The 57671-nt window shown below is 45.3% G+C and carries 48 protein-coding genes (2 of these 48 cut by a window edge); 20 read left to right on the forward strand and 28 right to left on the reverse strand.

The window, feature by feature from the left end:
- Together ACE1OE_RS03715 and melB are read left to right on the forward strand one after the other, a co-directional pair.
- Positions 1 to 1577, forward strand: partial view of an alpha-galactosidase gene (locus ACE1OE_RS03715; protein WP_449210193.1) — the 3' portion only. 541 nt of this gene lie to the left of the window's left edge; only the last 1577 of its 2118 coding nucleotides appear in the window; its start codon lies beyond the left edge, outside the window; it ends in the stop codon at positions 1575 to 1577.
- Positions 1578 to 1938: 361 nt separating this feature from the next.
- Positions 1939 to 3312: a melibiose:sodium transporter MelB gene (gene melB / locus ACE1OE_RS03720; protein WP_102471811.1), complete on the forward strand. Its 1374-nt coding sequence runs from the start codon at positions 1939 to 1941 to the stop codon at positions 3310 to 3312.
- Positions 3313 to 4001: 689 nt separating this feature from the next.
- Here melB and ACE1OE_RS03725 read toward each other — a convergent pair.
- The 7 genes from ACE1OE_RS03725 to ACE1OE_RS03755 form a co-directional block, all read right to left on the reverse strand.
- Positions 4002 to 4448, reverse strand: a complete 447-nt coding sequence (locus tag ACE1OE_RS03725; protein ID WP_449210194.1) for a PTS sugar transporter subunit IIA — start codon at positions 4446 to 4448, stop codon at positions 4002 to 4004.
- Positions 4445 to 5701 carry a PTS ascorbate transporter subunit IIC gene (locus tag ACE1OE_RS03730; protein WP_449210195.1) on the reverse strand — a complete coding sequence of 419 codons (1257 nt, stop codon included), beginning with the start codon at positions 5699 to 5701 and terminating at the stop codon, positions 4445 to 4447. Before ACE1OE_RS03730 ends, ACE1OE_RS03725 begins: the two co-directional genes overlap by 4 nt.
- A gap of 10 nt (positions 5702 to 5711) precedes the next feature.
- On the reverse strand, positions 5712 to 5981 hold the full coding sequence (locus tag ACE1OE_RS03735) for a PTS sugar transporter subunit IIB (RefSeq protein ID WP_449210196.1): 270 nt from the start codon (positions 5979 to 5981) through the stop codon (positions 5712 to 5714).
- A gap of 249 nt (positions 5982 to 6230) precedes the next feature.
- A complete protein-coding gene (locus ACE1OE_RS03740) occupies positions 6231 to 6701 on the reverse strand; it encodes a hypothetical protein (RefSeq protein ID WP_449210477.1) in 471 nt (156 codons plus the stop codon).
- 390 nt (positions 6702 to 7091) lie between these two features.
- Positions 7092 to 7541 (reverse strand): pentapeptide repeat-containing protein, encoded by a 450-nt coding sequence (locus tag ACE1OE_RS03745; protein WP_372060671.1) that lies wholly within the window; start codon positions 7539 to 7541, stop codon positions 7092 to 7094.
- Between the two features lie 8 nt (positions 7542 to 7549).
- Entirely contained in the window at positions 7550 to 7945 is a 396-nt protein-coding gene (locus ACE1OE_RS03750) for an ArsR/SmtB family transcription factor (RefSeq protein ID WP_449210197.1), read from the reverse strand.
- A gap of 55 nt (positions 7946 to 8000) precedes the next feature.
- Positions 8001 to 8132 carry a hypothetical protein gene (locus tag ACE1OE_RS03755; protein WP_449210198.1) on the reverse strand — a complete coding sequence of 44 codons (132 nt, stop codon included), beginning with the start codon at positions 8130 to 8132 and terminating at the stop codon, positions 8001 to 8003.
- Between the two features lie 277 nt (positions 8133 to 8409).
- Between ACE1OE_RS03755 and ACE1OE_RS03760 the strand changes: the two genes are divergently transcribed.
- Positions 8410 to 8925 carry a DUF3087 domain-containing protein gene (locus ACE1OE_RS03760; RefSeq protein WP_102471803.1) on the forward strand — a complete coding sequence of 172 codons (516 nt, stop codon included), beginning with the start codon at positions 8410 to 8412 and terminating at the stop codon, positions 8923 to 8925.
- 546 nt (positions 8926 to 9471) lie between these two features.
- Here the strand turns inward: ACE1OE_RS03760 and ACE1OE_RS03765 are convergent.
- Together ACE1OE_RS03765 and ACE1OE_RS03770 are read right to left on the reverse strand one after the other, a co-directional pair.
- On the reverse strand, positions 9472 to 10200 hold the full coding sequence (locus ACE1OE_RS03765; RefSeq protein ID WP_449210199.1) for an esterase family protein: 729 nt from the start codon (positions 10198 to 10200) through the stop codon (positions 9472 to 9474).
- A complete protein-coding gene (locus tag ACE1OE_RS03770; protein WP_372060666.1) occupies positions 10190 to 11164 on the reverse strand; it encodes an acetylxylan esterase in 975 nt (324 codons plus the stop codon). Before ACE1OE_RS03770 ends, ACE1OE_RS03765 begins: the two co-directional genes overlap by 11 nt.
- A 307-nt stretch (positions 11165 to 11471) precedes the next feature.
- Here ACE1OE_RS03770 and ACE1OE_RS03775 point away from each other — a divergent pair, with 307 nt between their 5' ends.
- Genes ACE1OE_RS03775 through ACE1OE_RS03785 form a run of 3 tightly spaced genes read left to right on the forward strand, consistent with a single transcriptional unit; the run spans position 11472 to position 14873 of the window.
- Complete coding sequence (locus tag ACE1OE_RS03775; RefSeq protein WP_449210200.1) at positions 11472 to 12860, forward strand: ferredoxin reductase family protein; 1389 nt, start codon at positions 11472 to 11474, stop codon at positions 12858 to 12860.
- Between the two features lie 22 nt (positions 12861 to 12882).
- A complete protein-coding gene (locus ACE1OE_RS03780) occupies positions 12883 to 13098 on the forward strand; it encodes a 4Fe-4S dicluster domain-containing protein (RefSeq protein ID WP_102471798.1) in 216 nt (71 codons plus the stop codon).
- A gap of 5 nt (positions 13099 to 13103) precedes the next feature.
- Positions 13104 to 14873, forward strand: coding sequence for an FAD-binding protein (locus ACE1OE_RS03785; protein ID WP_449210201.1), 1770 nt, complete (start codon positions 13104 to 13106; stop codon positions 14871 to 14873).
- Positions 14874 to 15019: 146 nt separating this feature from the next.
- Here ACE1OE_RS03785 and ACE1OE_RS03790 read toward each other — a convergent pair whose 3' ends face one another.
- From ACE1OE_RS03790 to ACE1OE_RS03830, 9 genes are all read right to left on the reverse strand, one after another.
- Positions 15020 to 16135, reverse strand: coding sequence for an ROK family protein (locus ACE1OE_RS03790; RefSeq protein ID WP_449210202.1), 1116 nt, complete (start codon positions 16133 to 16135; stop codon positions 15020 to 15022).
- The gene (locus tag ACE1OE_RS03795) at positions 16122 to 16769 is read right to left on the reverse strand and encodes a hypothetical protein (protein WP_449210203.1); all 648 of its coding nucleotides are present in this window, start codon (positions 16767 to 16769) and stop codon (positions 16122 to 16124) included. Before ACE1OE_RS03795 ends, ACE1OE_RS03790 begins: the two co-directional genes overlap by 14 nt.
- The gene (locus ACE1OE_RS03800; protein WP_449210204.1) at positions 16769 to 17890 is read right to left on the reverse strand and encodes an ABC transporter ATP-binding protein; all 1122 of its coding nucleotides are present in this window, start codon (positions 17888 to 17890) and stop codon (positions 16769 to 16771) included. The genes ACE1OE_RS03795 and ACE1OE_RS03800 overlap by 1 nt, the downstream gene beginning before the upstream one ends.
- A gap of 3 nt (positions 17891 to 17893) precedes the next feature.
- Positions 17894 to 18919 carry a carbohydrate ABC transporter permease gene (locus ACE1OE_RS03805; protein WP_449210205.1) on the reverse strand — a complete coding sequence of 342 codons (1026 nt, stop codon included), beginning with the start codon at positions 18917 to 18919 and terminating at the stop codon, positions 17894 to 17896.
- A complete protein-coding gene (locus ACE1OE_RS03810) occupies positions 18916 to 19818 on the reverse strand; it encodes a carbohydrate ABC transporter permease (protein WP_449210206.1) in 903 nt (300 codons plus the stop codon). Before ACE1OE_RS03810 ends, ACE1OE_RS03805 begins: the two co-directional genes overlap by 4 nt.
- 39 nt (positions 19819 to 19857) lie before the next feature.
- Positions 19858 to 21204, reverse strand: coding sequence for a sugar ABC transporter substrate-binding protein (locus ACE1OE_RS03815; protein WP_449210207.1), 1347 nt, complete (start codon positions 21202 to 21204; stop codon positions 19858 to 19860).
- Positions 21205 to 21565: 361 nt separating this feature from the next.
- A complete protein-coding gene (locus ACE1OE_RS03820; RefSeq protein WP_449210208.1) occupies positions 21566 to 22342 on the reverse strand; it encodes a hypothetical protein in 777 nt (258 codons plus the stop codon).
- An 11-nt stretch (positions 22343 to 22353) separates the two neighbouring features.
- Positions 22354 to 26922: a phosphodiester glycosidase family protein gene (locus ACE1OE_RS03825; RefSeq protein WP_449210209.1), complete on the reverse strand. Its 4569-nt coding sequence runs from the start codon at positions 26920 to 26922 to the stop codon at positions 22354 to 22356.
- A 291-nt stretch (positions 26923 to 27213) separates the two neighbouring features.
- Complete coding sequence (locus ACE1OE_RS03830; protein ID WP_372060661.1) at positions 27214 to 27963, reverse strand: DeoR/GlpR family DNA-binding transcription regulator; 750 nt, start codon at positions 27961 to 27963, stop codon at positions 27214 to 27216.
- A 221-nt stretch (positions 27964 to 28184) separates the two neighbouring features.
- On the opposite strand from ACE1OE_RS03830, the gene ACE1OE_RS03835 reads away from it, so the two are divergent.
- A complete protein-coding gene (locus tag ACE1OE_RS03835; protein WP_449210210.1) occupies positions 28185 to 30530 on the forward strand; it encodes a glycerophosphodiester phosphodiesterase family protein in 2346 nt (781 codons plus the stop codon).
- Positions 30531 to 30615: 85 nt separating this feature from the next.
- Here the strand turns inward: ACE1OE_RS03835 and ACE1OE_RS03840 are convergent, their stop codons facing one another.
- From ACE1OE_RS03840 to dsrO, 3 genes are read right to left on the reverse strand one after another with little or no spacing between them, the layout of a single operon-like run.
- Positions 30616 to 33708: a molybdopterin-dependent oxidoreductase gene (locus ACE1OE_RS03840; RefSeq protein WP_449210211.1), complete on the reverse strand. Its 3093-nt coding sequence runs from the start codon at positions 33706 to 33708 to the stop codon at positions 30616 to 30618.
- A gap of 17 nt (positions 33709 to 33725) precedes the next feature.
- Positions 33726 to 34829 carry an NrfD/PsrC family molybdoenzyme membrane anchor subunit gene (gene nrfD / locus ACE1OE_RS03845; protein WP_449210212.1) on the reverse strand — a complete coding sequence of 368 codons (1104 nt, stop codon included), beginning with the start codon at positions 34827 to 34829 and terminating at the stop codon, positions 33726 to 33728.
- A complete protein-coding gene (gene dsrO / locus ACE1OE_RS03850) occupies positions 34826 to 35611 on the reverse strand; it encodes a sulfate reduction electron transfer complex DsrMKJOP subunit DsrO (protein WP_449210213.1) in 786 nt (261 codons plus the stop codon). The genes nrfD and dsrO overlap by 4 nt, the downstream gene beginning before the upstream one ends.
- A 171-nt stretch (positions 35612 to 35782) precedes the next feature.
- On the opposite strand from dsrO, the gene ACE1OE_RS03855 reads away from it, so the two are divergent.
- The 9 genes from ACE1OE_RS03855 to ACE1OE_RS03895 all read left to right on the forward strand — a co-directional run bounded on the left by ACE1OE_RS03855 (position 35783) and on the right by ACE1OE_RS03895 (position 45206).
- Positions 35783 to 37624, forward strand: coding sequence for a sensor histidine kinase (locus ACE1OE_RS03855; protein WP_449210214.1), 1842 nt, complete (start codon positions 35783 to 35785; stop codon positions 37622 to 37624).
- A gap of 14 nt (positions 37625 to 37638) precedes the next feature.
- Positions 37639 to 38244: a response regulator transcription factor gene (locus tag ACE1OE_RS03860; protein WP_449210215.1), complete on the forward strand. Its 606-nt coding sequence runs from the start codon at positions 37639 to 37641 to the stop codon at positions 38242 to 38244.
- A 364-nt stretch (positions 38245 to 38608) separates the two neighbouring features.
- A complete protein-coding gene (locus ACE1OE_RS03865; protein WP_449210216.1) occupies positions 38609 to 39829 on the forward strand; it encodes an ABC transporter substrate-binding protein in 1221 nt (406 codons plus the stop codon).
- A gap of 80 nt (positions 39830 to 39909) precedes the next feature.
- On the forward strand, positions 39910 to 40776 hold the full coding sequence (locus tag ACE1OE_RS03870) for a carbohydrate ABC transporter permease (RefSeq protein ID WP_449210217.1): 867 nt from the start codon (positions 39910 to 39912) through the stop codon (positions 40774 to 40776).
- Positions 40773 to 41585: a carbohydrate ABC transporter permease gene (locus ACE1OE_RS03875; RefSeq protein ID WP_449210218.1), complete on the forward strand. Its 813-nt coding sequence runs from the start codon at positions 40773 to 40775 to the stop codon at positions 41583 to 41585. Before ACE1OE_RS03870 ends, ACE1OE_RS03875 begins: the two co-directional genes overlap by 4 nt.
- Before the next feature lie 9 nt (positions 41586 to 41594).
- Positions 41595 to 42635 carry an ABC transporter ATP-binding protein gene (locus ACE1OE_RS03880; protein ID WP_449210219.1) on the forward strand — a complete coding sequence of 347 codons (1041 nt, stop codon included), beginning with the start codon at positions 41595 to 41597 and terminating at the stop codon, positions 42633 to 42635.
- Entirely contained in the window at positions 42625 to 43389 is a 765-nt protein-coding gene (locus ACE1OE_RS03885; RefSeq protein WP_449210220.1) for an MBL fold metallo-hydrolase, read from the forward strand. The genes ACE1OE_RS03880 and ACE1OE_RS03885 overlap by 11 nt, the downstream gene beginning before the upstream one ends.
- Complete coding sequence (locus ACE1OE_RS03890) at positions 43379 to 44191, forward strand: inositol monophosphatase family protein (protein WP_449210221.1); 813 nt, start codon at positions 43379 to 43381, stop codon at positions 44189 to 44191. The genes ACE1OE_RS03885 and ACE1OE_RS03890 overlap by 11 nt, the downstream gene beginning before the upstream one ends.
- Positions 44181 to 45206: a LacI family DNA-binding transcriptional regulator gene (locus ACE1OE_RS03895; RefSeq protein ID WP_449210222.1), complete on the forward strand. Its 1026-nt coding sequence runs from the start codon at positions 44181 to 44183 to the stop codon at positions 45204 to 45206. Before ACE1OE_RS03890 ends, ACE1OE_RS03895 begins: the two co-directional genes overlap by 11 nt.
- Before the next feature lie 86 nt (positions 45207 to 45292).
- Here the strand turns inward: ACE1OE_RS03895 and ACE1OE_RS03900 are convergent, their stop codons facing one another.
- The 5 genes from ACE1OE_RS03900 to ACE1OE_RS03920 form a co-directional block, all read right to left on the reverse strand.
- Positions 45293 to 45769 (reverse strand): SRPBCC domain-containing protein, encoded by a 477-nt coding sequence (locus tag ACE1OE_RS03900; protein WP_449210223.1) that lies wholly within the window; start codon positions 45767 to 45769, stop codon positions 45293 to 45295.
- Positions 45770 to 45830: 61 nt separating this feature from the next.
- Entirely contained in the window at positions 45831 to 47123 is a 1293-nt protein-coding gene (locus ACE1OE_RS03905) for a sensor histidine kinase (RefSeq protein WP_372060654.1), read from the reverse strand.
- Positions 47120 to 47809, reverse strand: coding sequence for a response regulator transcription factor (locus tag ACE1OE_RS03910; protein ID WP_449210224.1), 690 nt, complete (start codon positions 47807 to 47809; stop codon positions 47120 to 47122). The genes ACE1OE_RS03905 and ACE1OE_RS03910 overlap by 4 nt, the downstream gene beginning before the upstream one ends.
- Positions 47810 to 47898: 89 nt before the next feature.
- Positions 47899 to 51054 (reverse strand): efflux RND transporter permease subunit, encoded by a 3156-nt coding sequence (locus tag ACE1OE_RS03915; RefSeq protein WP_449210225.1) that lies wholly within the window; start codon positions 51052 to 51054, stop codon positions 47899 to 47901.
- Between the two features lie 17 nt (positions 51055 to 51071).
- Complete coding sequence (locus tag ACE1OE_RS03920; protein ID WP_449210226.1) at positions 51072 to 52244, reverse strand: efflux RND transporter periplasmic adaptor subunit; 1173 nt, start codon at positions 52242 to 52244, stop codon at positions 51072 to 51074.
- 186 nt (positions 52245 to 52430) lie between these two features.
- Here ACE1OE_RS03920 and ACE1OE_RS03925 point away from each other — a divergent pair, with 186 nt between their 5' ends.
- The gene (locus tag ACE1OE_RS03925) at positions 52431 to 53756 is read left to right on the forward strand and encodes a ferredoxin reductase family protein (RefSeq protein ID WP_449210227.1); all 1326 of its coding nucleotides are present in this window, start codon (positions 52431 to 52433) and stop codon (positions 53754 to 53756) included.
- A gap of 68 nt (positions 53757 to 53824) precedes the next feature.
- Here ACE1OE_RS03925 and ACE1OE_RS03930 read toward each other — a convergent pair whose 3' ends face one another.
- Positions 53825 to 54475, reverse strand: a complete 651-nt coding sequence (locus ACE1OE_RS03930) for an HAD family hydrolase (protein WP_157933750.1) — start codon at positions 54473 to 54475, stop codon at positions 53825 to 53827.
- A 28-nt stretch (positions 54476 to 54503) separates the two neighbouring features.
- On the reverse strand, positions 54504 to 55481 hold the full coding sequence (locus ACE1OE_RS03935) for a KpsF/GutQ family sugar-phosphate isomerase (RefSeq protein ID WP_449210228.1): 978 nt from the start codon (positions 55479 to 55481) through the stop codon (positions 54504 to 54506).
- 367 nt (positions 55482 to 55848) lie between these two features.
- Here ACE1OE_RS03935 and srlA point away from each other — a divergent pair, with 367 nt between their 5' ends.
- The 3 genes in view from srlA to ACE1OE_RS03950 are tightly spaced (at most 15 nt apart) and all read left to right on the forward strand, a layout consistent with a single transcriptional unit that may run on beyond the window.
- Positions 55849 to 56397, forward strand: coding sequence for a PTS glucitol/sorbitol transporter subunit IIC (srlA, locus tag ACE1OE_RS03940; RefSeq protein WP_102471779.1), 549 nt, complete (start codon positions 55849 to 55851; stop codon positions 56395 to 56397).
- A gap of 15 nt (positions 56398 to 56412) precedes the next feature.
- Positions 56413 to 57438, forward strand: coding sequence for a PTS glucitol/sorbitol transporter subunit IIB (srlE, locus tag ACE1OE_RS03945; protein ID WP_102471778.1), 1026 nt, complete (start codon positions 56413 to 56415; stop codon positions 57436 to 57438).
- Between the two features lie 9 nt (positions 57439 to 57447).
- Positions 57448 to 57671 carry the 5' portion of a PTS glucitol/sorbitol transporter subunit IIA gene (locus ACE1OE_RS03950; RefSeq protein ID WP_372060646.1) on the forward strand. Its footprint extends 133 nt past the window's final position, so 224 of the gene's 357 nt are visible here — the first part of the coding sequence; it begins with the start codon at positions 57448 to 57450; the stop codon falls past the right edge of the window.

Raw genomic sequence — 57671 nt, forward strand, 5'->3', positions numbered from 1 at the left:
AACAAGAAAATCGTCGTGGTCGTACTTCCCACGAGCACTACCCGGCATTAGTTGCAGGCAACGCACACTTTGATGAGATGCAAGGTGATGTGTGGGGCTTCCATTTCGCTTGGAGCGGAAATCATCGATTGCGTGTGGATGTGAAGGCCGATGGCCGCCGCTATATGCAAGCTGAAGTTATTTACCTGCCCGGTGAAGTCGCTCTCAAAGAGGGAGAGAGCCTGACGACGCCGTGGCTTTACGCAAGCTATAGTCACTCAGGTTTGAATGGAATGAGTCATCATTTTCACTCGCACGTTCGCGACACTATTTTACCAAGTGATTTTCATCATAAGCCTCGCCCCATTCATTTGAATACATGGGAAGGCATCTACTTCGATCATGACCCAGAGTACATCATGGCGATGGCAAGTGAGTCAGCAGAGATGGGCGTCGAACGGTTTATCATTGATGACGGTTGGTTTAAAGGGCGTAACGGTGATAAAGCTGGGCTAGGCGATTGGTTTCTGTGTGAAGACAAATATCCACATGGCTTACAACCGATAGTCGAGCACGTGAATGCACTCGGTATGGAATTTGGCTTGTGGTTTGAACCGGAGATGATCAATAAAGACTCCGATCTCTTTCGTACCCATCCTGATTGGTTATTAGCTATTGAGGGTTATGAGCAGCCAACGGGTCGTAACCAGTACGTCATTGATCTGCAAAATGATGACGCGTTCAATTTCTTGTTTGAGCGACTCGATTATTTCTTGTCGACTTACAATATTGCTTATATCAAGTGGGATATGAACCGTGAAGTCGTTCAGCCTGCTCACGTTGGTCAAGCCGCGGCGTGCAAGCAAACACAGCGTTACTATGCGCTAGTGGATAAAGTTCGATTGGCACACCCTAACGTGGACATTGAGTCGTGCGCGGCGGGTGGGGGACGTATTGATTTTGAAGTGTTGAAACGTACACATCGTTTTTGGGCATCCGACAACAATGATGCATTGGAACGTCAGACTATCCAGCGAGGTATGAGCTACTTCTTCCCGCCTGAGGTCATGGGTAGCCATATTGGTGCGAGTCATTGTCACAGTACACGTCGTCGTCATGGTATTGAGTTCCGTGGCTTAACCGCGTTGTTTGGCCATATGGGGATCGAACTGGATCCGGTTAAAGAAGAGCAAACTGAAAAACAAGGGTTTGAACGTTACATTAAGCTGCACAAAATGTTGCGACCATTGCTGCACAGTGGTAGAACATGGCGCGTTCCAACCGACGATAAAGCTCACCAGATCCATGCGGTCGTCGCCAACGATCAATCCGAAGCCGTGGTGATGCTCGCTCAGCTGAGTATGCCAACCAACTCGCTGAGCGGTCATTTAAAAGTGCCGGGCTTAGATCCAAAAGCGGTCTATCGTATTTCGGTATTGGACCAGCCTGAAAATTATAATGATATCGTTAATTATCAACCACCTTGGGCCAGTTCAGGCTGTGAGCTTTCTGGTCAATGGTGCCAGGAAATCGGCTTAACGATGCCGATTCTTGATGCGGAAACCGCAATGCTAGTGAAGTTTGAACGTATTCGCTAACCCATATTTACTATTTTTTTGAGTGATTTCTAACCGGTTTATTTGCGCCGTACAAACGAGTGGTTTGTGCGGCTTTTTTATATCTATCGTTAACTCATTTGGAATCGTTTTCATGTGAGGTTGAGTTAATGATTTGATAAATTAGTGTAAATAATGTGATTCAAGTCTTTGTTTGGAGGCTATAAGATGTTCGATGTCTCATTTTGATATCTTGATTGTAAACGTTTCCATAAACAGGTATTTGATCACAGTAAGGCATCAAGTGTGTGGGTAGCATGAACGTCGAAATATAAATATAAGACGTCGGCGTTATGAAGTCTCGTGAGGAGGATGAATAGCGGCACGACACCAAGGAATTATTATGTCTGACCAAATTACACTACAAACTAAGCTGTCTTACGGCCTTGGCGCACTGGGTAAAGATTTTGCTTGTGCACCTATTTACATCTTCTTAATGTTCTATTTTACGGATGTGGCTGGGTTGTCAGCCGCTTTCGTCGGTACTATTTTCTTGGCGGCACGTATTATCGATGCCGTTACGGATCCAATGATGGGTGTCATTGTTGATAATACACGCTCTAGATTTGGTAAATTTCGCCCTTGGATCGTCATTGGTACCATATTAAACGCTATCGTATTGGTTGGCCTGTTCAGTACCCATATGTTTGAAGGTACGACACTTTATATCTACGCAGCCGCGGCATATATCTTGTGGGGACTCACGTACACCATTATGGATATCCCTTACTGGTCGATGATTCCTGCGCTTTCTAGCTCTCGTCAAGAGCGTGAAAAGTTGGTTGTTTGGCCTCGCCTTTTCGCAAGCCTTGCTTGGTTCATTACCGGGACTTATGGCCTTCACATTGTCGGCGAGCTCGGTAACGGTAACCAAGGTGATGGTTTCTTCAATGTCGCGATGTTGATTGCAGTCTTGTTTGTTATGAGTGCCTTCCTTATCGCTCGTAACGTAAAAGAGAAAGCAGCGCCTGCAAACGCAAAACCGGTCGAGAAATTTAGCTTCAAAGACGTGTTAACGATCATTGGCAAAAACGATCAACTTAAAGCGCTAATCGGTACTGTGTTGTCATTCCAAATTGCTAACTTATTAGTAGGTGGCTTCGCGATTTATTACTTCTCTTACGCACTTGGTGATGCTTCTTTATTCCCTGTTTACATGATGGTGGCAGGTATTGCAGAAGTTGCTGGTGTCTTCTTGTTCCCTCGCATCGCATCAACGCTCCCTCGTAAATATCTATGGATAATCGCGTGTGGTTTCCCAGTATTGTCTTGTGTGTTACTGCTATTGATGGGCTTTATTGCACCAGCAAGTGCGCTAATGATTGGTATGGCAGGGGCCGCAATTAAGTTCGGTGTGGGTATCGCCAACGCACTACAAACGGTCATGCTGGCAGATGTAGTTGACTACGGTGAATACAAAACAGGCCGTCGCAGCGAAAGTGTTATTTTCTCTGTTCAAACCATGCTAGTAAAATTCGCCGGTGCAGCTGGTGGCTTCATTGTCGGTATGGGACTGACGGTGGTTGGATATGTGCCTAATGTTGAACAATCAGCAAGTACGATCAATGGACTGGAGTTCATGATGATCGGTCTCCCTGCCATTATGATGACCATCAGCGGCATTATTTATCAGCGTTACTATCGTCTGCATGATGGTTTTAATAAAGACGATGCTGAGCAGGAAACGCAAGTGGAAGTCACGCCAGTATCGGCGTAGAGCCTTGCCTATAAGGGTCGTGTCTCAGATGAGAGTATACGACTCCTTTGTGTTCGGCATCGAAATGATAGGTTAAGCCAATGGCATTCGCTGTTGGCTTTTTTGTGTCTGTAAGTGGGCGGGGTTGTCATTTATTACAAACTTAACCAATTGAGTTTATCGATCAATACTGTTGGATTTTTGTTTGACAAAACTCGATGTATTTGGCAATGGGAAGCGGCTGACTAAATAGAAAACCTTGACCCCGGCGGCAATCGTGTTCAACCAGAATACGCATTGGTTCGGTAGTTTGTATTCTTTGTACAATGACGTTGATACCTAACTCGTTGGCCGTGTACCAACGTTGAATGGGTGCCTGTGCATTAACATTGTTATCTATTATGGGAATAGGATGCTGGTCGGCAACGGGTTCTATGAAAAAGTGCTAATCCCAGTGTTTTGGAATGGGCGGTAAGGCAATCTGTTTGAATTCATCTTGGATGATGACGAGGACAATGACGACTAAATAAATGACTAAACGAGGCCCTGGAAAATGCACCGATTGCTATTATCGATCATCGTTCATCGTGCTAGTCATATCCTTTCCATATTCATTTACATGACTATTACTCTGTACTTTTCGGCCCATTCAAAGGAAAAAAAACCCTCTTAGATAGAGGGCTTTATTGAAATAACGGCAAAAGTGACGACTAGTATCTTTCTAGGATCTCAACAATCTCGTCTTTCGACTGAGCCGCAATGATGGCATCCACATCGCCCTCATTTTGGAACAATTCTGACAATGCCATAATCGTTTGAATATGGCTGTCTGAATCCATCGCAGCCAATGTCACAGAGAAGTAAACATCCCCATTATCGTCAGACTCTAGGTTTGCACCATTTTTGAATACTGTGATTTGAAGTGCTGCTTCATTAACGCCATCTTCTGGGCGAGCATGTGGCATAGCAATTTTTGGTGCAAGGACATAGTAAGCGCCAATTTCTTGGTGTTTTTGTTTAATGGCTTCTAAGTAAGAAGCGTTCACCTTGCCATGTTCAATAAGTTTTGAACATGTGATGTCGAGTATTGCATCAACGCTTAGGTTTTCTTCAGTAGAGATAACGATGTTATCGCCGATTAGTTTCATAAGGCTCATGATACAATCCATCCAAGAATTAGACCGACAACACCAAAGTCAAAATCAGCAAAGGTAGTGGCCTCAAGACCAATGTTACCGAGCACTGGAAGAAGAAGCATTGGTAAGAATGAGATACATAGGCCTTGAGCGAATGCGCCTAAAATGGCACCACGTAGACCACCTGTCGCGTTACCGTATACACCAGAAGCACCACCAACGAAGAAGTGTGGAACCACACCCGCAACAATGATAGTCCAATCAAACATGCCTTGGATACCCATCGCGACTAGGCCAGCAGAGAATGAAGATAGGAAACCAATCAACACCGCGTTTGGTGCCACAGGGAATACCATTGGACAATCTAGAGCCGGTTTTGCACCCGGTACAAGCTTGTCAGATATTCCTTTAAATGCAGGGACAATTTCTGCAATCAGCATTTTAACACCTTGCAGAACGATGTAGACACCACCTGCAAATGTGAGCGATTGAATAAAGGTAAAGACGACCCAGTTTTGACCACCAGAGACCGTTTCTACAAAATCACCACCGGCAAAAACAGAGGCGAACAAGAAAAAGATCGCCATGGTGACAGCAACGGCTACTGGAGTATCACGTAAGAACATTAAGCTCTTTGGTACGTTCATGTCTTCTGTTGTTTTAGATGTATCACCAAACTTGCTGCCGATATAACCTGAAACTAAGTAAGAGAGCGTTGAAAAGTGGCCCATTGCTAACTGGTCAGTGCCCATTACTTTGACGGTATATTTTTGGGCAAGCGCTGGCATGATGACCATCAATGAACCAACAATTATCGCACCAATGGCAACTAATGCCGTCCCTGTGATGCCTGCTGTAGACAAAATCACAGCAACCAACATAGACATAAACATAGTGTGATGACCCGTTAGAAATATATATTTTAGCGGTGTAAAGCGTGCTAAAAGAATATTGACAACAAAGGCAAAGAACATTATTAATGCCATTTCATAACCAAAAGCTTCTTGTGCTAAAGCAACAATCGCTTCGTTATTTGGAATGACACCACTTACACCAAATGCTTCCGTAAATACAACAGAAAAGTTATTAAGCGCACCAACAAGGGCGCCAGCACCAAAACCTAAAATTAGGAAACCCATTACGGTTTTAATGGTGCCTTTTAAAATGGTTGAAACATCTGCTTTTTGAGCAACTAAGCCAATGAAAGCAATTAATCCAACCATGATTGCTGGCTCTTTTAATAAGCCAAGCATAAACTCAAAGAAATTAGCCATTATATAAACCTTAGATGATCGCTTTTAATTGCTCTTCGATTGATACTTTATCAAAAATATTAGATAAGCTAACGATGTTAGTTTTTCCTGCTTCTTTAAGTTGACCAGCAACATCGGTTGCTGCTACCCAGATATCTGCATTACTTGATGTTGCTGATGATAAGTCTTCATGATCAACTTCAGCTTCAAATCCCATTTTCTTAACAACTTCTTTAACCGCCATTTCCATCATTAATGAAGTGCCAAGGCCATTTCCGCATACAACCAGAATCTTTTTCATAATATTTCTCTATAGGGTTAGTTGATCTAAAAATAATCGTTTCACGTATTTGTTGGAGCGATGTTACCCAAAATAGTAGAAATTGGTATCGATCTGCGTCACAAAGTCAAAATGACCTTGTGACGCAGATCGCATAAATGATCGCATCAAAGCCCAGTGGCGACTATCGAAAATATAGAGTTTTAGAGAGGATAATAAAGTGTGATCACGAGTTGTGTGAGCAGTTGCTTATATATTATGAATGAGTGTTTACTTACCATATTCAGTGATCATTTTTTTAAGAAGAGAGTTCACATCTTTTGTTTTCTTATTTCTCTTAGTGAGCGCACTGAGTGATGTTGGTAATTCCAACTCATCATCATTTTCAATGTCTTCATTTATTTGTTCTTTCATCTTTTGTACAGCAGGAAGTAGCATTCTCACTTCTTCGCCATTTTCATTTTGTAAAACAACGATATTTTCTGATTCAACGCTCTTAATTGTCAATATACCGTGCTTTAAGGATTCTACTTTTTTGCCTACCATGGAAGACTGTGCCGGTACGGAGCGGTCAGTTATTTGGCCACTGCGAAGCTTTGCTGCCGTCGTCGCTCGAATATTACCTGTGTTCTCAAAGGCGACAATTACCGTATGAGTATTGTAATACTCAATAACGGTGACGGAACCATGCCTTTTGGTGTCAAACAACGCACCGATTTGCATATCTTTTGGTGCGTCCATTTTTTTTATTAACATTCAATGTTACCTAGTACAACGTAATTTCTAGCTCTATATAATTATATACATGACTGACGTGACAATGCATTATAAATTACTAATCAAAATTGTTAGTGTTTTTTGAACATATAAACAATGACTTAGTTATGTTCAACTGAAGGCATTGTAAGCAGGTGGCTCTAGTAGAGCTCCTTTGAGTGACAGGTATCTGTTTCCAACGACATTAACCAATGATGAGAATGAAGCCGCCCCAACTGAGCTGGTGCCTATTGACAGGTAATGTCTATAGTTCTGGTATGTGAGAAATGCATGATGCTTAAATTTGGCTAATGATGCCAGTAAAGCTATCTACGTGAGGGATTAGGACGTAAAACTTGGACCGTCTACCTATAATCATAAAGGGTCTGAGCAATGTGGTCGATTAACGTCACGCAATTCAATGAGTGTATTGGTTAACTTAGGTAGATGACACATCGCTTTATTTACACCAGTATCGTCAAATTCAGCACGATACAAATCGGCTCGATGAAAATTGGTATTTCGCAACCGGGCAGCGCGAAAATCGGTATTACGTAAATCAGCGTCTTGAAAGTTTGCATCGGTGAGGTTTGAATGCCTAAAACTTGCATACGTAATGTCAGCATCTCTCATGTCTACTGCATTCAGCAGAGCATCGTTAAAATTGGTGCGAGTTAAGTTAGCGCATTGCAATACGGAGCCTTTTAGATCCATGTGACTCAAGTCGGTATAACTTAAATCGGCGCGTTGACCCCCTTTATTTTCCAACCATGCCGTGTGTTGTTCTAAAAGGTTATCCAATTCAATTTTAGTAAGCTTTTTCATTGTGTGAGTTACCCATTGAGTGCGTCGCGCCAGGTGTCGGTATCCGCACCTAAGACACACTCACCATTTACCCTGAGTGACAAACGAAGTACGCAGCGTGTCGTGACTTCTTCAAACTCGTCTTTTGGTAAAAACTTAACCGAATCGACCAATGCCTTGCAGTGAGCGGAACTTTGCTCTTTTAGGGTATAAAACACCCATTTCCCTTTCTTTTCATGGTTTAGTAACCCAGCGCGATAGAGCATTTTGAGATTTCGAGACACGTTGTATTGAGTGTCACCAATAATGTCCATCGCTTCTGCGACGGCCATACACTTATCGACATGAAGAAATAACCAAAACAAGCGTAATCGGTTGGGCTCCGATAAGGCTTTTAGCGAATCGATATATTTTTCATCCATCATGATTATTACCTTTTCATCAAAGAGTCGCGTCACCCACAATGGTGACGCGTCAAATCTAAACCACGTATTGGAAGATAGCACCGCCAACAATGGCTGTTGTTAATATTATTCCCACAAACGCGATAACCGCCTTTCGTTTCGCCATCGTGACAGGGACAACAGCGGCACTACAAAATGGTGTTAACATACCGAAGAGTGCCCCTAAAAGGGTTCCCTATTTGTCGTGTTTAGTTGACGTCGCTTGCCGTTTATTTTTGGGAATATATTCGTGTTAAGACCGACACAATTGCCATCATATGCTCATAAGCGCGATTGTACAATTGTGTATGTGATAATTTTTTACCCTTCTGTTTTTTAAGGCGACAAAGACGTTGAGTGCTACGGATACCGGCCAATGGAACCGTTAGCCTATGGCTGTAAATATGGGGTATCATGGGTGAATATTTCGCTAATAGATTTAAAGTATGCAATTAATCAACATAGATAAATCAGTTTATAAACAACGCCTTAATTTGGTGACGGTCGTTCTAGTAGGGGCACTAGCGGTATTATCTGTAGGTTTTGGTAGCATACTCATTGCTATGTTTGGTGCACAGCAAGTACCGGGCGAGTCGACCGGGAATTTCCACTTGAACCTGATGGGGGTCGTGGGGGCTGTGATCGTCTGTGGTGTGGTGCTCTCTTACCTAAAAAGTACGCCTTACTTTGTCGAGGTTTACTATGTATGGCGATTAAAATCGATCCAGAACCGTATCTATAGAAAGCTAAAGTCATTAAAGCAGCGCGTTGAAGAGAATGACCGTGATGCCATCGTGGTTCTTTATTTTTATTACCACAGCTTAAAGCAGGTCTACGTTCTCGATAACAATACGCTTACACTGCCAGAGCTTGAGGTCAATATCCGTGATTTGGAAAACAAGATTGATACGCTGGCTTTGCAAGTGAGTGTTGAAGATTTTGACGTTAGCTTAATCAAATAAAGTCGAAGTGGCGGGTGTTCTAGCCACTCTATTCAACGTTGAAAGCCCAAACAAAAGCCCATTGTTATAGCGATGGGCTTTTGTTTGGGCTAGAGAGGCGGATGCCATTATTTTTTGTGTTTAGCTGCGTACAAGCGGATTAATCTTATTGTCATATTGCCTGTGTACCTTCGCGCCTAGATGAAATAAAGGCTGACCGCCGCACTCATTTCTAAAGGGAAAAGTACACCGCTATGGCCAGACAAACTCACCATTTAGACAACGTGATCGCAAGATTATTAAGAGACAGGGGTCTCATTAAACACGAGATAGAATCTTACCTAAAGCGCGAAGTTTATCATTTACAGCCCAATGAAATTGCGAAAGTGAAAAAGTACGCGATGCACTTTGGTCTCGATGCACAAGGTAAATTGATAGAGGAAATTTTAGAGATAAGACGCGAATCCCTCATCCACAAGTTGACCCATTCCGCCCTTGAAACAAAGCCGTTATCGGTGGCTTGAATGTCACTCGAATGACCTATCGATTAACGATAAACCCTAAACCTTACAAATACAGTGGAATCATTTGCCGCCAATAGCGCCCACGGTGCGCTCTCCCATCCCACTCATACATCCTATGAAGCACTCCTTTCTGATTGAGTATTCCACTGATTATATGGTTGTTTTGTAAGAAGGGATCTTCGTTGCCAATCGCGAAGACAATATCACTGTTTTTTATATGATGGAGTTGCTCGGAATTTGATAAGTTTTGTAAGAAGTGAGTAGGGGTATGGTAATAAATATCTTCATGATAATACCCATCGAATAAGTCATTGAATGATTCGATTCCCCAAGTCAGATCATAACGCCCCGAAAAGGCGGCGAGTTTTTGGAACAAGTGAGGATGGCGGAAAAAAATATTGGCGGCATGATACGCTCCAAGCGAGCAGCCATGGGAGATGGTGCATGGGTGATCGTTTTTGCTGGCCATGAGTGGCATGACTTCTTGTAGAATATATTCTTCATATTGTTTGTGGCGATGTATACGGCCATGAGGGTGAGCCCAAAAACAATACATACTTTCCGAATCTATGCTGTCGACGCAATACAGCTGCAGTTGTCCTGCGTTGATTTTATCGGCAATACTATTCACCAAACCTAGATCTTCATATTCAAAAAATCGTCCTCCTCGAGTGGGAAACACCAATACCTTCGCGCCAGCATGCCCAAAGATGAGCAGCTCCATCTCTCTGTTGAGGTTAGGGCTTCTCCAGCGGTGATATTCACGATGCATCGTGTGCTCCCAATACTTTAAAAAACGCTTCGACGCTTTTTCTCAATTCACGATTCTGCTTGTCTTCGTTGTGGTAAGTACAATGTCCTGCATCGAGCAAAAACAATTCTTTTTTATTGTGACAGGCGTTGTAGATGCTAAATTGCCCGGGAGGTGCGACATAAGGATCGAACAAGGCAAGACCCCATAATGTGGGTTGAGTTAGAAACTTGGCGGCGCACGACGCATCAAAAAAAGGCAGAGTTTTCATAATCATGTCTCTGTCTTTATAGTCGATGAGTGCCTGAGTACTGCCTGCAGTACGCATCGCGAACCTGAGTGATGTATTGCCAAAAGTGGGGACGTGGAAGTGACAGCGTGATATGCGCTTATCAAAGGCGCTAGCAAAAACGCTTAAACCGCCACCAAGGCTATTGCCAATGAGACCGATACGTTTTTCTATGTGAGGGAAAAGCGTCAGCAATGCCGAGATACCACACCAAAGATCTTGAACGCACCCCCCCATGATGTATTTTTGTTTGTCTTGAATATCATGCAGTACATGCCAATAAGGCTCATTGGATATCGATGCTTGTTGGCTTCGGCTGATGCCACGAAAGCAGGGTATTAATATGGCGGTATGCTTGAGTTTCCAGCTGGTGTCTGGTGCTTCTATGCCGCCATACCCGTGCGCCCATATAATGGCACTATTGACCTTGCCTCTTTCCGGCAACAATAGCCAACCGCCAATACGAACACCATCCGTCGATTGGTAATGACAATCAAATATTCGCCAATGATTGTTAATAATACCGGTGTCTTGAAGGTTAAGTGATGGGGCAACATTTAACGCTTGTTGATACTTTTGCTGCCAGAAACTGGTGAATCCGTATGGAACGGAACTCGGTTTGGCTTGCAACAGGCTGTCAAAATCATACCCATAGGTTGGGTCAAATTCGTACTCGTGCTTAATAGTCTCTGGCATGTCTGTCTTTGCACTCTACATCGGAACCACAGGTTATGAGATTCATATTACATGGCTATTAAATAATGTGAATATGATCTGTGATAGCTGTGAGGTGGATCCACCCGCGAGTCATCGACCAAATGAGCAACAATCATCGCATAGTTAATGTGTTAAAGAGTATGGCTGTGCAGGCGATGCCTTAGTCTTAACCTTGCATTAACCCTTGCTTCGTTATGCTAACCATATCAGCTTGAGTTTGTCGCTATTTGCACATGAATAGCACACGCTCTTGAACATCCATTTGCAATGACATTGGGTAATGAAAATGATGAAGCAAGCAATCTCGCTGACGGGTGAACCGCCAAAATTTCGTAGGATAAAACAGACGATTAGACACGGAAGGTTGGCTGCAGGCTATGCTGTGTTATTGGTGCTCCCTTTTCTCGCCACACAATTTTTAGATATGGACAATAAAGGGCTCTACCTGAGTGCATTAAGCCTATTTAATGCACTTGCCATGATGGCATTTTTCATTCAATTCCCTTTAGCCAGTCGAGTTAAGGCACTGCCTCTTTTTGCCAATATTGATTGGAGCATGGCGAAACACAAAAGTGTTGGACAATGGCTTGGGGTATTTTTTCTTCTGCATCCTGTGTTTATTCTCGCCCCGCGCTTTATTCAGTCTTTTGATGATGGTTTGACGAGTTTAGTCGAAGTGCTCACCGCACCGACTATGCTAACGGGCCTCATTGCTTGGGTGACGATGATTATTTGGACGCTGATGGCGGTGTTTAAAAACACAATTAAAATGCGTTATGAGACGTGGCGCCTGACACACATGTTGGGATTTGTAGCGGTTGCTATTTTAGCCACAATACACGTAACCAGCGTGGGCAGTCATGGGCAATTTGAATCGCAATTTAATGCGATTTGGTGGGCGCTTTGTACCGCTTCGGTCACCCTTGTGATTTATAACCACACAGTCAAGAAAGTGGTCATTAAGTCACAACCTTTTACTCTGGTTGATGTGACTAAGGTCAGTAGTCGTGATTGGCAGGTAACACTGGAAAAAAAGGACCAAGGTCGTTTTGAGTTTGAGGCGGGTCAATTTGTGTGGATGAATAGCAGTCAGTCTGTATTTAACCTAAATGACCATCCTTTTTCTATCGCCTCGTGCGCCGATGATCTCCCTCAGTTCTCAATGGTGATTCGTGAGCTAGGCGATTACACCGCGAGTTTGCATACGCTTGTAATCGGCCAAGATGTCTATATTGACGGCCCTTACGGCAGTATGAATTTGGATGACAGTAAAAAAGCGGATGGCATCATTTTGATTGCGGGTGGGGCGGGAATTGGGCCCATGTTAAGCCTGTTACGCGAATTGGCATGTGCCAAAGACACACGCCCAGTACGTCTTATTTACGGTAATAGTGATTTTGAACAGATGGTTTTACAAGACGAAATTGCAGACCTCCAAAGGACGATGACAGATTTCTCTCAACAATTGGTTTGTGTTCACCCAACCAATAAGGCGCAGGTTTCTCATGGTGTGATTGACCAAGAATGTATCAGTAAAGTACTAAAAAGTGCTCAGGCCGATAATTGGAGTGTCTATTTGTGTGGCCCTGAGGGCATGCTTGAAGCAGTGAAAACCAGCCTGAATGACCTTGAGATTTCGCCCGCTGATATTCATTACGAGAAGCTTTCATTTTAAACACAGATTTAGAGGTAACATTATGCCAATTCATCAGATTTCAGGTTGTATAGGTTGCAAAACCTGTGTTGAGAGCTGTCCAACTGACGTTATTCAGTTTGATGCAAAAACTAAAAAAGCCGTCATCGCGTACCCAGAAGATTGTCAGATTTGTCATCTATGCCGCTTGTACTGTCCGGTTGGAGCGATCACGATTACGCCTGAAAAGAGCTTACCCGTTATGGTTTCTTGGAGGTAATCACGATGAGTAATAAAACTGATTTATCCAGACGTCAATTTATTGGTGTCGCTGGGGGCGTGATTGGTGCTTCCATGCTTGCCTCCTCTGTCTTTGCCGGTACACCGGTTGAGAACATGCCCAAGATCGATGCAGAAACGTTTACTCAAGAATCACATGATACCGATGTGTTGGTTATTGGTGGCGGAATGGCAGGGCTTTTTGCCGCGGTGAAGGCCCATGATGCCGGCGCTAGCGTAATGATGGTGTCAAAGGGGCGCCTAGGTAGCTCGGGCTTGACGCCTTTTGCAAAGGGGATTTTTTCCTATGACAAAGCCAATGCGTCGGTGAGCATTGATGAATTTGTTGCTAAGGTTTCTGAATCCTCACTGGGGACGAGTAATCCGGTGTTTACACGTCAGGTAGCAGAGCACTCGTATGCTCGAGTCCAAGAGCTAAAATCTTGGGGGTTCTTTGATTCACCGCTGTGCAATAAATCCTTTATGCGACCAATGGAATCGCGCAATATTCCATTGCAAGAACGAATCATGATTACCCACCTTATGAAAGAAGATGGGCGCGTGGTTGGCGCAGCAGGTTTTAGTATGGATGAGAATAAGGTCATATTTTACAACGCGAAAACCGTGGTGCTTTGTACCGGTTCTGGCGGCTTTAAACCCAATGGATTCCCTATGTGCGACTTAACTCATGATGGCACGATTATGGCCTATGACATCGGCGCGGTCGTGACGGGTAAGGAGTGGAATGATGGCCATCCAGGTTCAGCAGAAAATTCGGGTTCATGTTACGACAACTGGCATGGTCAGGTAGAAGAAAAACCGGGCTTGACCGGGGTTCAGGTCAATCACCATCTAGGGGTAGACATGAACTATCAGGCATACACCCAAGGTGCGCCGATTAAAATGGGGCCTCCTGGGCCTGGAAATGGAGCGGGTGACGACGCATCATCAGTGACAACAACCTTTCCTAAAGGACCGTTTACGCCAGAGGCATTTAGGCAAACAGACATGCCTCCTCGTCCTCCAGAAGAGAGTAGCTTGTTGTCGTTATTTGCTAAAAAACGCCACGAAGGCCCTCCCGGTATGGGCGGAGAACAAGTGGGTGGCTCAACGGCAGGCATGGCGATTCATAAAGCCGAAGGTCTTGTACCAATCGATGAAACAGGCTTGAGCACCATCCCAGGCTTGTATGCCGCAGGAGATGCCCTGGGATCATATATGTCAGGTGGTATTTATACCCAGATTGGAGGGTCGTTGGCCGGTTCTGCGGTGCAGGGCGCGTTTGCCGGTGAAGCGGCCGCGAAGGCGAGCTTTGATGTTGTTTCGTATCAGGCACCAAAGGCCCGTCAGGCCCAGATTAAACAAGAGATCCTAGCGCCGCTTAAGCGAAAAAGTGGTTATAGTCCTGCCTGGGTTACACAGGTTTTACAAGGGGTTATGATTCCCAATTTTGTCTTGTATGTGAAGAAAGCACGCATGATGCAAGGGGCGTTGGCCTATGTCGAAGAGCTTAAGGAACATCATGCAGAGATGTTGATGGCACAAGACAGGCATCAACTACGACTCGCTCATGAAACGAAAAATATGATCATTACCGCAGAAATGAAGCTCAAGGCTTCGATGATGAGAACCGAAAGCCGCTGTAGCCATTATCGATTGGATTACCCTGATATTGATAATGAAAACTGGCAGGCGTGGCTGAACATCCGTAAAGGCGACAAAGGTGAAATGCTATTTGAAAAGCAACCATTCGATAAGTGGCCGGCCTTGTCTTAAGAGCATTTATTGAATCACCGCATTGCCTTTATAGTAAGCCGGCTGATAATCAGTCGGCTTACTGGTTTGTATAAACTGAGCGTATTAACATTACCTTGAACTCAGCCTTGAGTGCTTGGCACTATGAGATTTTTGGTGGATACGTTTTATTGATACATGACCTCAAGTAAAGGCAGGTAGGCAGCACCAAATGCAGGTGACCCTCGCTCAGCTTCAGCCGTTAAGACCGGCGTTGCAAAGGCGATCTTTTCCTTTCTTGTGCCATTTTTAAGGGCGATATTGTCAACGATCTTCTCGACTAGCTTTAGGTTTAACCCCCCGCCAATAACTATCTTAGACGGATCATTGATGGCGATAATCATCTCAATTAAACGGCTTAAAGAGACGGCAGATGCCTGACACCAGTCGCTGACGACCCTAGAGGAAATCAAGTCTGGCGCGAGTTCATCGTAGCCATTCCAATGTATCTTCTGTTCAGATAGCAGTACTTGCAGCTTTCGAGTAGAAGGACGTTGGGCTTTATCAACCAGCAGTGTTATCTCTCCCGCGTGCAAGTGGCTACCTAATTCAGGAGTCCCTTCTTTAATGGCTACACTGCCGATCCCCTGACCGAGAAAAAGATAATAAAAGTCGCCACCTTGTTTACCGATCCCGCAAAAGCTCTCGCCTATGGCGGCGTTCACGGCATCATTGCCGACAAACACCGGAACTGGGAAAGCCGCTTGAAAGACCGCGAGGACATCGATGCTATCCCAGGCTATTAAATGACTGGGAAACAAGTAGTGCTGCATTGAATCTTTGATTCTCGCTGGAATAGAAATACCAACGCCTAATACTTCTTGCCAATCTATGGCGGTATCGACCAGCATCCTATTGACCAAGGTTGAACATAGTTCAACAGTATCGAGTGGATGATTGCCATCGTCGCTATGTGTGACAGCGCCGATTACTTCCCCCGTAACGCTAATTAGGCTTACCGAGATAAACCCGTGCCCGAACATGATGCCGAGGCTGTAAGCGAGCTTCGGGTTTAGGGTATAGTTGACCTTTGGTTTTCCTCGCCCCTCGTTGATGGTGCCTGTTTCGTTGAGCACATCTGACTCAACTAAGCCTTTGATTATTCTAGATACCGATTGAAATGTCAGGTTGCTTTTATCAACAATCTCAGGCCGGCTTATCGGATTCTCAGCACGATTAATCACACCTAGGATACGCTTTTCATTGTCGGTAAGGTTGAGCTGTTGGTGTTTATATTGCTTCATTATTTTCCTGGTTTTCAAAGTAACGAAAGCGGCTTTCTTTAATTATCCAGTTGAGTGGGTGTTGTACCCAGGGCTGAGGGTCATCGTGGGCAAAAGCATCAACGCCACGCAGAGATGCGCAGTGCCAACCTTGCTCTTCGGCCTGACGAATACACCGACTCGCATGCCAAAGCTGAGAGATCACATTTATCTTTCGCTGGGAGGTCAGTGAGAGCGCCTTTGACGCCACCTGTCTGGTGGTCATGTAGCTCTGTCCCGGCTCTAGTTCGATAGATTGTATTCTCGTGCTCAATTGTGGCTGTTGCGATATGATCAATTGGGTTATCTCCCACTGCACAAGCGCAGTGATTGCGACATGGGTGAGCATGATGTCGATGATTTCTTGAGCGATTAAGGCATTCACTTCCTGCCCTTCTCCATAGGAGAACGCTAGTAGTGGAAAGCGTGGATCAACCACCCCCCAAGGCGCCATAAAGTAAGTGAAATTTCGTAAATAGTAGTCAATTTCCACTTGGACTGTAGCATGGGTGGTCACTTCTTTATTGTCGTAAGCGTGAGTGGGGTTGAGCGCCCAGCAATGATTATCAACGCAGATAGAGCCAGCTTTCCATCGTACTATTTGTTGGTTATTCATTAGGCAGCCTTAGTCGAGCTTGAGGCCGATTCACAAAGAGATGCAAGTCGCTCTCCTGAACGTGTTGAAAAAATATGGACATGCTTTGGGCAAAGACCAAACGACAGGGTATCACCAGTAACAAAAGACTCAGAGTAGGCGGGGACAACAACCTGTAATTCACCCAATTTGGTGTTGAGTCGTAGAACCCATTCTCGGCCAATGATGTAGGCATCACTGACCACGCCTTGATAGTCGTCTTGGTCTAATGAAATACCTTCAGGTCTGATGCCAACGATCAGCGATGGCTGGTCATATGCGCTAAGGTGGTTCGATATAAGCTCATTGGTGAGAAGGTCGGTCGATATGACTTCTGAGCCGACGCATAATGTTTGTGCTTGGAATGTTGCCGGCAGCACGTTAATCGTCGGTGAGCCAACAAATTTGGCGACAAATTCAGAGGCGGGGCGTAAGTAGATATCCTCAGGAGAGCCAATTTGTTCAATGACGCCATGGTTCATAACGATGATCTTATCTGCCATTGTCATCGCTTCTAGCTGGTCATGTGTCACCATTACCGTCGTGATGCCTAGCTCGCTTTGTAGCCTTTTAAGTTCATCGCGCATGGAGTGGCGCAGTGTGGCATCTAGATTAGACAGCGGCTCATCAAGTAACAACAGTCCCGGCTGCTTGATCAGCCCTCTTGCCATTGCCACGCGTTGTTGTTGTCCACCGGATAGCTCTGATGGCATGCGGTCGAGCAGGTGATCAACCTGAACTTTTTTAGCAATATCTTTGGCCATCGAGAGTGCTTGTGGCTTGCTAACGATTGGCTTTTTGTATTTGAGAGGAAATAGTATGTTCTCTAATACCGTTTTATGAGGATAGAGCGCATAAGATTGGAAGACGACGCTAAGATTTCTCTGCCTAGCTGGTGTGTTATTCACGACCTTGGCGTCAAATAGTATCTCACCTTCACTGCATTCGTAGATGCCTGCCATCAACATTAGGCTGGTGGATTTACCGCAACCGGATGGGCCAAGGATCGCGACAAATTCGCCATCTTCAATGGTCAGGTTAATGTTTTTTAGTGTTTGGACATCGCCCCAGCGCTTGCCCACTTGGTTAAATTCAATTTTCATTTTCTATCCTTTTGTACCACCGACAGAAATTTGCGATAGATATTTTTGGCAGGTTATGTAGAGCACGATACTCGGGATCAAGTAGACCACGGCGACGGCGGTTAATAAGCCATAGTCCGCGCCCATCGAGTCTTCGGCGTAAAAATACAGAAATTGGCTCATGACCCAATGGTTGCTATCAAAGATGAATGAGGTCACGAAGATATACTCTTCCCAACCCTTCAGAAATGAGAAGACACCAATGGCAATGACGCCATTTTTGACTTGAGGTAGCACCACTGCAAAGAAGGCCTGAATACGTGAGGCGCCATCGGTCATGGCGCTCATCTCAATGTCCCAAGAAACGTTATCGAAAAAGCCTTTCATTAAAAAAATGGCAAAGGGCAGTTCAATGGCAGTGGTCACAAGCACGACGCCAAATAGTGAGTCGAGTAGGTTAGACCAATGCAGTAATAAAAATATCGGGATGATGAGGGTAAGCGCGGGAAATGCGTGCAGCATAACCAACCCCTTCATATAGGCCGCGCGACCTGTAAAATTGAAGCGTGACAGATAATAGCCGGCCATAGTGGCGATGGAGCACACCAATACGGTTTGGCCACCGGCAAGCAGGAGCGAGTTGTTTAATGCCTCGAATAACGATGGGGTGGTATTGCCATCTGCTAGGAAGCGATAGCTGTCAAAACTAATGTCATTGCCCGCACGGACGATGATGTTCAGTACCAATACTATAAATAATGATCCATAGATAACCCTTCTTAGTCGAGCATCCTCGATAGCAAAAAGGGTAATGAATGTAGCGATGAGCACGGGGATAAATACGCTTAAGATTTCGCCGATCGCAGATACGTTAACGCTTCCAGTGTCGCCGGCAGTAAACGAGACAAAGAACATCCAGAAATACGGTAGGATCACTGGAATTGTGATCAATGACATCAATATAGTCACTAGCCATTGTCCGCGATTAAGGCGTGTAAACACGGACGATCGATTAAGCCGGCGACGAAAGAGAGAGTTTGATGTACTCATTGTTGTACCTCAATTCTTGGAGTTTGGAGCAGTGCCTTCATGTTGGTGAAGCGCCACATCAAAAGCGAGTATCCGATACCGATTAAGACAAGGATAAGAGCCAATGCTGCGCCGTAACCGTATTGTCCTGACTCAAAGGCCTGTTTATAGACATAAAGTGAGTAAACCGTTGAGTCATAAAATGGCCCGCCGTTGGTGATCAATAACGCGTATTCAAAGGTGACCAGCAGTGAGAGGGATTGAAAAATCGTCACAAAACTTAGCGGCCAACGAATGGCAGGAAGAATAATGTGCCAAACCGTGGCAATTCTTGGAGCGCCATCAACCATTGCTGCATGAAAGAGGTGCTTCGGGATAGACTTAATAGCTGATGTAAAGATTAGCATGCCCATTGATGCACCAATGATGCCATTGGCGAGAATGATCGTGAGCATTGGTGAATCTTGGCGAAGGTCGAGTACGGTTTCCCCCCCGACAGCAAGCCAAACTTGATTAATTAAGCCATACTCGTTTGGGTCTGCTGCCCAGATCCATAATAAGGCATAGATCACACTCGGTGCCATTCGAGGTAATAACCAAAGGGTGGCAAAGACTTTACCTATTCGCTCTGGTAAACACGTGATAGCTAATGAAATAATAAGTGCCAGACCCACGTTAAAAAAGACCAACGTAAACACAACAAATATCAGTGTTTTTGCCATGATCTCCCAAAGCAAACTATCGGCAAATAGCTTGGTAAAATTCTGCGTAGTGAAGTTCTGAATGGATAAATCACGCCCCATATCTGAGAAAGCAATAACAAAATTTACGACAATTGGGGCAATAAAAAGCAAAAACAACAACAAGGTAGCCGGCCCCAAAAATAGGGCCGCATTTCGATTAAAAAGAGAGTTTTTCATACAACCAAAGGAAGGGGCTATGCCCCTTAAGTAGATGGGTTATTTAATGATGATGTCGTCCGACATTTCCATCTCCATGCGCTCGACGACAAACTTAGTTGCGTCGACTGCATTTAGTCGTCCACTTTCAACGCCTTGAATACCTCTAAATAAAATATCGTTATATTTAGCAAGCGATGGGTGGATTGGCATGGCTAATACATCCGAGTTGGCGAGTAATTCAGAGCCTCTGCGGCTGACCCATGCGTCTTGGTATGCTTCGGATTGTTGTTCCTTGTTGTGGATAGCTAAATAACCGGCACTGGTGGCCATTGGTGTGTAATTCTTAGCTTTTAACAGTTCGCCAATTAATCGTACCGCGAGTTCTTTATCTTCCGTTTTTGGGCTGACCGACATACTGAGTGGATGAGACATATTGAATGGTTTTTCGCCTTTCACTGCCGAGGGTATGTTCATCCAACCAACATTAGAAAAATAGCTTTCTTCGCTGTCTTCAGATATACCCATGCTGATCATCTGCGGTACTCCCCAAATACCATGAATCTTGGCAAACGCTTCGCCCTCGCCAAAGGCGCGATGAATGACATCCCAGCTCATTGAAGTGTTGTTTTTCGGAGTGACGTTATTTTTGACATTGCTATCAATCCAAGTCAGAAAATCGGTTAATGCTTGCTGGTTAACCATGAGTTTTCCGGTCTCAGAATCTTGCGCTTGAAAGCCAAAGCTTCTCATGTTCATCAAAAAATCTGGCCCGGTATTAGGGCGGTGGAGTACGCCGTATTTGGCTTGCCCATGTGCCATCACTTCCTTAGTCAAAGCGGAAAGGTCATAGATGGTAAAGTCACCAGCGTTCACTTCTTCAGGGAGTGAATCGATAAATTCTTCGCTTTTACCGATCTCTCTTAGCATGTTTTTATTAAAAAATACCATGCGGGCTTCAGGTAAAAACGGTACGCCCCAGCGCTGCTGTTTGTATGTGACGGTTGGCCAAACCCAGTCAACCATATCGCCAAAAAGCTCAGGATGTTTCGTAAGCTCTTCATCCAACGGTATTGCCGAGCCAGCGTCAGCCAGCGATGCCAACCATTCATGAGCACCAACGTAGATATCTGCGCCACGATTAACCGAGTCTGAGCGTAGGTATTGCAGAACATCTTCATCCCAGCCCTTAGACCGATTGTAGTGAACCTCTACCTTAAGGCGGCGGTCATCACCTGCCGATTCAAGCTGTTGATTGAGTTGTTCAGCGGCTTTGATAACCGTAGGCTCCATCTCAGTTAGGTATTTATCTGAACGCATCCACACTTTCAAATCGATGGTGTCAGCCAGTACGCTCGGTGTTAATAAGCATGCGCCAAGAAACGAAGCAATCAATGAATGTTTCATTGTGTATCCTGTTGAAAAATAGGTTGATTAAAGTACTAAAGAAGAATGCCAAAAGTAGATGTCAGCAATTATTAACTCATGTGAATTAATCATGACGATTTAATGACGTTTTTGACAGTTAGATGGTGCTCCTCAGGCGTGTCATGTGAATATGCCGTGACCTAAAACGGGGGGAAAGGAGGGGGGGGGGGGATAAACGTTAACGGATGCAGCAAGCCTCGAAAAAAGCCATGCAATGGGAAGCGATTTGGGGTTGTGGAGTACGAGAATTTTTCGGGGGAGTCTTAGTGAATAAGGACGATAAAAGGTAGGCACTCACCAAGTGTGGGTGAGTGCCTACTAAGCCTAGCTAGGCAGATGGTTACTGATTGCAGAAAATGTTTGATTCAGCTCGGTCGGAGATTCGAATGACATCAATGGCACCAGTGAACTGTGTGGCATCGGTGTATCCGCCTTTCATCTCGTAGGCAGTGAGCTTGAGTGGTGAGTCACTCAGTATCGGTGATCCTGAGGTACGGGTAAACTCGCCAACCTGTTCACAGTGGTTTATCAAAGAAACCGTTTCGCCATTCGAGACGATTTGGATTTCTTGAAATACTTCGCTGTCGATTGAGGTGAACAACTTTTTTTGGTGTTTATCAAACGTCGCCAATAGTACACCGTCGAGCACCTCAAGGTGCAACGCAAGTCCGTTCTCATTCCATAGCGATAGAATAGAGCCTTGTTCGCCAGTTGCTCGAACGTGGATCGTAAAGATGTCAGATATCGGTCGGCTTTCGAAGTCGCTAAAGGTGTCCGTTTGCAAGCGAGGTTGAGGGGTCTGAACGCCGTTATCGTCTTCAAAGGCTGTGAGGTATATGGCATCACCTAAACGCCCTGAGGTGGCGGTTTCGGCTTTACTGACCTCATTGAGTGTGAGCATGCGATCGCCCTCATCAATCGCATAGAGTTTGTTGTTATGGTTGCTATAGTCAAGATAGCAGTGCTCGGCAAGCTCACAATCTGTATCGGATAACATGGTCCAGAAACCACGTACCTCTTTATCAACGGGAATCAGGTTATCGTTGTAGTGAGTCTCGTTACAGCCAATTAGCACCGCTGTGGAGGCAAGTAGCACAGGAAATAGAGTTTTACTCATCGTTGTTCTCCTTAAAACCCACGTGATGCACGAGGTGTTAAAATGGTACGGTCAATTAGCTGTCCACTTAGGTTTCTGGTGTGAACTTCAAGTGATTCACCTTGGATATGCAGCGTGGTATAGGTGTGTACATTGTCGTCATAGAGGACATCGGCAAATGGTACGATGCCGCCAAAATCAGCATCATAGAACTTCATTGAAGCAGACCCAGCAATGAGGTAAGTTGCACCCGATTCATTAGGTTGTCCGTGCGCCATCGGTAGGCTGCGTGAGTACATGTGATCATGACCTGCGATAACCAAATCAATGCCGGCTTTGTCTACCAGTCTCGGTAGGTAGCGTTTCGGCCATTCATTTCCAGAGTCCTTGTTTCCTTCATAAGGCGGACGGTGCATGAGGAGCAGCTTCCACTTTTGTTCTGACTGAGCCATATCTTCTTCAATCCAGTCAACCATGGTTACCCATTCATCAATAGTAAAGAACTCTGTCGTAATGACACCAATGCGAGCGTTGCCATAATCAAAGCTATAAACAGCTTGCTTGTTTGGTGCATCAAAGGGGCCGTTTGCTGGTGATTTAAAGATAGACTCGTACTTATGACGCCCCTCATTGTAGACTTCATGGTTACCCATAGAAGGCGCAAACATCACAGAACTCATGCGCCCTTCACCCTCCAGTGCCTCAAAGAATTGACGTACGAGTTGATAGTCACTCATGTCCTCGGTCATGTCTCCAACATGAAGGATTAGGTCGGGGTTGGGTAGTTGCGCTTGCATTTTGGCAAAGATCTCAGAAACCAGTTGTGAACCATGGTTTTCGTGGTAGTCGTTGGTTGTCTGAGTATCACCAAATAGATGAATGCGAACTTCCTCGTCTTGACGGTCAGTGGTGAATGAGAACACATCACTCCACGCATCATCGTTACCGACTTGGTAGTGATATTCAGTATCGGCTTGCAAACCAGTTAATGTGGCATGATGGACTCGAACTACGCCCGATTCTGGACCATAAAAGAATGGTAGGATTTCAGATTCTAATTCCACACCGCTTTGGTTGAGGTTGTTGTTTTGACCGAATCGTACGTACGTCTGTTCAGTCTCTGAATCAGTGAACCAAGTGACCTTTACCTCACTCTGATCCTTGCCGGGCATAAAGAAGGCGTAGCGAGGTATCGCAGTAAGTCGCTCTTTCAGTGCCATAAGTTTTGACATTAACGAAGCACCTTCGTTATCAAATGCACGCAACGTAAACTCAATACTGCTGTCGCTATCATCAAATGGAGGGTAACGAACGAGACCAAATTGATCAGTAGTACCAATAAATTCAACGTCGGTGACCAAATCATTGGCTACGTCATAATAAACCCTTTCGACGTCAACTCCTGGGGCAGACACTCCGTTAGCATCAGTGATGAAGATTCGTGCATCTTGATGTGAAATGGTGTGCTCAGTGACGACAATGTACTTGCCGGCGATATCCTTCTTCAATACTGGATAATAAAATGGTTTGCCGTCTAGCTCACCACTAATAACAAGTGATGCTGCGCTGTTTTGAACATAGCCATCAACCGTTAACTCAATCTGGGCTAGGGTGTGAACATTTTCAGAAAAACCGTTAAATGTTCCTTGCCAATATCCATTTTCCTCGATGACATTTTCAAACTCTAGATCTTCAGCAAGAACCTTGAGTGAGGTTTTGGTTGCGTCGTAATTGAGTGATAATGTAAATGTTGAAAAGGTCTCCGCTTTTGTTGCTTGAATAGGCAGATTAAACGTCCCACCCGCGTAAATAGTATCGTGTTCACCACCGATATAGATACGAGCGTCATCCGTAATAACATTGAATAGGCTATCACCAGCAGAGGCGTTACCTAACTTATCAAAAACGCGATAGTCGAGACGGTGCCAGCCGTCATCAAGGTCATGGAGTTTAACCCAGAAGGCGTCGTCACCATTGTTTTCGATCTCTCCGCTTGAGATGATCTCACCATTAAGCTCCAACTCAATACGATCAAAATCGACGCCTGATTCATCAAATACCTGCAGACGAACGGTCACATCTTTACTATTTACGGTATCGCGGTCGGAAGGTGTAAGGGTAACCGACGGACCGGCGAGGTCGGTGTTGACATCATAAATCGCGGTAAAGTTATCAAGAACCACGCTAGTGTCGATACGCTCAGCAGTTTGCAATACAAGGAATCGGAAGGGCTGATCAAAGGTCAAAGGCAGCTCGTGGCCTTCTGGAATATCAGCGGTCATGAAGTTCCACCCGCGGCTTGGAAGAGCTTCACCTTCATTATTGTAATTAATGCCTACTGCATTGCCATCACCGTCACGTAACTGACCTCGAACCCACCATACCTTACCGGCTAATTCTTCTGGAATATAAACATTGACTCCAAGTTGACGAGGATAGCCTGGAAGTTCGGTGATCTTGTCGGTATCGACGACATAGGCGCCAAATGTACCTGGTTGATTTGGGTCCGCTTCCCACGATAATTCTAGAGAATATTCACCATCAAAAACGGGTGTATCTACTTGAGAAATATCGACATTGAGATCACGAGCTCCTATCGCGGATAAATGAGAGATTGAACCTTCAAAGTCTTCAATGATGACTGGTGGTAAGCCAATGTTGATGTCGATAGTCGATTCAAACACTTGATCGTTGTTTGTATAGCTGACGGTGACAGTAACCTCACCGCCCTGAATATCTGCTGCGTAAAAGATACCGGTGTCGGAGTCGATTCGACCGCTATGATTGTTGTCCAGCGTATAGTTCAATGCATGGGGTTCGTAGGTGACAATCTGCCCTGACGCCGTTAATACTGGTAAAATCGTAGTTGATTCGCCTCTGCCTAGTGTAATTTGATCACTACCAAAGTACATCTCATCGATGTCGGTGACGACATTGATTTTAGCAACGCCCTTAAGATGATCCGCGTCTTGAGGGTTTTCACCTAGGTTAGCAATAATAAAACCTTCTGCCGCATTGGCACTGGCTCTAAACGCACCTGAATCGACATCGATTAAGCCGATTGAGCGGTCGTTGATACCAAACTCCACATGCTCACCTGATGCGTGTAACGAATCGCCGTCGTAACCCAGTGCCTTAAACCTACGGTATGTTGAGTTTGCTAAGATGGTCATCTCTTTTGGAAAAATAGCGATGGCATCATCATAAGATGCTCGCTCTGGATTGAGTCGTAGTCCCCACTTTGAAGCGACCACACGTTCAGAACCATCGGACGGAACATTGATGACATGATTATACTTTTCTCCAGGCATGCGCATGGTCATGGTTGTTGAACCTCCACCATCGAGGTTAACGGCATCAACCGCCCCATAAGCTTGCATAATCTGAGCGAGTTTTCTTAGTGTTATGCCATCAGAAAAGGTGCCAATAGGTTTGTCTGCGACTAAAAAAAATCCGGAGCCGTCGGCGCGAATACCAAATGCAGTTCGACCACTAATCGCAGACTCGTCATTATCGGTATGCAATTGCCCATCTTTCACTAACATGACGTTTCTAAAGCCAGCACCAAGTGCGTGCTTTACCTCACTCCAGCGAGGGTCATCGGTCTGGAAGGTCGTGGAGAGTCGGTCACCGTTGACTAAATCGATATCGGGAGAAGTGACAAGAATATGCCCCGCAGGCACGATATAGTTTGTGTCGTCTTCGATGACTTGTACAACATCACCCTCGAAAGGCGCGAACTGGGCAATGGCAGAACCATCGTCTTCATTCGCAACAACGCTGACACCATTGATTTGTGGTTTCACAAGTGCACCGGTACGGCCAGTTAAGTCCACAGTACCTCGGTAGCGGTCACCAGGGTAAACGTTGAGGTTACCGCCTTCTTGAGAAAAAGAGTGTGTGGTATAGTTTTCTTTGTCGAAGTAATACACATTGGCAACACTGCCTTGGTACTGGTCGTTAATGCCCCACGTGAGCTCAAAGTTTGGGGCATGTTCCCAGATAGCTAAGGAGTCATCTTGGTTGACGATGATGACGGCTTCTTGTGAAACCCCCCAACCAGTAAAGTTCTCACCATCGATTGTCACTGCACCTAGATTCCAACCATTGACCATGTTGTAAGGGTCTGCGTTGATTGCCCCGATAACATTATGCCCTTGGTCGATAAGGTGATTGACTGAATCAGTGGTGGTTTCCATACTGAACTGCCCTGTAGAACGTTCAATAGGAATCAAATCAATACCCGCGCCGCTGGTGAAATCCATCGTCATAATATCGGAATCACGAGTGTGGTTTAGCGTACCGCGTGTCAACATTAGATCTTGGTTTACTGGATATTCATGGTAATGGTTGATTTCGGTAGGCACTTGCTCGTTCGGATGCCCTGTTACATCCATGACCTTAGGGGGAATAGCAGGTTTAATTCGATCAACGAGGTCGCTTGGCGGATCAATAATATTGGCGACAAAATTCTCTCCGCCTGGGTTTCCATCAATGTAGTCACGGTCTTCTGATTCTGAATTACATCCAACAACCAAAGCAGCCACAATACTTACTGACAGTAAATTCCGAACCTGAGGAATGTACTCTTTCAATAACATGCGTTTATATCTCCTATAAAAAATCGTGACGACAGTAAGTGAGCGAGATGAATGTTGCATGTATGGTTTATTGCACAAAAAAGTCTAAACATTAAAATAATATTACATTGGGAATTGTTTTTGATTTAAGTTTATGAGTAGACTGAATAAAATGACGTAGTTATCAAAATTATAAAAATAACTAAGAAGCGATTTGTTACATTTTTCATTCATCGTTCACATAATATTATATTGTTCAGTTTGTAATTATTTAATTCCCATATCTCAATATATCGTATGGATTTTGGTTATTTAATTGGATATAACTCTAACTGAATGTTTTTGACAAAGTTGTTTAATTTCTTGGGTTTCTATGTCTGTGATTAATATGTCTATATTGGCTAGCTTTTCACAAAATACCGATGCGTGTCTGCCTAGTTTTGTATGGTCGGCTAGGATCACTTTCTGCTTGGCGTTTGATAGCATCACTCGAGATAACTCAGCTTCTTCATAATTGAACTCTAGTAGATCGCCATTTTTGTCAATGGCACCCACACCACAAAAGGCAATATCAGCCCTGAAACTATTGAGGAAGTTGGCAGTAGCATAGCCCGTCACGTCTCTTTGACGGTTACGCACGCGACCGCCGGACAACCATACTTCAGAGTTGCTGTTTTCCAGGGCTGTCGCAACATCTAAATTATTGGTGATGACCTTAATCGGAGATTTGATACTGATTAAAGAGGCAAGGTTTGCGGTGGTTGAACCGTAACCAAGAAAGACAGTTTGACCCGGTAAGATATGCCTAGCTGCAATTTTGGCAATAAGAGCTTTTCCTTGACTGTTATTGCTAATTCTTTGGTTGTAATGAGTATTATCCATACTAGCAGGCAGTGTTACACCGCCATGTACACGACGTGCTTGCCCTTGATCACACAGCTCATTGATGTCTCGACATATTGTTTGTGGCGTAACAGAAAACAATTTTGCGAGTGCGTTGGTTGTAATTGTGCCATTTTTATCTAATAGAGTGAGGATCTCTGGTTTTCTACAATTTGTCATGCTGATTCCTATATTAAAGTTTTCATATGAAAATAATCTGAATATATTTCTTAACAGTTAATTAATGAGGTTAAATAAGGCTGCATTTGTAATTATCTGTAAAAACCAAGAGTTTTCTAATGAAAAATATGAGGGTTTTTCTCACAGAATGTTCATTAAGGTGAAAGAGGATATTAATTCATCGCCTATAGGATAATAACTATCTAATAAGGAGATGTTAAATGTCTAACAATAAACTATGGGTGACGTCTTTTGTCGCTTTGACGCTAGTAGGATGCAGTGATGATAAAGATGACAACACCGTTGTCGAGTCAAATGTCATTGTGTATGAGAATTTTGAAGGTATTGAAGAGGGTAGCCTGCCTGAAGGGTGGGATATCATTACCAATATTGGTGATGCTTATATCGAAGATGGCTCCTTGTATATTGATGGACGAGCAGATAACTACACCGCGACTGCGATTGAACTTCCACAAGTGGTAGCTAGCCATGCTAACTATAAAGTTGAAGTGAACTTTACCATAGCTGAGGCGAACAATAGCTCTCGTTGGGGGGGAATTAAATATCGTATCGCCGGTGACCAGCCATACTACCAGATGGCAATTAGACAAGGGGCGACAAGCGGTAATGGAACTGAGCTCTCTTCTCGATACAATGACGAATGGGATGTCATGGATACGATGGCGTTTGATCAAGATATTGATTCAGAGCAGATCTATACAGCGACAATTACAACTTTTGGTAATCGAGTTCAACAGACATTAAATGGTCAGGTTTTGCACGACGCAGACATATTACCAATGCTTGGCAATGTTGGTTTGCAGGCGGCAGGCGCAGTGCTTAAAGTACAAGATATCAAGATCACTGAACAGCATGAACCGTTACCAAAGCTCGAGCAAATCTACACAGTCAACGAGCCAGAGACAAATATCGCGATGGCCCCATCTATTGTGACAACCAATGTGCAAGCCCTTGATGACCTGCAATCTCTTCCAGTATCGAATGCGTGGTTGCAGCTTGATGCTAACCTTGACCTTACTTCGTTACATGGTATGTCGCTTGGTAGCTTAGCTGAACTGCTAGAGATGGATCTTAATACTATTCCTGTTATTCGGATGTCCAATGACGTTGACCCATTGAAATTATCGGAACTATTGAACAAGACAAAATCGTTGGATGTGACTGTGGTATCGGATAATGTCGATGCTTTGCAGGTTTTACGTCAGGCGTCACCAAATGTACGAAGTGCCTTTGAGTTCTTACCGCAAAGTGATGATCAGTCGATCTCTAATTGGCATGACGTGGTGAGTGATACCACTCGTTCGAAGTCACGCATTGTAGTTGTGCCACAAAACTGGGCAACAAAAGAAAATATGCGTTATTTGCAGCGTCGCTTGCTAACGGTGTGGGTGGTAGCTGATGAAGCAGAATCGACTGCTGACCTAATGACATTGGGTGCCCATGGACTTGTTGTTGATGATACCGATACAATTAATCAGGCATTGACGGCCTTTCCTGAAAACTCTCTGATAAGAAAGCCATTGTTTATTGGCCATCGAGGCGTGCCTTCGCTGTTGCCAGAAAATACCTTAGAGAGCGCGGTAAAAGCGTTGGAATTAGGCGTCGATGGTAATGAGTATGATGTTTACTTATCGGCAGATAATCATGTTGTGGTGATCCATGATGCGACGGTTGACAGAACGACCGATGGCACGGGGCTTATCGAAGAGATGAGCTTAGCTGAGATTAAACAATTGAATATACTCAATATCGATGGCTCTGTTTCTGATATGAAAGTCCCAACACTAGATGAGTTTTTCGAGACTTTCAAAGGTGAGGAGATGACTCATTTCTTAGAAATAAAGAGTGGTAACCCACTCATCGTGGACGAAATTTCACGAGTAACAGAGCGATATGATGTGGCAGACCAGCTGATTGTGATTGCGTTTAGTGAAGAGCAGGCTAAGCGAATGGGAGATGTGATGCCGGAGATCCCCGTTGGTTTGTTAACTGGGCATTCTGAAGGTAGAGATGAGAACGCAACGTTGCTGTCTATGCTTAAAAAAGTGCAGCCTATCTCCACCACCTATAACCCATCTTACGCTGCGTTAGCAAATAGCACGGTAGAAGCAGCCAAGCATCGAGGTGTAACGGTTTGGCCATGGACTTACCGTAACGAGCAAGATCAGCAGCGTGACTATGCCGCTGGTATTCACGGCTTGACGACCGATTATATCCAATGGAGCAGCGATTTCGTAACGGATATTGAAGTGGAAGCGCATGACTTAACCGTTGATGTAGACGCGGTTATTGCGGTTGATGCGACAATCAAAACTCAAATAGGAGAATTGAGTACATGGGATGCGAATCACTTTGTGGTGATTGAGAGCTCGGCAGACTACCAACTTGATGACAGCGGTAAACTGATATTTACAACAAGTGGGGAAGCACAAATACTTGCGCGGTATTTCCATGAGTTTGATGCAGTTGAAGAGAGTAACGAAGACCAACACAATGTTGATGGTTACCATATATTTTCTGCGCCAATTACGGTGACAATTAATTAGAGTGAGCAAGACCTGTCGCCTTGTGGGAAGCACCCACAAGGCGACGTTATTACGACTCGTCTACCCTTTTAGCTACTCAAGCTGATTAGGCTTTACGAATTTTAGCCGGTAAAGACTGCCTAGCCGCGGCACCCACCACCCAATCCAGCATTACCCCTTTGCCTTGTCGCGTCGGATCGATCAGGCCAATGTCATTGATATTTACGCCATCGCCTCTCATTGCTTTAACCGGTTGCTGTTGATCGCCAATCCAGTGCGCGCGCTCTCCGAGTTCACTGTGACCGAAGCCATGTTCAAACCCGAGTGTGCCTGGTCGAATGCCATCCACTACCATAGCTAAAGCTTCAGTACTGGCGTCAGGTGTTTCTACAACACAGTGGTCACCAGTTTGTATACCGGCCTTTTGTGCATCTGACGGATGGATGTAAACCGGGTTCACCCCTTTAATCGAATTCAAACGAGGTGATAAATTCGATACCGCGCTATGAATGTTAGACTTAAAGTTGGTGAGGCTGAACGGCCACTCACTGCTAGGATATTGCTCTTCAAGTGGCGTACCGTCGCTCAGTTTTTGCGGGTGCCATGTCGGACATCCACTGTAAAATTCACCCGTCATGGTGTTTCTGGAGGTGCCGAGTTTTTCATTCCAGATGGCCAGTGGTTTCGTCCACTTATGCTTCATCAGCTCACCTTGATAGGTTTGCGATGCATCCTCAAAACGACCGCCACGAGCAAAGATAAACGCCACACGCTTGAGCTCATCGGGCGTAAGGGTTTTCTGCATGGCAGGCATGAGTCTTTCTAGTCCTGACCAAACAATATCTTCGGCAGATACGTCCGGAACGCCACCTTTTACAAATGCGAGGTTTGCGGCAGAGCGAAGATAAAAATCTTCCGCAGTATGGATGCCATGCCATTGTCCGTTAGCATCAGGAATCGCCTTGTCACCAAAACCGCCTAACTTCATTTTTTTAGCGACATCAATGAGAAAATCTTCTAGGCAAATCGCTCGGCCATCTGCGGTTTTCTCTGTGCGTGGTTCAACGACAGGCCAGCGAGCCGTGACGGTTTTTACCGGCACATCGTGCCAAGGCGTGGCCATCCCCCAGCTTTCATAGGTCACGGTGTCAGGCACAATATAATCAGACAGTGCGGTGGTTTCATTGATGAATGCGTCGATCGAGATGATCAGCCCCAATTCTTTAGGATCCTTGAGTTTGTCTTCCAGCAGGGTTTTCAAGCCAGGCACACCATAAATCGGATTAGCCATGTGGTTGATCCATGCTTTCGCTCGATACGGATAGCCATCGATAGCGGCAGACAAATGCTCGGTTAACAATGGCGCTGATATAGGGTACCAAGGCGCACGAGTAGGGTAGGGCGACTGACCCGCCGCCACGCGTCGTTTGTATTCGCTGCTTTTTTGGTAAGGAAACTTGCTGCGTGAAAGGAACACACCTTTAGGTGCGGTTTTGCCCGCGAACTGGGTGAAATCATAACGCGGGCCTTTACCGGATGTTGGGTAGCCACCCGCTTTCGCCATGGCGCCGCCCTTACGATTAATGTTCCCAACCAAGGCATTGAGCATGACAATTGTGAAGGCATTGTAGAAACCATTGGTGTGCATATTGCCACCGTGGGTATCAACCACAGCCTTTGTACCGTAGCTGGTGAATCGCTCAGCGAGAGCGCTGATCTCGGTTTCAGCAATGCCACATTGTTGGCTGTAGAACGTGAGGTCGTGTTTAAAGGCTTCCTCTCTTAATCTTTGTAGCGATGACTTGACCCGTACCACTTCACCTGCCAGCTCAATATCGCGATCGACAAAGAGCGTTGCTTCATTGGCCTGCGTATTGATGCCTAGCGTGTTGCTTTGCGCATCGACAATCACATAGGGATCCGTATCGGATTGCGCCTCTCCCACAAAAGGCAGATTCATATCAGAGGCGCGTAAAAAACTGCCTTGGCGAGGGTGGTTAGGATCACTAATCACCAGGTGAGTGGCATTACACCAATGCGCCGTACCGGCCTTCTTCATTGCACTTACGCCGGGCTGGGCTAGGAATGTTGCGTTATAGCGTTCGTTGTCAATAATCCAGCGAATCATCCCCAGCACAAGCGCAGAGTCACTGGCGGGTTTGATGGGAATCCAGTTATTGTTGTCGCCCGCCGCTAAGCTGGATGAGCCTGCCGGTAAGCTTGGCGTAATGATGGTATATTCAAGTTTGCCTTCTGTGCGTGCTTTTGCAAGCTGACGGGCTTGGCGCTTAAACGGGTTACCCGCTTGTGCCGGTGACATACCAATAAAAATCACATACTCAGCGTTGTCGAAGTCAGGTTTTAGATGAGCAAATTTGTCGAGATCGTTCATGAACGCGCCACTGCCAGCTCGGAATGCATAGCCGCAGTATGAACCATGGTGTCCAAAGTTCCGTGTACCAAAACTATTGAAAGCAAAGCGTTTTAGTATGTCATCACGTCCCTCATTACCTGCATTGGTCATCAGTAATTGGTTGGATTTGGGTCCATATTCAGGGTTGAGAGGGTCAACGGGTGTCTCTAAATCACGAATCGCGGCCAAGCCATCTACGTGTCCCTCGCCAAATAAATCACCACCTTCAACGACTTCGTTAATGAGTTGCTCGTAACTGATGGGTTGCCATTTCCCTTCGCCGCGTTTCCCCACTCGTTTAAGCGGTTGCGTGATTCGATAAGGGCTATTGCGGATTTCCATCATGCCATTACCTCGGGCACACGCCGTTGAGCGTCCCTCTAATCCTGACTCTCCAGCCAAGCCTAGATAGGCATCTTTTACTGGCGTTTCAAACGGTATATGATTTTGATGTGAAAGTGGGTGATAAGGGTTACCACTGATGCGTAATATCTCGTCATTTCGGTTATCAATACGAACACGAAGGCCACATAGTGTCCAACATCCAAAACACATCGACGGTGCAACCCGCTGGTTTGGGTTGGGGATCAGGTTACCATTTGAATTTACGCTGTACTCAGGCTCAAGTGAATTACCGTGATGGATATCTCGAGTCTTCTGCCCAGCAGTCCCCTCAATTACCCCTTCAACCATGTGTTTAGTTGTAGTCGCATAACCCGCTGCAAACGCGCCTAGACCACCTACCGCAATACCTGATTTCAAAAATTGACGACGTTTATTATCCATTGTGAAACCCTCTTAAATTAGTGGTGGGTAAGCGTAGTGCTGACCGATGTGTCTTCCGTTGAGTCGACGAGCTCAGAAGCGAGCATTGCTAATGCTACCCAAAGCCCAAACATGCCAACAATGCCTAATAGTCCGCTGCTTCCGGTCGGAAGAATATAGGGGTATGGGCCAACATCAAATTTGGCGATAGTTTGTACATCCATCATGGTGACCCAACGAGTGACCCAACACGTCGCCAAGGTGATCAGTGCCAAAATTACTAATCCCAGCGGTTGGTATTGGTCCTTGAGAATGAGGCGTGAAGCGAGTACGCAAACAAGCAAAGAAACACTGACGATGGCCAAATTCACCACCCAACTATGATTTTCAAATAGCGAAAATGAGGCGTTATTTGACGCCCAAATAGGGACGAGAATGAACGCCAGTATTGCGCTGATCGTTGTTGAGCGTTTAAGCAAATGAATATCTGTCGCAGAGAGTGCGTGACGGTGTTCTCTGCCAGTGAATAACAACCAAAGAATTAATGAAAAACCAATCGCACCAAGAAAAGCGGTGGTAAACCAAAGTAATGGCGAAGCCGGCTGATGCCAAAGTGATCGCGCTTGAACCACGGCGATCTCAGCCCCCGTGTAGAGTGCGATAGATAAGCCAGAAACCACGGTCAATACGGCGACACTGAGCATGAGACGTCGAGAGGTTGGCCAATGACCAAGCGATAGCACCGCGAAGCGTCTCAAAATAGCATTATCGTTATGTTTCAATCGCATCAGGTCGTTACGTAGGTACAGCCATGCTGTCCCAACTGCGAGTCCGGAAAAAACAGGCAGAAAAATTGAACCGAGTGACATCCACGACCAAGGGGTTAAGTGGGTATAAAAATGCCATGCTCGGCCAGGTTGGTGTAAGTCGCCGGTTAACGCTAGTGGGCCGACAATCGCGCCAATCGCTAATGTCAGTACGAGAGCGGCACGCAGGCGATGGGTGGTTTGACCGTGAAAAACTAGGGCGATCAAAAACAGAATCGCGGCAGCATAAGCCGAACCGATGTAGAAAAAGTATTGTACTGCCCACGGAAGCCAAGCAGACGCTTGAGCGGGGACTAGGATTTCGGTGATGTTCATACCTTTTCTCCTTTATTGTGGCTGCTGTCTTGTGGGTCATAAATAGCAGGCTGACCTTGCACGTGGCTTGTGAAGCGCTCATTCATGCCGATATAAAACACATGAGGCTTGGTGTTTTCTTCCGGTTTGAGGACCTTAATATCGTCTTGATGTTCGGTAAGTAAGCGGCGAATTTCACTGGACGGGTCATTGATGTCACCGATCACACGAGCGCCACCGACACAGGTTTCGACGCAAGCAGGAAGTAAGCCTTGCTCAAGGCGGTGGGCACAAAAGGTGCATTTATCGGCGGTGAGTGTCTCTTCATTGATGAAGCGAGCGTCATAAGGGCAAGCTTGGACGCAATAGGCACAGGCGACACAGCGGCTATTGTCTACCATGACGATGCCATCTTCGCGCTGGAATGTGGCTTGAACGGGGCAAACGGCCACACATGGCGGGTTCTCGCAATGGTTACACAGCCTAGGTAGCATGAACGATTTGACTTCTTTAGAGCTTTTGGAGCCGTCGTCTAGCGTGACTTCATACTGCTTAACCGTGGTACGAAACTGGCCGATAGGGGCTTGGTTTTCGATACTGCACCCGACCGTGCATGCCTGGCAGCCGACACATTTTCTAAGGTCGACGACCATCGCGTAGCGTTTACCTACCTGTCCCTTTCGATCTGGTTCATTGTTATTGCGAATCACGGTGCCCGCCGTAGCGGTGTTAATCCCTGCGATCGGGATGAGCGCAGCGCCTGCGGTGACGGCGCTGAGAAAGCGTCGTTTAGAAGAGTCCATAACTTACCTGCTAAGATTAATGGGGGCTTGTTTCTATTGTGATAAAAGTGGATCTTGCGTGATATTGTGGATTTCCACATACTCGAATCAAACTTGATCCAAAACAAATACGGTTCGCTAGGGGAGGCTGTTATTCTGTTGTCGAATTTTTCATTTCAGAGTGGCTTTAGCATGATAAATCGGCAGGGCTTTGTGTGTGTTTTTATCGCGGTGATAATGGCCGGGTGGTTTGGTCAGGCTAACGCGACGCAAGCTTCCAGCCGCGACGGTGCCGCCGACGTTCAATTCACTCATCCTCAAAGAGAGAAGCCCGAAGTCATGGTGAGTGTGCTCGCGATTCGTGGTCATCTTTATGCCACCCAACGTTGGCAGCCGACGATTGATTGGCTGAATCAGAAGATTCCAGAAGCCCATTTTGTTTTCAAGCCATTGGATCTCGATGGCATGACGAAAGCGGTGCAAGAGCAGAACATCGATTTTGTGTTGACCAACCCAGGTCAAGCCGTTCGGCTAGGTCGTCAGTACGAGTTATCATGGATAGCGACAGTGACTAACCGAGCGCCCAATAAAACGAACGACGGTATTGGTTCTGCATTGGTTGTACGCGTGGACTCATCTTATGAGACGTTACAAGATGTACAAGGCTTGCCATTGGCCGCGGTATCAGACAAGGCATTTGGAGGGTACCTTACACTGCGCTACGAACTGGTTCAGCAAGGCATAAACCCCAATGACTTTTTTGCCGATGTGCGCTATTTGGGCTTTCCCATTGATGCCAACCTCTATCAGCTTCGTGATAGAAATGTTGAGGCAGCCGTTGTTCCTGCCTGCCTTCTTGAAACGATGGTTAAAGAAGGGTTACTCGATGCTGGAAAGTTTCGAGTGGTTAACGCTCAACCCATCGAGCATTTTAATTGTCAGGTGTCGACACCGCTTTATCCCAATTGGTCGATGGCCAAAACCGAGCGTGGTTCGGCGGTGTTGGCGAAAAAAATAGCGCAAGTGCTATTGGATATGCCTTCCGATGCCCCTGCCGCGGTATCCGCTGGTGTATCTGGCTGGACCCCACCGGTGAGCTTATTGTCTATCGACAAGCTTTATCAAGCATTAGATCTTCACCCCTTACAACAACCTTGGTGGAAAGAAGCATTTCGTTGGTTGCGGTTTCATCAAGAATGGGCGTGGGCGTTATTCATTTTTATTATCGTTCTTAATGGCTATCATTTTTGGCTAGAGTATCGATTCAGTAAAAGTAAAAAAGCGCTGGAGCTCACCGTTCATCGGTTGAAAGAAAAAAGTGAGATGCTGGAACATTCACAACGGGTTGCCATTGTTGGTGAGATGGGTAGCAGCGTCGCACATGAGATTAATCAACCGCTTGCTGCTATTCGTAATTACAGTGAGGGAGGGTTATTACGAGTAGCGAAACAGCGGCCAGTGGAAGACATTGGACCGATATTTGAAAAAATACAGGGGCAGGTGGAGAGAATTGATGCGATTGTTAGTCGCCTGCGCACGTTAATTAAAAAACGCAGCGTCGACAAACAAGATTGCGATGTACAGGACATCATCGAAGACACGATTGAGTTGCTGAACTTTCGTGTACAAAAGTCGAGCGTTAACCTTCATCATACATATGAAGGGGTACCCAAAAATATTGTGGCGGATATGGTAGGGCTACAACAGGTGCTGGTGAATGTCATTAGTAATGCACTTGATGCGTGCGTGTCTTATCAAGAACAAAGCGGCGATCACTTTCATGCCAAGATTGACGTGCATACTGAGTATACGCTCCGTGGGGTGAGTATTCGTATCTGTGACAATGGAACCGGTTTGATTCATGATGATCCGACGAGCGCCTTTGTTAGCACGAAAGAAGGCGGGTTGGGGCTCGGATTGGCCATTTGCAGTGACGTGATTGAGATGCATAACGGTGAGTTTTCCATTTCTTCATTGCAACCGCATGGCTGCGTCGTTGAGATGTTTTTCCCTTATGAACAGCCAACAAAATAGTGAAAGGAATATCAATGACAGAAGTCGATATGTTACTCCCTGTTTACGTCGTCGATGACGATGAGTCAGTGTGTGATTCGTTAGAGTTTATGTTGGAAGAATATGGTTTTAGGGTGGCGACATTTAGCGATGGACAACAATTTCTGGACTCGGTCGATATTACAGAACCTGGCTGCGTGGTATTAGATAGTCGAATGCCGAGACTACGAGGGCAGCAAGTTCATCAATACCTAAATGATGCGAAAAGTCCTTTAGCGGTGATTTTTCTTACCGGCCATGGTGATGTACCAATGGCGGTCGATGCGCTGCAAGCTGGCGCGGTGAATTTTTTCCAAAAACCAGTCAAAGGAAGCGAGTTGGCGCAAGCCATTCGAGATGGTTTGCTTCATTCTTCGTGTGCAATGGAGTCACAATCAGCACGCGCGGCATTCGATACCTTGACGGCCAGAGAGCGAGACATTCTGCGCTTGATCATTGAGGGCAAACGCAATCAACGTATTGCTGACGAACTATGCATTGCCATGCGTACAGTTGAAGTCCATCGCTCAAGTTTGTTGAAAAAACTGTCGGCCAAGACGGTTGCGGAGCTTTCTTATATTTATGGTAAGTATCAAGCTTAGTTTTTAATGACGTGTGTTGTGTGCTGCGGCTTATGACTTTGCTTGCTTGATATTATGGATATAAATTCGATTGATTTGTACGCGCGTGCAAAGTATATGAATAACCATCGCCTATCTGGCTAATCAAAGAGGTAACGTCAGTAATACGTGATTAATTAACACCTTCTACCTTTCGCCCCTATACCATCAAGGTACACCTGTTCGCACTCGAAAAATCGTAACGCCGTTTTTAGAACATTACGGTCTTGTATTACAACGATCATATGCACGTAACCTAACTGAAATCTTCATTCTTTATTGTATTCGTATTGAAAATGAACACGCGTGCAAAAGCTCGCATTATTACGGAAACAAGGAGAATGTCATGTTCCAACGTGCAATAGTGACCACTGCGTTGCTTGCGGCAACCTGTACCGCTGCCGCAACAGAGTTAGTCATCGCAGGACGAGATAGTAGTTATGGCGAAGCCATGCAGTTTGTCGTGGATGAGTACAACAAGATAAAACCAGACACGGATGTGACGTTAGTTAAACGACCAAACAATGGTCTATATGAGAGCGTGGTTTTGTCAATGCGTGAGAAAACGGGTCACTATGATGTCATTTTGATGGACGACACGTGGGCCCCCGAGTTTATGACTAACCAATGGCTTGCTCCGTTATCAAAAAGTGTCGAAGACACTGACTTTGTTCAAGCTCCCTTTGATATTGGTCGTTACCCTGATGCAACGGGGCCGGCATATGCAATGCCAATGGTTGGCAATGTGGCTATGTTTGCATGGAATCGAGCACAGTTTGAACAACACGCTTTAGCTCAGCCTAAATCTTGGACGGATGTCTTGAACGCTGCTCAGAAGATTAGCCAATCAAGTGACACAAATGGCGTGGTTTTTCGCGGTGTAAAAGGCAACCCAATAGTCACTGGGTTCCTACCTATTTTATGGGGTTATGGCGCGGATGTTGTCGATGAAAACGGTGCGCCGACACTCAATACTCCAGAAGCTAAACAGGCACTGGAAACGTTCCTAGCGATGAAGGAATACGCGCCACGTGGAGTGGATGTGTATAACGCTGATGAAGTCAGAACATCATTACAAAAAGGAACCGCGGCGATGGCCATTGAAGTGTGGCCGGCATGGGTTCCTGACCTCGATAATGCCGAGTTATCTAATGTTGTTGGAGATATGGAAATCGTTGCGCCGCCTGCCGAGGTGGGGTCTCCTGCACCAATGCTAGGGATTTGGCAGCTGGCGATTCCTGCTGATGCAAAAAACAAACTAGAAGCGGAAGCGTTCTTAAAGTTTGCGACAAGCGCTGAAATTCAAAAGGCGTTGGCACTGGATTTTGGTATGCCACCAACTCGTGAGAGTGTTTATCTCGACGATGATGTTGTCGCTAAATACCGTTGGTATCCACAACAAGCCGAGGCTTTGAAAACGGGTAAAGCACGTCCACGTATTCATAACTGGGCGGAGGTTGAAAGCATTTTAGGAGACTTCTTGCAGCTAGCGATGATGGGACAAATGACAGCAGAGCAAGCTCTCAACCAAGCACAACAGCGAATCGCTCGTATCGTTAAAGCGTAAATTTCTCATCAACAACGAGCCTGTTGCTCTTCACACGCAAATAAAGTGTGGCGGACGATGGGCTATTTTCAGGTTTATCTATGCTGTTTGAAAACCGTAAGCAATTGACGATGCTTCTTATTCCCGCGGTGACGTTGCTGGGGCTACTCACTGTTTACCCAATTACTTCTGTTGTTTACAACGCGTTTGGAAACACAGGACCGGCTGAACAATATCAGTTTGTCGGATTATCGAATTTTAGAGTTCTCTTCGATGACTTTTTCTTTGTGTCTGCAATTAAGAACACCTTCACATTTGCCATGGTTGCGTCATCGGCGCAGGTGTTGTTAGGGCTGGGTTTAGCGCTGCTGTTTCATCGTCAGTTCCCTGGACGGCGGTTTGCTCTGCCAATCATCATTTATCCAATGATGATCTCGACCCTTGTTTGTTCGTCTATTTGGCGTTCTTGGTATCACTATGATTTTGGACTACTCAATACCGTCTTGGTATCGATAGGTCTACCTGCACAAGAATGGTTGTTTAATCCAGATTTGGCGCTTTATGCCATTGCGCTGGTGGATACTTGGCAATGGACGCCAATGGCCTTTTTGATCATCTTAGCGGGTTTGCAATCCGTGCCTAAAGACATTAATGAGGCAGCGATGGTTGACGGTGCGAAAGGATGGGGCTCGTTTTGGTACATCACCTTGCCATTGATTCAAAAACAGGTATTGCTGGCGTTTTTGTTGCGCTCAATTGATACGTTTAAGTTGTTCGACAAGGTGTATGTCATGACGGGAGGTGGGCCGGGTAATGCGACCGAAACATTGTCAATGTTTGTCTATAAATACGGTTTTCGATTTTTTGATTTAGGAATGGCAAGTGCATCGGCGTTGATTATGCTCGCTATTTCACTGGCGATGACCCTCGTCTATGCGCAAAAAGTCGTCAAAGGAGGTAAACAATGAGATTACAATTTCATTCTCTGTTTGTCTGGTGCGCGGTAGGATTAATGATCTTGCCTATTATTTGGATGTTTGGCACGGCATTTAAGTCCCCGGGAGAAATTCTACATTCAGGGGCTCAGTTATTACCGAAAACGATGAGTTTTGAGTCGTTTCAGACGCTTTGGCACGGAGATTTACTCCCGCTCATTAGCAACACGTTAATCGTTTCGCTTTCAGCGACTGTCGTATCGGTGGTGGTGGCATTTTTTGCGGCGTACGCGTTAGTTCGCTACCAGTTCCCGGCGAAGTTAGATAATGTTTTTCTGTTATCTGTATTGATTATTAAGATGATGCCACCGATTGTTGTCGCCATTCCTTTGTACTCGTTTATGAATCAAATTGGTTTGCTCAATACTAAGTTGGGTCTGGTGTTGTCCTATCAGGTCTACACTCTGCCATTTTGTATCTGGATGCTTCTTGGGTTTATTCGCGACATTCCGCTAGAAATTGAAGAGGCGGGCGCCATGGATGGCGCACATCTATTTAAGCGCTTGGGTTACATTGTATTCCCACTATGCGCACCTGGGCTTGTGGCGACAGCGATATTTTCCATGATACTAGGTTGGAACGAATTCTTATTCTCGCTGCTGTTTATTCATACGCCTGACAAGTTCACCATCCCATTATTTATCTCTAATTTTATGACGGAAGACGGCACTGCATGGGGTGAGTTGATGGCGATCGGCATCATCTCGTCGTTACCTATGTTAGCGCTTGCCGGCTATATGCAGCGCTATCTGCTGCGTGGTTTTTCGATGGGATTAAAGTAGGACATTAAAATGACAAAATTAACACTCACTGATATTCATAAAGCCTACAACGGTCAAACAGTCATCCCAAAGGTCGATCTCACTATTCATGATGGCGAGTTTGTGGTGTTTGTTGGCCCATCAGGATGCGGGAAGTCTACACTGCTGCGGATGATTGCAGGCTTAGAGAGCATTACCAATGGTTCGATTACGCTTAACGAGCGTTGCTTAAATGGGGTTCATCCGTCCGAACGTGAAGTGGCAATGGTATTTCAGTCTTATGCTCTTTATCCCCACATGAGTGTCGAAAAGAACATTGCGTTTCCACTTAAAATGGCAGGGTTAACTAAGAGCGAAATTGACAGTAAAGTAAAAACAATTGCTGATAAATTACAATTGACGGCACTGCTCAAAAGACTGCCAAGTGCATTGTCGGGAGGTCAGCGACAGCGTGTCGCGATAGGTCGGGCTATCGTACGTGACCCAGAATTATTTTTATTTGATGAACCCCTGTCGAATCTAGATGCAAAGTTGCGTAGTGAAATGAGGGTGTATTTAAAGCAGCTTCATCAACAACTCAACTCGACGATGGTGTATGTGACTCATGACCAAGTTGAGGCAATGACGCTGGCAGATAAAATCGTGGTCCTTAACCAAGGAAGAATTGAGCAAGTAGGCGCGCCAGAAGCACTCTACAATCAGCCTATTAACAAGTTTGTGGCTTCTTTTATTGGCTCACCAGTGATGAATTTTTTACCAGCCAGTTCGTACCCTATGTTAACGGGACTTCCTACGCCCGGATTAGCTTGTGACAGTTTTGGTGTTCGTCCTAATCAAGTGAAAGTCGATGCGGTGAACCCGGATTGCACAATGAAAATATCCGTGATGGAGCCGCTAGGGCATGCTCGCCTTTACTATGGCACGATTGCAGGGGGACCGTTTATTGTCGAGAGTGAAGCTAAATATTCAGTAGGGGATGATTTGCCACTGAATTTAGCCGCATCAGTTTTACATTGGTTTGATGGCGATGAGCGCAGGGTTGAATTACTAGAGGTTGAACATGCCGCATAGATTGACTGTGACAACCCTAGGGTGTGGCGACGCGTATGATGGCAACCGTGTCAACGCGAGTATATTGGTTGAGCAATCGGGTTATATGCTATTAGTGGACTGCGGCCCTACTGTTCCTGCGTCGTTATTTAGGCGCAATATTGACCCTGAATCACTGGACGCGATCTATTTGACGCATACTCACCCAGACCATTGTTTAGGGTTAACAACGTTACTTAATTGGATGGACTCCAAACAGAGGTCACGACCACTTAAACTCATCGTGCAGGCAGGGCAGCGTTCAGTCATCGAACCCTTAGTGGGTTTTGCACATTGGCCAAACGAGAATTTGGGATACCAGATTCAATGGATTGTGTCGGAGACGGTTAAGAGTATTGGGCCGTGGCAAGCCGCAACGGCGCCCACTAAACATGCCGTCGATAACTTGAGTCTGCATCTAACTAACCGCAGTGGATTTCAGCTCTTTTATTCCGGGGACGGTCAACTCACTACGCTGGGGCAACAGCTCGCGCAAACTAGTGATTGGGTCTTTGTTGAATGTGAAACCTTGAGCACGCATCCTAGTCACGGGTCGTGGCAAGATATTTTTCCTTTGACACGCAAAGCTGGAAGCGACTGGCGTTTGTATCATATTTCTCCGCAATACCAAGCGGAGTTGACGCATAAAGTTCGCCGAGAAGAAGGGCTTTATATCGCTCAAGACAATGAAGTGTTAACTCAAAATGAACCCAAGGAGTCGCGCCATGTCGCTTGATGTAGAAAGTAGAATTGACGAGTTACAAGATGCCCTCTTGGTCGGAATTCATACAGCGGAGCAAGCGGGCAAAAAAGCAATGACGTGGTTTAATCAGCGGCATAATCTGACGATTGGTAGCAAAGGCCATCACGATTGGGTTTCGGAAGCCGATCGTGAGGTTGAGGCGTTTATTCGCGAGACGCTGTTGGGGAGATTTCCTGAACATCATATGCTTGGGGAGGAGTCGGGTGGTACACTCGAATGGCCTTGCTGGATTGTTGATCCCATTGATGGCACCACTAACTTTCTTTATGGTCACGCGGATTTTGTGGTAAGTATTGCGTTGGTAGACCATATCGGGCCAGCAATTGGTATCATTTATTACCCTGCACAGCATCGATTGATCTATGCGATGCGTGGTCATGGGGCATTTGAGGTGAAGCCCGAAGGGCACGAAGCATTGAAACCAAGGGCATTAGCAAACGAGCAATTGGTTGTTGGCATTAACTTGAATTATCAGCCAGGCATTGCTCAAAAATATATTGCCGATACCAAATGGTTGATTGAACAAGGTCACCAGATACGAGTGAGTGGATCTGCTGCATGGTCATTAACTCAGGTGGCATGTGGGGAACTCGATGGGTGTTATTTGGGGAATGTGAATGTGTGGGATGTAATGGCCGCTCAGGTTATCTGTGAGGAAGTGGGCTTAAGCGTTGCGCCTGCATTAATTCATAAACAATGTGGACCCGCTTGGGCGTGGCCAGTTCAATCGCCATTGCAATCTTTAGCGATGTGTCATCTACAGAATGAAGGATAAAGTCATTAATAATCATAAAGCAGTCACAGCTTCAGATGTCGCTGCGTATTTAGGTGTCTCGCGTTCAGCGGTCTCTCGGGCGTTTACAGAAGGGGCAAGTATCCAGCCAGAAAAGCGCCAGCGAATACTACAAGCGGCGAAAGAGCTCGGTTATCAGCCCAATTTTTTTGCTCGCACCTTGAGTACACCCGCTCAAAAAAAACGCTCTAACCTTATTGCTATTTTGATTAGTGATTTTTCCAACCCTTACCAGTCGTACCTGTTTGAAGAGTTGTCCACATCGTTGCAGCGGCAAGGTAAGCAGCCAATGTTGCTTAACGTCAAACAAGCACAAGATCTCGACGAAGCGCTGTTGCGTTTGTCCGGATATCAAGTCGATGGGGTTATCGCGGTTGTGGGTTCGCTGCCAGTGGAGAGCCTCGCACAGTGTCGTCGATTATCCTTGCCACTAGTGACGCTGGGGCGAGTTGATGAGAGTGGTATTATTCCTTCTGTCCAAACGGATAATCACGAGGCCGGGCGACTCGCGGCTTCTTACTTGCTTGAAAAAGGCTTAACTCGGTTAGCGTTTGTCGCGGGTAGAAAAGATGGTCAAGCATCCAATGAGCGCCTGTTAGGTTTCACTGAAGAGATAGTATCGCGCGGGTTAAAGGCGCCTTTATGCTTGGAGGCGCAACGGTACGGCTACGCAGCAGGTTTTGAGCTTGGAACCAGATGTTTGGAGTCATTACGGCAATTGGAAGGCGTGTTTTGTGCGTCAGACGCATTAGCGATGGGGCTCATGGATAGTTGTCGAGAGGTAGGGCATATCGCCATTCCTGGACAACTGCACGTTGTGGGGTGTGATAATGTCCCTCAAGCGGCATGGCAAGGTTACCAACTCACAACCGTCGCGCAACCTGTGAAGGAGATTGCTCAGCATGTTATTGAGCAGCTTGATAATATTTGGAGTCAAAATAGTAACGTATCGATACTGACCCGGCTGCCTCCTACGTTAAAAATTCGCAGAACCTAGCTAAGTAAGCGGCATTTCGACGGCTCATCTACTAGGCGTAAAGAGACTCACCACACATCTCTCTTTGGTAAGCATGTGGCGTGCTGCTAATCGTTAAGTTGCTTATTGAGTGTCTCTAACCAATGCTGGTGGTATGCATTCACTTGTTTTGACACAAAGCGTTTGGTCAGCCAGGTCATGCCACCACGTTGTGTTGATTCGGTGAGCACTCGACATCCTTTGGAGCAAGGGCTGAGAAGCCATGCATGATACATGTCGACATCCCCTGTTTTTCCGCGCCATGCAATTCGTTCGAATGGGGTGTATTCAACCACCGTACAATTGAACTGCTTAGTTTTTGTTACCCAGTTGAAGACGGTTCCTTTTTGCAGCTCTTGGCTATTTCCTCTAATGATTTGGATCGCTGTACGTCGATGAGGCCAGTGTGGCCAACAGGGCGCACGAACAATGCACTGCCATATTTTCCCGCATTCTGCTGGGATAATAATGTCATTTTGGACATGGATTTGTGCATTCTTAGGGTGAAAGTAGTCTGGCCACTGGATACGATGAACGTCACTCATTAGTCTTCTCTAGAATAATTAAACCTTCCTAAATATAGCCCGTTATTTTAATTTTAGTGACCTAGGATTGAAAGGTGACGGTGACGTGTTTACCACCCGCGATTTCAGAGCTCGTGTATTGCCATTGATGTTGGGTAATCAAACGCTCGGTTAGCTCTAAACCCAGACCAAAACCTAGGCTATCACCTAATGATTCATTATTGTTACTTTGATTGGTGATAGAGAACGTAAGCCCTGATTGAATAATACTCACATGCCCGCTGACGGTATGTTGGAAGGCGTTCCGAATAAGGTTTGAAATGACAATCCGACAAACGCTTTCAGGCAGTTTTGTTATGAATTCATCGGTTTTTATCTCGATGTTAATTGCTTTTTCTTGGGTCAAATACGTTAAGTCAGTGACCAGTTGAGTTGTCAGTGAGCCCAACTGAACGTCTTGTGTGTCTAGTGCTTTTCCGTCTCGTCGATTAAGCCAAAGCAGCGTCTCGGTCAGGTCGGTCATGGTAAAGCTTGCTCGCAAAATTCGAGCGACAACGTCGAGTTGCTTTTCTGGGGGTTTATTGTTCTCGATGAGCTTTTTTAATAGTTCACCGTTCGTTCTTGTTACGGCGATTGGCGTACGTAACTCATGGCTGGCATAACCCAAAAACTGTCGTTCCCTATCCAAACTATTTTGTACCGAGCTAAGACTATCCCGTATCAATGTCGCGAGTGTGTTGAGTTCACTGTAATGAAAATCAGGAATGGGTTTTTTAAGTTGTTTATCATCGAGCTGTTTAGCCCAATCTTTTAGTTTTTCGACGGGAGTCGTGACTCTTCTCATGACAAATAACAAGATGAGTGTGAAGGCAAACGTGCCCCCTAAGGCCGTAAAAGCGATGATGGCGACATGAGGAAGATCAGAGATCTCATTAGATAGCGGCCCATCATGAGAAATAATGACGGACACATAATACGGCGTACCATCTTTCATTATTTTCATCAAAAAAAAGCCTGTCTTGGGAGGCATTAACAACGTGGCATCTTGCATGTTTTTATAGAGTTCGTTGAGCTCAATATCATCGGCTTGGTAAGTTGAGGTGAATATAGGTGGCAAATCTTGCCAGTGCTGAACAAAATTATATTGCAAGGTTCGACGATGAGGCTGCGTCGGATTTTCTGGTGATTCAACATAAACCAGTTCGTTATCCGTGGTTTGTTGTTGAGAATAGGCGAGCATTCCGTGGCGCATTGCCATGTCCATGCCGGTAATGAAATACCCATTGCTTAGGGCAGATAGCGTCCAAATTAAACCTACCCCGCTGATGAGCATAGAAAGCAAGACATAGACGCGAAGGCTAGGTTTAATTTTCATAAGTGTTCGCTATCCTTTACGGCAAAACCGCTGCCTGCGATGGTATGAATAAGTTTGTTGTTGTAGCTACCGTCAACCTGTTTTCTCAGATTGAATATGTGAACCTTTAGGCTATTGCTATCGGGCTGGTCGTCTCCCCATACCGCCTGCATGATCTTTTCTCTTGAAACAGGGTTTGGGCTTTCTCGCATTAGCAACTCAAGTATCTTTAGCGCCGTTGGAGACAGCTTTAATAATGTCTCATTTCGAAAGCTTTGTTTGAGTTTAAGATCTAACACGAGATCCGATACCGACAAGCGCGATATTTGACCACTGCGGCGCTTTGCCAATACTTGGCATCGAACAATCAACTCCTCCATGGCAAAGGGTTTAATGAGGTAGTCGTCGGCACCTTTAGAGAACCCAATTAATTTGTCGTCGAGCGTATCGCGAGCGGTGAGCATGAGTACTGGCACGTCAATGCCTTGACCCCGTATATGCTCACAGACTTGCAATCCATTCATTTTAGGCAAATTTAAATCAAGAATAATGACATCGTAAGCGTTGGTTTTTATTAGCTCTAGGCCCGCAACACCATTGGCAGCATGGTCACATGAAATGTCTTCTAAATCGAGATAGTCAATGACCGCAGAGGCGAGGTCAAGGTCGTCTTCGACCAACAAAAAACAAAGATTGTCGGACTTCATGGTTGCTCCTTGAAGAGGTTGAGCGCCTTGCAGTAAGGCGCAATGGTATGGGACTTGTTCATCGGTACTGGAGCCGTGAGGCTAATTCATTATGCTGCATCTGTATCTGTATCTGCTTCAGATTTGCTCGTAGAGGCAGTGTTCATCGTATCTTTGTTGCCACCAAACATCTTAACAATTAAAACAAAAAATAGGGGCGCAAAGTAAACCACCAGGATAGTGGCGGCTATCATTCCTCCCATGACGGATGTGCCGAGTGCATTACGTGCATTTGCCCCTGCACCTGTGCTGATCACCAACGGCAAGACACCAAGAACAAATGCTAGTGAGGTCATGATGATTGGGCGAAGACGCATCTCACATGCTTTGACGGTAGCGTCGACCAAGCTCATGCCTTTTTCATACAATTCCTTCGCAAACTCAACAATTAAGATAGCATTTTTTGCCGACAGTCCGATGGTGGTTAATAGCCCAACTTGGAAATAAATATCATTTTCCATCCCGCGAAGCGTAGTCGCCGCAAGCGCACCTAGTATCCCAAGTGGCACGACAAGAATAATGGCGATGGGAATACTCCAACTCTCGTACAATGCCGCTAAACATAAAAACACCATTAATAGTGATACGGCATACAGAATGGGAGCTTGCCCACCAGATTCTAGTTCTTGGTAAGACATTCCTGTCCAGCTTACCTGAATGTTGTTTGAAAGCTCTGCTGCGAGGCGATTGACCTCGTCCATCGCATCACCGGTACTGTAGCCAGCGCCAGCCTCGCCAATTATCTCTACGGCAGAGTTGCCGTTATAGCGCATCAGTTGTGGTGAGCCTTTTCCCCAATGAGATGAACTGAATGCCGACAGCGGCACCATCTCATCGTTGCTGTTTCGCACGTACCACAGCTCTAGATCTTCTGGCGTCATACGATATTCCGCATCAGCTTGTAAGTAGACTTTTTTCGAACGACCTCTATCAATGAAATCGTTGACATAGGATGACCCCCACGCGATGGAGAGCGTTTCATTGATATCGTTGATTTCGAGACCGAGTACTTTGGCCTTTTCGTAGTCGATATCCAGAAAGAACTGAGCATTATCTTCTAAACCGTTTGGGCGTACTTGTTGTAATATAGGGCTTTGTGCCATTTTTTCGAGCAGTTGGTTACGCAGATTGATAAGCTCGTCATGACCTAAATTCCCGACGTCTTCGAGATAGAAATCAAAGCCTGATGATGTGCCAAGTTCTCGAATTGCTGGGCTACTAAAAGCAAATATAGACGCTTTTTTATAGGTAGAAAAATACGCCATGGTGCGTGCAATGATGGCGTTAACATCGGTGCCTTCTGCTGTTCTTTCAGACCAATCTTTTAGCCCGATGAACCCCATCGCTGCGTTTTGTCCTTTCCCTGAAAAGTTAAACCCTGATGTTGTAAAAACGGTATTGACCGTATCTGGTTCATGTTGCTGAAAATACGCCGTGACATCATTCATGACTTCCGTGGTTTCCCTTAACGTTGAGCCATTAGGTAATGATGCCATAACCATAAAATCACCTTGGTCTTCATTAGGTAAGAATGCGCTTGGTAACGAGTTGTAGATATACGCCCCACCGCCAAGCAGAACGATATAAATTAAAACAAAGCGCAATGGGCGACTCAGTACGTGTTTTATTGAAGCACGATAACGAAATAATGACCGGTCAAAGAAACGGTTAAATGCATTAAAGAATGTTGAGTTTGAGGTATGCCCAGCCGGTTTTAGCAACGTAGCACACAACACTGGCGTTAGAATCAAAGCAACAAGGACAGACAGAACCATGGCAGAAACGATGGTGAGTGAGAATTGTTGATAAATCGCTCCGCTGGACCCTGACATAAATGCCATTGGAATGAATACCACCGCCAGTACCATCGTGATACCAATGAGCGCGCCAGTTATTTGATTCATGGACTTTTTAGTGGCTTCTAGTGGTGATAGTTTTTCCTCATGCATGATTCGTTCAACGTTCTCAACCACAACAATGGCATCATCTACCAAGAGTCCGATAGCCAGCACCATGCCAAACATCGTAAGAGTGTTGATACTAAAACCCAGCACGGCCATAACGGAAAAGGTGCCCAGCAATACAACGGGTACCGCAATGGTTGGAATCAAGGTGGCACGTAAGTTTTGCAAAAACAGTAACATAACAAAGAAAACAAGTACGACTGCTTCAAAAAGGGTTTTTACCACCTCCGTAATGGACAGACGAATAAAGGCGTTACTGTCGGTGGCCTTGGCCATCAATAAGCCATCCGGGAAGCTCTCTGACATTTGTGCTAACTTGGCATCGACCGCCGCTTGTGTGTCGAGTGAGTTCGCGCCAGATGCTAAGGTGACCGCAATCCCTGTAGAACCATAACCATTAAAGGCAGGGACCACACTGAAATCTTCGTTGCCAAGCTCGACTCGCGCCACATCCTTGAGGCGAATTTGAGAACCATTGTCTTCAACTTTGATGAGGATATTCTCAAACTCTTCCGTTGTTGTGAGTAGGCTCTGAGCGGTAATCGAGGCATTGATAAGCTGAGAATCGGTGGCTGGAGTTCCCCCTAGTTGTCCTACCGTGACTTGACTGTTTTGCTCTGAAACAGCTGCAGAGATATCCGAAGGGGTTAAGGTATAGCTGTTTAGTTTTGCAGGATCGAGCCAAATACGCATGGCATAAGATGAGCCGAATATAGTGACTTCACCTACACCATTTACTCTGCTCAAAATATCTTTGATGCTTGAATTGGCATAGTCTTGAATATCGGCAGAACTCATGGTGCCGTCCGGTGAATACAGGTTGGTCACGGACATGAACCCAGAGCTGCTTTTTGTCACCGAGGTTCCCTGGTTTTGAACCGCTGCTGGTAGGCGATTAGTCGCTTGTTGCAGGTTATTTTGAACCTGAACCTGTGCGATGTCTGGGTCGGTATCAGCGCTGAACGTTAGGGTGATAGATGCATTGCCTGAAGAATCGCTAATGGACGACATGTACAAAAGGTTATCAAGTCCGGTCATGCTTTGCTCAATGACCTGAGTCACGCTGTCTTCAATCGCTTTTGCTGAGGCGCCCGGGTACGAAGTGCTGATCTTTATTGATGGAGGCGCAATCGTGGGGTATTGAGCGACCGGCAGAGTTAAAATAGAAGCGACACCTGAAAGCATGATGATAATGGCGATGACCCAAGCAAATATCGGTCTGTTAATAAAAAAGCGAGACATGAAGAAATCCTATTATATTAGTGGGCTGAAACGCTAGCGGTATAGATAATCTCGCCGTTCACATCGGTGTCTGTATCGATGATAACGCTTTGATTGTTTTTGACTCTAATAAGGTTAGACACCACGACTTTGTCACCCACAACAAGACCTTCTTCGATGACCCAACCGTTACCAATCTCACTACCTAAAACCACTGATTTTTTTTCAATGACACCAGCTTCATCGACAACAAATACTGAAGGTTCACCTGACTGGCTTCGTACTACCGTCGATTGCGGTACCACCAAATAGTCTTTTTCTACAGGCATTGAGATCGTCGCTCGCACGAACATCCCAGATAACAACGCATGATTCGAGTTTGGTATAACCGCTCGTAGTGTTACGCTTCCTGTCGAGTCATCAACGTGTGCATCAGAAAACGCTAAGTAACCAATCTCTCCATATTGCGTCCCATCTTCTAAAGTCACCGAAACAGGAACGTCAATGTCACCGTGTTCATGTCCGATAAATTCTTGTTGTATCTTGTACAGCGAGAGTGATGACTGCTGCATATCCACATAAACATGATCTGACTGAATAATCGTCGTCAAATACGCAGACTGCCCAGACGTCACTAAAGAGCCCTCAGAAACCTGAGAAATACCGATTTTTCCAGATATGGGCGCCTTCACCTGAGTATAGGACAGTTCAATATTGGCGTTATCAAGATCCGCTTGGCGAATCGCAACCTCCGCGACAGCTTGCTGATAAGCGGAGGTCGCTTCGTCAGAAAGTACTTGGCTGGTTAGATTTTTCTTGAGCAGTTCGCTGTATCGTACCGCCGCTTTTTGTGTCGTATTTTTATTGGCGATCGCTTTATCAAGTTGAGCTTTTGCGCTGTTCACCGTGGCTTGATAGCTGGTCGAGTCAATTTGGTACAGTAAATCACCACTGTTGACGTAGCTGCCTTCCTCAAATAAACGCTCAATGACGATGCCTGACACTTGAGGTCTCACCTCGGCTTGCTTAAAGGCGGTAATTCGCCCTGGTAATTCTTTGGTTAATCGCAAGGTCGATGACGATAATGTGAGCGTATCAACGTGGACCGATTCAACGGCTTTTTGTTCTGGTTCTGCCTGAGCATTGCAACCAAGTAAAACGAAAGGAAGAAGCAGACTAACACCGCGTTTAAGTACAGTAGATGAGAACATAAGGTGACCTTCAAAAAGTAGCGACATAGCAATGACGGGTAAGATAACAATAGGGGGGTTAAGAAGGGGTTAACGCTGTTTGTAAACAAATGTAAATCAGATTAAAGCTGTGTAAACCTACTTTTTGTGTGGATTATTGGGCGTATCCTATTGAATGGATATTTTTATTAATCGAAAGAGGCTCCCATGTTGAGACTTACCGTATTATTGACCTTGCTTTGGCTACCCAATCTATTGATTCAATGGGATAAGTTAGGTGAATTTTTTGTATGGCGTCACCAGCTCATTATGCTTACTGGTCTGTTGGGGCTGGCGTATATGAGTGTAGCTGTCTTGCTGGTTGCCCGGTTTCGTTGGGTAGAAAAAATGGTTAATGGCCTCGACCAAGGTTATAAATTACACAAAAAGCTAGGCATTGGTGCGGCGGTAGCACTGCTATTGCATTGGTTGACGGTTCAGTCTGCCAAATGGATGGTCGGTGCCGGTATGATTGAGCGTCCCCATCGAGGGCCTAGAGCCATTGTCGAAGGGATTCAATGGCGGCCAATTGCGGAGCAGGTGGGTGAACTGGCCTTTTACGTGTTGCTTATCTTTAGTGTGATTAGCTTAGTACAAGCGATTAGCTATAAAAAATTCAAGTTCACTCATAAGTTAGGGGGAGCCTTGATGGTTGCAGGGATTTTTCACACACTCTTGCTGCTTGATTGGACGCTGGTGGCGATCCCACAAAACATGACGATTATTGCCCTTTGCTTAGCTGGGGGAGTGGGGTCTTGGTTGTCGCTGACTGGTCGAATTGGGCGCAAGAATAAAGCTGATGGTACCGTAGTAGAAGTAAAGTCGTTTTCGTCTCAGGCTAAAGAATTGAATCACAACGACGCCATCCGTATAACAATTCAATTAACTTCGGGCATTCTGTATAGAGAAGGGCAATTTGCCTATTTGAATTTCCATGATGGGGAATCGCCTCATCCTTTTTCTATTTTAAATTATGACCCTAGTACCCTACGCATTGAATTCGGAATCAAGAACTTAGGCGATTATACCCACGACTTGGTTAACACGTTAGCGGCAGAGCAAGGTGTGACAGTTGAAGGAGGATATGGCTACTTTCAAGTGCCTCAATCGATGCACCAAATATGGGTAGGTGCTGGTATTGGTATCGTGCCATTTATCTCGCGATTGTACTGGCTAAAAGCGCAGTCAAACGATCAAGTCAGCCGCATCAATAAAATACATTTATTTTACTGTGTACAGTCGAAGAAAGAAGCCTTTTTTAACAATGAGATAATAATGTTACTTCGCCACCTATCCTTCGTGGAATTGCATGTGGTAGATGCCGAAAGAGGAGAATTCTTAGACAGTACTCAAGTCCTAGAATCATTCAAATCAGAGTCGTTTGAGGTCAGTTTTTGTGGTCCAGAGACCTTTGGTGATTCGCTAAAATCTGGACTGGTGGAGGCTGGGTTGCCAGAGAACCGCTTTCATCAGGAAGCGTTTAAGATGCGTTAGCGTATGGACATTAATGTAATCAACGTGGTTTAACAAACAGCCCAAATTGTTGAGCTGTTTGTTAATAGTTAATGATCGTTTTGCAATAAAACGAATACTTCGTTGATATTTGAGACACAATAATCAGCGATGTGGAACTCGATGCTGTGGAATTCTGGTATAGCAATCGTTGTGATACCTGCGGCTAGTGCAGATCGGACTCCCGTGAGGCTGTCTTCTAACGCGATCGCTTTTGTTGGTTCTACATTTAGGCGTCGACATACTTCGTCATAAACATCAGGTGCAGGCTTACCTAATGGCACGTCGTCGGCACTAAGTGCGAGTTCGAAGATATTGTCAAGCTTGAGTCGGTGTATCACGGCATCGATGATAGCTTGACTAGAAGACGTAGCGAGCGCAATTCTATAGCGTTGGTGTTGCAGTTGAGTGATGAGTTCATTTATGCCAGGCTTTATGGTCCCGAATTGGCGTATCAAACTTTCGGCTTTTTCGATAATTTTAGACCTTAAGCACTCTTCTGTGACGGGTAGATTGAAACGCTTAATCCACAATCTAGCAATATCATCGATACGTTTTCCCATCGTATAGCAAATGCAATCTTCGGCGGAAATAGTCACATCGTAATGACGTAATACTTCTATCTGCGCTTCTCTCCAAAACGGCTCCGATTCAATTAGCACACCATCCATATCAAAGATAAAAAGTGTTTTTTGAAACATATAACCTCCTGTTTTAATTATGAAAAATCTAATAAATACCCGCTTCATGAATAGTGCTGAGGTTGATGACCCCAACATATTTCCCCGCATTGTTTGTCACAGGAAGCGCCGAAATAGTGTGGTGATTCATTGTGTGCGTCGCGTTACTACAGAGGTCATTTTCATTTAAGCTATGAAATTGACGAGTCATGACAGTGCCAATACCGTTATCTAATGACACTTTGTCGTTTAATGAACGACGTAAATCACCATCCGTAAAGACACCAATAACATGTTCACCGTCGACGACAGCGATTAAACCCAGACCTGTTTTGCACATGACATGTACCGCCTCCATCAGAGAGGTCTCTGCTTTACAATAGGCTAATCGGTGTGTTTCTTTGAGTAGCTGTTTGATTTGTGTTAACAACTGAGCGCCTAGTGTTCCTGCGGGGTGAGAGCGAGCAAAGTCCGCTTTTCCAAATCCTTTCATTGTCATTACTGTGAGAGCTAACGCGTCGCCTAATATGAGAGTGTTAACGGCGCTGGAACTGGGGGCCAACCCAAGCGGGCAAGCTTCTTCTTCAATTGCAATTGGCAAGGTAAATGTTGATTCTTTTGAGAGGTAACTATCGGTTCGGCATGTGATAGCAATGGTCGTTATCATTTTTATTGCCAACAATGGCAGAATGGTTTTGAGTTCGTTAGCCTGGCCAGAGTTTGAAATGAAAATAACAATGTCTGACTTCTCGATCATCCCCAGATCACCATGTAAGGCCTCGGCGAGATGCACAAAGAAAGAGGGGGTCCCCGTTGAAGCGAGTGTTGCGGCAATCTTCTTGCCTATATGCCCGGATTTACCAATACCTGAGATAATCACTTTACCTTTGCATCCTGCAATACTGTGGCATGCATTGGCGAAGTTATCGTTTATGCCACCAATTAATTGAGATGCATGTTTTATTTCTCTCTCAATAATTGTGGTTGCTGTTCTACATATTTCTTCATTGTCATACGGTTGATGCATTCTCGTTCCTCCCAATCTTTTCTGTACCTTTACTTTACGATGTAATTATCAAAATGAAAACGGTGGCTTTCATTTCTTTTTTATGAGCGTGATTGTTGTTGTTTGACGAGGGTCTCATACTATTAAATCACTCAATATCGTGTGATATTCTGCCGTGCTGGCTCTTATTTGAATTCCTGTTTTGTATCCCATTGTTTAATAAGGTTATTTTCCATTAGGGTCTGTCGGAATTTGTTTTCACATTTCTTTCATTATTTTCTTTCTGTCTCATATTTGGTTTTTGAATTGAAAGTTGTGAAAGAGATCGCTTTTATTTTGAAAGCCATCTTGCATAATCAGTCCATCAAATAACAACAAGGTGAAACAGATGGACACAATAATATTTTTAGCTGAATGGTTTATAGGGTTATTTCAAAAAGGCGGAGAAGTCATGCTCGGTATGATGACCGGTATTCTTCCGTTACTTATTGCTTTGTTATGTGCGATGAACGCGTTGATTGCTTTTGTCGGGGAACATCGCGTTGAGAAACTAGCGAGCCGATGCGCAAGCAACCCGGTGTCACGCTACTTAATACTCCCAGTGGTTGGAACTTTCATTTTTTGTAATCCGATGACGTTGTCATTAGGCAAATTTCTACCAGAGCGTTATAAGCCAAGCTACTACGCTGCCGGTTCATATTCTTGCCACTCAATGAATGGACTCTTTCCTCACGTCAATCCGGGTGAGTTGTTCGTCTACTTAGGTATAGCTAGCGGCCTCACAACGTTAGGGCTGCCTCTTGCACCGTTAGCTGTGGCGTATCTAGTTGTTGGTGCGGTGTCTAATTTCTTTAGAGGTTGGGTGACTGATTTCACGACCATGATGGTTGAGAAGCAACAAGGCATTTCGTTAGAGCGTGAAGTTAAATTTGGTTAATTAGGAGATACCACAATGACAACACTTAGAGTGAAAGCAGGTAAAGGCGGTTGGGGTAGTGAATTATTAATTAATTTCCCTAGTAACAAAAAAATCATGTACATGGTGGGAGGGACTCGCCCTGCGTTGGTTGACAAATTGGTTGAATTGACAGGTCTAGAAGCGGTAGATGGTTTTGCTGAGGGGTGTGATTACGAGGACATGGCATGTGCTGTTATCGACTGTGGCGGTTCAATGCGGTGCGGTTTGTATCCAAAAAATAATATTCCAACCTTGAATGTCATGCCGACGGGTAAGTCTGGCGTGATGGCAAAATATATTAATGAAAGTAATTATGTGTCGAGTGTGGATGTCGACTGTGTCAGCTTTGCCAATCAAACTGAAACTGTAGCGTCTACCGCGAAGGCGGCACCTCATCAAATAGTGGGAGACATATCGGTTGATGCCAATGGTAATGCTTCTCTTACAGGTGGCGGGTACATCGATACAAATAAAAAATTGACGGAACAGTCAGACAGCTTATTAGCTCGGATTGGTATGGGTATGGGGAATGTCATGGCGACATTTTTCCAAGCCGGCCGGGATACCATTGATACCGTAATATCAACAATTATCCCATTCATGGCATTTGTTTCCATGTTAATCGGGGTCATCTTAGCCAGTGGGATTGGAGATAGCATTGCACATGTGCTAGTGCCGCTCGCGACTAATCCAGTGGGACTGATTACATTGGCATTAATCTGTTCATTCCCATTTCTGTCACCTTTCTTAGGCCCTGGCGCAGTGATTGCTCAAGTCATTGGAGTGCTGATTGGCACGCAAATAGGGTTAGGAAATATTCCGCCACATTTAGCGCTACCAGCTTTATTCGCTATTAACGCACAAGCAGCCTGTGATTTCATTCCTGTCGGGTTGGGTTTGGCGGAAGCGAAACCTGAAACTGTGCGAGTCGGTGTCCCATCGGTTTTATACAGTCGATTCTTAACTGGCGCACCAACAGTATTACTTGCTTGGTTTGCTTCAATGTTCATCTATAACTAGGCGCACATCATGAGCTTATACGATATACAAATTATTAAAGTAGGTGAGTCTGCAATAGAGGCTTTGAGTGATGACATGTTGATTCTATTTAATGAGTCAGTGCCTGCCGATGCTGCTGAATACTGTTTTGTTCACAGTCATGATCAGCTTAAAGGTGTCATTAACGTCGGGGGGAACGTTGTTATCAATGATACACAATATCCGATTACCGCTGTTGGCGATGCCGTTAACCA

The organism is Vibrio sp. E150_011 (assembly GCF_053544015.1).

Bases quoted from the DNA above. Each gene is read 5' to 3' on its own strand.
- melB (WP_102471811.1), top strand. From the start codon at position 1,939: ATGTCTGACCAAATTACACTACAAACTAAGCTGTCTTACGGCCTTGGC.
- ACE1OE_RS03725 (WP_449210194.1), bottom strand. From the start codon at position 4,448: ATGAGCCTTATGAAACTAATCGGCGATAACATCGTTATCTCTACTGAA.
- ACE1OE_RS03730 (WP_449210195.1), bottom strand. From the start codon at position 5,701: ATGGCTAATTTCTTTGAGTTTATGCTTGGCTTATTAAAAGAGCCAGCA.
- ACE1OE_RS03735 (WP_449210196.1), bottom strand. From the start codon at position 5,981: ATGAAAAAGATTCTGGTTGTATGCGGAAATGGCCTTGGCACTTCATTA.
- ACE1OE_RS03740 (WP_449210477.1), bottom strand. From the start codon at position 6,701: ATGGACGCACCAAAAGATATGCAAATCGGTGCGTTGTTTGACACCAAA.
- ACE1OE_RS03745 (WP_372060671.1), bottom strand. From the start codon at position 7,541: ATGAAAAAGCTTACTAAAATTGAATTGGATAACCTTTTAGAACAACAC.
- ACE1OE_RS03750 (WP_449210197.1), bottom strand. From the start codon at position 7,945: ATGATGGATGAAAAATATATCGATTCGCTAAAAGCCTTATCGGAGCCC.
- ACE1OE_RS03755 (WP_449210198.1), bottom strand. From the start codon at position 8,132: ATGTTAACACCATTTTGTAGTGCCGCTGTTGTCCCTGTCACGATGGCG.
- ACE1OE_RS03760 (WP_102471803.1), top strand. From the start codon at position 8,410: ATGCAATTAATCAACATAGATAAATCAGTTTATAAACAACGCCTTAAT.
- ACE1OE_RS03765 (WP_449210199.1), bottom strand. From the start codon at position 10,200: ATGCATCGTGAATATCACCGCTGGAGAAGCCCTAACCTCAACAGAGAG.
- ACE1OE_RS03770 (WP_372060666.1), bottom strand. From the start codon at position 11,164: ATGCCAGAGACTATTAAGCACGAGTACGAATTTGACCCAACCTATGGG.
- ACE1OE_RS03775 (WP_449210200.1), top strand. From the start codon at position 11,472: ATGATGAAGCAAGCAATCTCGCTGACGGGTGAACCGCCAAAATTTCGT.
- ACE1OE_RS03780 (WP_102471798.1), top strand. From the start codon at position 12,883: ATGCCAATTCATCAGATTTCAGGTTGTATAGGTTGCAAAACCTGTGTT.
- ACE1OE_RS03785 (WP_449210201.1), top strand. From the start codon at position 13,104: ATGAGTAATAAAACTGATTTATCCAGACGTCAATTTATTGGTGTCGCT.
- ACE1OE_RS03790 (WP_449210202.1), bottom strand. From the start codon at position 16,135: ATGAAGCAATATAAACACCAACAGCTCAACCTTACCGACAATGAAAAG.
- ACE1OE_RS03795 (WP_449210203.1), bottom strand. From the start codon at position 16,769: ATGAATAACCAACAAATAGTACGATGGAAAGCTGGCTCTATCTGCGTT.
- ACE1OE_RS03800 (WP_449210204.1), bottom strand. From the start codon at position 17,890: ATGAAAATTGAATTTAACCAAGTGGGCAAGCGCTGGGGCGATGTCCAA.
- ACE1OE_RS03805 (WP_449210205.1), bottom strand. From the start codon at position 18,919: ATGAGTACATCAAACTCTCTCTTTCGTCGCCGGCTTAATCGATCGTCC.
- ACE1OE_RS03810 (WP_449210206.1), bottom strand. From the start codon at position 19,818: ATGAAAAACTCTCTTTTTAATCGAAATGCGGCCCTATTTTTGGGGCCG.
- ACE1OE_RS03815 (WP_449210207.1), bottom strand. From the start codon at position 21,204: ATGAAACATTCATTGATTGCTTCGTTTCTTGGCGCATGCTTATTAACA.
- ACE1OE_RS03820 (WP_449210208.1), bottom strand. From the start codon at position 22,342: ATGAGTAAAACTCTATTTCCTGTGCTACTTGCCTCCACAGCGGTGCTA.
- ACE1OE_RS03825 (WP_449210209.1), bottom strand. From the start codon at position 26,922: ATGTTATTGAAAGAGTACATTCCTCAGGTTCGGAATTTACTGTCAGTA.
- ACE1OE_RS03830 (WP_372060661.1), bottom strand. From the start codon at position 27,963: ATGACAAATTGTAGAAAACCAGAGATCCTCACTCTATTAGATAAAAAT.
- ACE1OE_RS03835 (WP_449210210.1), top strand. From the start codon at position 28,185: ATGTCTAACAATAAACTATGGGTGACGTCTTTTGTCGCTTTGACGCTA.
- ACE1OE_RS03840 (WP_449210211.1), bottom strand. From the start codon at position 33,708: ATGGATAATAAACGTCGTCAATTTTTGAAATCAGGTATTGCGGTAGGT.
- nrfD (WP_449210212.1), bottom strand. From the start codon at position 34,829: ATGAACATCACCGAAATCCTAGTCCCCGCTCAAGCGTCTGCTTGGCTT.
- dsrO (WP_449210213.1), bottom strand. From the start codon at position 35,611: ATGGACTCTTCTAAACGACGCTTTCTCAGCGCCGTCACCGCAGGCGCT.
- ACE1OE_RS03855 (WP_449210214.1), top strand. From the start codon at position 35,783: ATGATAAATCGGCAGGGCTTTGTGTGTGTTTTTATCGCGGTGATAATG.
- ACE1OE_RS03860 (WP_449210215.1), top strand. From the start codon at position 37,639: ATGACAGAAGTCGATATGTTACTCCCTGTTTACGTCGTCGATGACGAT.
- ACE1OE_RS03865 (WP_449210216.1), top strand. From the start codon at position 38,609: ATGTTCCAACGTGCAATAGTGACCACTGCGTTGCTTGCGGCAACCTGT.
- ACE1OE_RS03870 (WP_449210217.1), top strand. From the start codon at position 39,910: ATGCTGTTTGAAAACCGTAAGCAATTGACGATGCTTCTTATTCCCGCG.
- ACE1OE_RS03875 (WP_449210218.1), top strand. From the start codon at position 40,773: ATGAGATTACAATTTCATTCTCTGTTTGTCTGGTGCGCGGTAGGATTA.
- ACE1OE_RS03880 (WP_449210219.1), top strand. From the start codon at position 41,595: ATGACAAAATTAACACTCACTGATATTCATAAAGCCTACAACGGTCAA.
- ACE1OE_RS03885 (WP_449210220.1), top strand. From the start codon at position 42,625: ATGCCGCATAGATTGACTGTGACAACCCTAGGGTGTGGCGACGCGTAT.
- ACE1OE_RS03890 (WP_449210221.1), top strand. From the start codon at position 43,379: ATGTCGCTTGATGTAGAAAGTAGAATTGACGAGTTACAAGATGCCCTC.
- ACE1OE_RS03895 (WP_449210222.1), top strand. From the start codon at position 44,181: ATGAAGGATAAAGTCATTAATAATCATAAAGCAGTCACAGCTTCAGAT.
- ACE1OE_RS03900 (WP_449210223.1), bottom strand. From the start codon at position 45,769: ATGAGTGACGTTCATCGTATCCAGTGGCCAGACTACTTTCACCCTAAG.
- ACE1OE_RS03905 (WP_372060654.1), bottom strand. From the start codon at position 47,123: ATGAAAATTAAACCTAGCCTTCGCGTCTATGTCTTGCTTTCTATGCTC.
- ACE1OE_RS03910 (WP_449210224.1), bottom strand. From the start codon at position 47,809: ATGAAGTCCGACAATCTTTGTTTTTTGTTGGTCGAAGACGACCTTGAC.
- ACE1OE_RS03915 (WP_449210225.1), bottom strand. From the start codon at position 51,054: ATGTCTCGCTTTTTTATTAACAGACCGATATTTGCTTGGGTCATCGCC.
- ACE1OE_RS03920 (WP_449210226.1), bottom strand. From the start codon at position 52,244: ATGTTCTCATCTACTGTACTTAAACGCGGTGTTAGTCTGCTTCTTCCT.
- ACE1OE_RS03925 (WP_449210227.1), top strand. From the start codon at position 52,431: ATGTTGAGACTTACCGTATTATTGACCTTGCTTTGGCTACCCAATCTA.
- ACE1OE_RS03930 (WP_157933750.1), bottom strand. From the start codon at position 54,475: ATGTTTCAAAAAACACTTTTTATCTTTGATATGGATGGTGTGCTAATT.
- ACE1OE_RS03935 (WP_449210228.1), bottom strand. From the start codon at position 55,481: ATGCATCAACCGTATGACAATGAAGAAATATGTAGAACAGCAACCACA.
- srlA (WP_102471779.1), top strand. From the start codon at position 55,849: ATGGACACAATAATATTTTTAGCTGAATGGTTTATAGGGTTATTTCAA.
- srlE (WP_102471778.1), top strand. From the start codon at position 56,413: ATGACAACACTTAGAGTGAAAGCAGGTAAAGGCGGTTGGGGTAGTGAA.